This is a genomic window from Campylobacter majalis (assembly GCF_905120465.1).
Classification (GTDB): Bacteria; Campylobacterota; Campylobacteria; order Campylobacterales; family Campylobacteraceae; genus Campylobacter_A; species Campylobacter_A majalis.
The window spans coordinates 1-55,305 of record NZ_CAJHOF010000012.1 but is presented as its reverse complement, the minus strand read 5'-3'; the positions used below and the strand labels follow the sequence as shown (position 1 = coordinate 55,305).

General features: G+C 33.3%; 54 protein-coding genes and 2 pseudogenes. 27 read left to right on the top strand and 29 right to left on the bottom strand.

What is annotated here, in order from left to right; genetic code table 11:
- Window positions 1–259: 259 nt before the first annotated feature.
- The gene (locus LQU93_RS06880) at window positions 260–1,627 is read right to left on the bottom strand and encodes an L-serine ammonia-lyase (protein WP_229933149.1); all 1,368 of its coding nucleotides are present in this window, start codon (window positions 1,625–1,627) and stop codon (window positions 260–262) included.
- 21 nt (window positions 1,628–1,648) lie between these two features.
- Window positions 1,649–2,884 (bottom strand): aromatic amino acid transport family protein, encoded by a 1,236-nt coding sequence (locus LQU93_RS06875; protein WP_229933148.1) that lies wholly within the window; start codon window positions 2,882–2,884, stop codon window positions 1,649–1,651.
- 310 nt (window positions 2,885–3,194) lie between these two features.
- On the opposite strand from LQU93_RS06875, the gene LQU93_RS06870 reads away from it, so the two are divergent.
- The gene (locus LQU93_RS06870; RefSeq protein ID WP_229933147.1) at window positions 3,195–3,545 is read left to right on the top strand and encodes a nitrous oxide-stimulated promoter family protein; all 351 of its coding nucleotides are present in this window, start codon (window positions 3,195–3,197) and stop codon (window positions 3,543–3,545) included.
- Between the two features lie 40 nt (window positions 3,546–3,585).
- Here LQU93_RS06870 and LQU93_RS06865 read toward each other — a convergent pair whose 3' ends face one another.
- On the bottom strand, window positions 3,586–4,305 hold the full coding sequence (locus tag LQU93_RS06865) for a plasminogen-binding N-terminal domain-containing protein (RefSeq protein ID WP_229933146.1): 720 nt from the start codon (window positions 4,303–4,305) through the stop codon (window positions 3,586–3,588).
- 110 nt (window positions 4,306–4,415) lie between these two features.
- Between LQU93_RS06865 and LQU93_RS06860 the strand changes: the two genes are divergently transcribed.
- The 4 genes from LQU93_RS06860 to LQU93_RS06845 are packed head-to-tail and all read left to right on the top strand — an operon-like array spanning window position 4,416 to window position 8,038.
- Window positions 4,416–5,579: a peptidoglycan DD-metalloendopeptidase family protein gene (locus LQU93_RS06860; protein WP_268250056.1), complete on the top strand. Its 1,164-nt coding sequence runs from the start codon at window positions 4,416–4,418 to the stop codon at window positions 5,577–5,579.
- A 1-nt stretch (window position 5,580) separates the two neighbouring features.
- The gene (gene mgtE / locus LQU93_RS06855) at window positions 5,581–6,939 is read left to right on the top strand and encodes a magnesium transporter (RefSeq protein WP_229933145.1); all 1,359 of its coding nucleotides are present in this window, start codon (window positions 5,581–5,583) and stop codon (window positions 6,937–6,939) included.
- A complete protein-coding gene (locus tag LQU93_RS06850; protein ID WP_229933144.1) occupies window positions 6,924–7,526 on the top strand; it encodes an NUDIX domain-containing protein in 603 nt (200 codons plus the stop codon). The genes mgtE and LQU93_RS06850 overlap by 16 nt, the downstream gene beginning before the upstream one ends.
- A complete protein-coding gene (locus tag LQU93_RS06845; RefSeq protein WP_229933143.1) occupies window positions 7,523–8,038 on the top strand; it encodes a tetratricopeptide repeat protein in 516 nt (171 codons plus the stop codon). The genes LQU93_RS06850 and LQU93_RS06845 overlap by 4 nt, the downstream gene beginning before the upstream one ends.
- 1,395 nt (window positions 8,039–9,433) lie before the next feature.
- Here LQU93_RS06845 and LQU93_RS06840 read toward each other — a convergent pair.
- Both LQU93_RS06840 and murI read right to left on the bottom strand, forming a co-directional pair.
- A complete protein-coding gene (locus tag LQU93_RS06840) occupies window positions 9,434–10,213 on the bottom strand; it encodes a TSUP family transporter (protein WP_229933142.1) in 780 nt (259 codons plus the stop codon).
- Window positions 10,214–10,284: 71 nt separating this feature from the next.
- Window positions 10,285–11,058, bottom strand: a complete 774-nt coding sequence (gene murI, locus LQU93_RS06835; protein WP_229933141.1) for a glutamate racemase — start codon at window positions 11,056–11,058, stop codon at window positions 10,285–10,287.
- A 73-nt stretch (window positions 11,059–11,131) separates the two neighbouring features.
- On the opposite strand from murI, the gene LQU93_RS06830 reads away from it, so the two are divergent.
- The 11 genes and pseudogenes from LQU93_RS06830 (at window position 11,132) to LQU93_RS06785 (ending at window position 16,655) form a co-directional block, all read left to right on the top strand.
- The gene (locus tag LQU93_RS06830; protein WP_229933140.1) at window positions 11,132–12,196 is read left to right on the top strand and encodes a tyrosine-type recombinase/integrase; all 1,065 of its coding nucleotides are present in this window, start codon (window positions 11,132–11,134) and stop codon (window positions 12,194–12,196) included.
- 120 nt (window positions 12,197–12,316) lie between these two features.
- Window positions 12,317–12,595 (top strand): hypothetical protein, encoded by a 279-nt coding sequence (locus LQU93_RS06825; protein WP_229933139.1) that lies wholly within the window; start codon window positions 12,317–12,319, stop codon window positions 12,593–12,595.
- Between the two features lie 128 nt (window positions 12,596–12,723).
- Window positions 12,724–12,933 (top strand): hypothetical protein, encoded by a 210-nt coding sequence (locus LQU93_RS06820; RefSeq protein ID WP_229933138.1) that lies wholly within the window; start codon window positions 12,724–12,726, stop codon window positions 12,931–12,933.
- A 10-nt stretch (window positions 12,934–12,943) separates the two neighbouring features.
- Window positions 12,944–13,633 carry a hypothetical protein gene (locus LQU93_RS06815; RefSeq protein WP_229933137.1) on the top strand — a complete coding sequence of 230 codons (690 nt, stop codon included), beginning with the start codon at window positions 12,944–12,946 and terminating at the stop codon, window positions 13,631–13,633.
- 53 nt (window positions 13,634–13,686) lie between these two features.
- Window positions 13,687–14,175: a nucleoid-structuring protein H-NS gene (locus LQU93_RS06810; RefSeq protein WP_229933136.1), complete on the top strand. Its 489-nt coding sequence runs from the start codon at window positions 13,687–13,689 to the stop codon at window positions 14,173–14,175.
- 29 nt (window positions 14,176–14,204) lie between these two features.
- Entirely contained in the window at window positions 14,205–14,540 is a 336-nt protein-coding gene (locus LQU93_RS06805) for a nucleoid-structuring protein H-NS (protein ID WP_229933135.1), read from the top strand.
- Between the two features lie 69 nt (window positions 14,541–14,609).
- Window positions 14,610–14,744, top strand: a complete 135-nt coding sequence (locus LQU93_RS09965; RefSeq protein WP_268250055.1) for a hypothetical protein — start codon at window positions 14,610–14,612, stop codon at window positions 14,742–14,744.
- A complete protein-coding gene (locus tag LQU93_RS06800) occupies window positions 14,745–14,903 on the top strand; it encodes a hypothetical protein (RefSeq protein WP_229933134.1) in 159 nt (52 codons plus the stop codon).
- A gap of 300 nt (window positions 14,904–15,203) precedes the next feature.
- On the top strand, window positions 15,204–15,617 hold the full coding sequence (locus tag LQU93_RS06795; protein WP_229933133.1) for a hypothetical protein: 414 nt from the start codon (window positions 15,204–15,206) through the stop codon (window positions 15,615–15,617).
- Window positions 15,601–16,080: a hypothetical protein gene (locus LQU93_RS06790; protein WP_229933132.1), complete on the top strand. Its 480-nt coding sequence runs from the start codon at window positions 15,601–15,603 to the stop codon at window positions 16,078–16,080. Before LQU93_RS06795 ends, LQU93_RS06790 begins: the two co-directional genes overlap by 17 nt.
- Window positions 16,081–16,655 (top strand): annotated as a pseudogene (locus tag LQU93_RS06785) (C39 family peptidase). It abuts the gene before it with no gap.
- A 276-nt stretch (window positions 16,656–16,931) separates the two neighbouring features.
- Here LQU93_RS06785 and LQU93_RS06780 read toward each other — a convergent pair.
- The 3 genes from LQU93_RS06780 to LQU93_RS06770 form a co-directional block, all read right to left on the bottom strand.
- Entirely contained in the window at window positions 16,932–19,298 is a 2,367-nt protein-coding gene (locus tag LQU93_RS06780) for a TonB-dependent hemoglobin/transferrin/lactoferrin family receptor (RefSeq protein ID WP_229933130.1), read from the bottom strand.
- Window positions 19,299–19,371: 73 nt separating this feature from the next.
- Window positions 19,372–22,458 carry an autotransporter domain-containing protein gene (locus tag LQU93_RS06775; protein ID WP_229933129.1) on the bottom strand — a complete coding sequence of 1,029 codons (3,087 nt, stop codon included), beginning with the start codon at window positions 22,456–22,458 and terminating at the stop codon, window positions 19,372–19,374.
- 679 nt (window positions 22,459–23,137) lie between these two features.
- Window positions 23,138–25,108, bottom strand: coding sequence for a M15 family metallopeptidase (locus LQU93_RS06770; protein ID WP_229933128.1), 1,971 nt, complete (start codon window positions 25,106–25,108; stop codon window positions 23,138–23,140).
- 85 nt (window positions 25,109–25,193) lie between these two features.
- On the opposite strand from LQU93_RS06770, the gene LQU93_RS06765 reads away from it, so the two are divergent.
- Both LQU93_RS06765 and LQU93_RS06760 read left to right on the top strand, forming a co-directional pair.
- Window positions 25,194–26,522 carry an ATP-dependent DNA helicase gene (locus LQU93_RS06765; RefSeq protein WP_229933127.1) on the top strand — a complete coding sequence of 443 codons (1,329 nt, stop codon included), beginning with the start codon at window positions 25,194–25,196 and terminating at the stop codon, window positions 26,520–26,522.
- Window positions 26,516–27,055 carry a hypothetical protein gene (locus LQU93_RS06760; RefSeq protein ID WP_229933126.1) on the top strand — a complete coding sequence of 180 codons (540 nt, stop codon included), beginning with the start codon at window positions 26,516–26,518 and terminating at the stop codon, window positions 27,053–27,055. The genes LQU93_RS06765 and LQU93_RS06760 overlap by 7 nt, the downstream gene beginning before the upstream one ends.
- A 22-nt stretch (window positions 27,056–27,077) precedes the next feature.
- Here the strand turns inward: LQU93_RS06760 and lolA are convergent, their stop codons facing one another.
- Window positions 27,078–27,590, bottom strand: coding sequence for a LolA-like outer membrane lipoprotein chaperone (gene lolA, locus LQU93_RS06755; protein WP_229933125.1), 513 nt, complete (start codon window positions 27,588–27,590; stop codon window positions 27,078–27,080).
- Window positions 27,591–27,691: 101 nt separating this feature from the next.
- Between lolA and secA the strand changes: the two genes are divergently transcribed.
- Together secA and LQU93_RS06745 are read left to right on the top strand one after the other, a co-directional pair.
- Entirely contained in the window at window positions 27,692–30,292 is a 2,601-nt protein-coding gene (gene secA / locus LQU93_RS06750) for a preprotein translocase subunit SecA (protein WP_229933124.1), read from the top strand.
- A 15-nt stretch (window positions 30,293–30,307) separates the two neighbouring features.
- Entirely contained in the window at window positions 30,308–31,504 is a 1,197-nt protein-coding gene (locus LQU93_RS06745) for an ABC transporter permease (protein ID WP_229933123.1), read from the top strand.
- 767 nt (window positions 31,505–32,271) lie between these two features.
- Here the strand turns inward: LQU93_RS06745 and LQU93_RS06740 are convergent.
- From LQU93_RS06740 to LQU93_RS06720, 5 genes are all read right to left on the bottom strand, one after another.
- Entirely contained in the window at window positions 32,272–34,101 is a 1,830-nt protein-coding gene (locus LQU93_RS06740; protein WP_229933122.1) for an autotransporter outer membrane beta-barrel domain-containing protein, read from the bottom strand.
- 272 nt (window positions 34,102–34,373) lie between these two features.
- Window positions 34,374–35,240 (bottom strand): ABC transporter ATP-binding protein, encoded by an 867-nt coding sequence (locus LQU93_RS06735; RefSeq protein WP_229933121.1) that lies wholly within the window; start codon window positions 35,238–35,240, stop codon window positions 34,374–34,376.
- The gene (locus LQU93_RS06730; protein WP_229933120.1) at window positions 35,237–35,623 is read right to left on the bottom strand and encodes a TOBE domain-containing protein; all 387 of its coding nucleotides are present in this window, start codon (window positions 35,621–35,623) and stop codon (window positions 35,237–35,239) included. The genes LQU93_RS06735 and LQU93_RS06730 overlap by 4 nt, the downstream gene beginning before the upstream one ends.
- Window positions 35,620–36,363, bottom strand: coding sequence for a molybdate ABC transporter substrate-binding protein (modA, locus tag LQU93_RS06725; protein ID WP_229933119.1), 744 nt, complete (start codon window positions 36,361–36,363; stop codon window positions 35,620–35,622). The genes LQU93_RS06730 and modA overlap by 4 nt, the downstream gene beginning before the upstream one ends.
- Window position 36,364: 1 nt before the next feature.
- Window positions 36,365–37,135, bottom strand: coding sequence for a TOBE domain-containing protein (locus LQU93_RS06720; protein ID WP_229933118.1), 771 nt, complete (start codon window positions 37,133–37,135; stop codon window positions 36,365–36,367).
- A gap of 215 nt (window positions 37,136–37,350) precedes the next feature.
- Here LQU93_RS06720 and LQU93_RS06715 point away from each other — a divergent pair, with 215 nt between their 5' ends.
- From LQU93_RS06715 to LQU93_RS06705, 3 genes are read left to right on the top strand one after another with little or no spacing between them, the layout of a single operon-like run.
- A complete protein-coding gene (locus LQU93_RS06715; protein WP_229933117.1) occupies window positions 37,351–38,040 on the top strand; it encodes an MlaA family lipoprotein in 690 nt (229 codons plus the stop codon).
- A gap of 1 nt (window position 38,041) precedes the next feature.
- On the top strand, window positions 38,042–38,623 hold the full coding sequence (locus LQU93_RS06710; RefSeq protein ID WP_229933116.1) for a Tgt2/MlaC family protein: 582 nt from the start codon (window positions 38,042–38,044) through the stop codon (window positions 38,621–38,623).
- A 4-nt stretch (window positions 38,624–38,627) separates the two neighbouring features.
- The gene (locus LQU93_RS06705; protein WP_229933115.1) at window positions 38,628–41,066 is read left to right on the top strand and encodes an efflux RND transporter permease subunit; all 2,439 of its coding nucleotides are present in this window, start codon (window positions 38,628–38,630) and stop codon (window positions 41,064–41,066) included.
- Here the strand turns inward: LQU93_RS06705 and LQU93_RS06700 are convergent.
- Window positions 41,047–41,796, bottom strand: a complete 750-nt coding sequence (locus LQU93_RS06700) for an EI24 domain-containing protein (protein ID WP_229933114.1) — start codon at window positions 41,794–41,796, stop codon at window positions 41,047–41,049. The genes LQU93_RS06705 and LQU93_RS06700 overlap by 20 nt on opposite strands.
- Window positions 41,793–42,485: a dUTPase gene (dut, locus tag LQU93_RS06695; protein ID WP_229933113.1), complete on the bottom strand. Its 693-nt coding sequence runs from the start codon at window positions 42,483–42,485 to the stop codon at window positions 41,793–41,795. Before dut ends, LQU93_RS06700 begins: the two co-directional genes overlap by 4 nt.
- A 144-nt stretch (window positions 42,486–42,629) precedes the next feature.
- Between dut and LQU93_RS06690 the strand changes: the two genes are divergently transcribed.
- Complete coding sequence (locus LQU93_RS06690; protein WP_229933112.1) at window positions 42,630–42,818, top strand: hypothetical protein; 189 nt, start codon at window positions 42,630–42,632, stop codon at window positions 42,816–42,818.
- 23 nt (window positions 42,819–42,841) lie between these two features.
- On the opposite strand, the gene LQU93_RS06685 is transcribed toward LQU93_RS06690, so the two are convergent.
- Complete coding sequence (locus tag LQU93_RS06685) at window positions 42,842–43,357, bottom strand: ATP/GTP-binding protein (RefSeq protein WP_229933111.1); 516 nt, start codon at window positions 43,355–43,357, stop codon at window positions 42,842–42,844.
- 120 nt (window positions 43,358–43,477) lie between these two features.
- Here LQU93_RS06685 and LQU93_RS06680 point away from each other — a divergent pair, with 120 nt between their 5' ends.
- Window positions 43,478–43,822, top strand: coding sequence for an L-arabinose ABC transporter (locus tag LQU93_RS06680; protein WP_229933110.1), 345 nt, complete (start codon window positions 43,478–43,480; stop codon window positions 43,820–43,822).
- The gene (locus tag LQU93_RS06675) at window positions 43,815–44,228 is read left to right on the top strand and encodes a hypothetical protein (protein ID WP_229933109.1); all 414 of its coding nucleotides are present in this window, start codon (window positions 43,815–43,817) and stop codon (window positions 44,226–44,228) included. The genes LQU93_RS06680 and LQU93_RS06675 overlap by 8 nt, the downstream gene beginning before the upstream one ends.
- A gap of 72 nt (window positions 44,229–44,300) precedes the next feature.
- On the opposite strand, the gene LQU93_RS06670 is transcribed toward LQU93_RS06675, so the two are convergent.
- The 11 genes and pseudogenes from LQU93_RS06670 to LQU93_RS06620 form a co-directional block, all read right to left on the bottom strand.
- Window positions 44,301–44,876: a nitroreductase family protein gene (locus LQU93_RS06670; protein WP_229933108.1), complete on the bottom strand. Its 576-nt coding sequence runs from the start codon at window positions 44,874–44,876 to the stop codon at window positions 44,301–44,303.
- Between the two features lie 110 nt (window positions 44,877–44,986).
- Window positions 44,987–45,367: a nitroreductase family protein gene (locus tag LQU93_RS06665; protein ID WP_229933107.1), complete on the bottom strand. Its 381-nt coding sequence runs from the start codon at window positions 45,365–45,367 to the stop codon at window positions 44,987–44,989.
- Window positions 45,368–45,387: 20 nt separating this feature from the next.
- The gene (locus LQU93_RS06660; RefSeq protein WP_229933106.1) at window positions 45,388–45,555 is read right to left on the bottom strand and encodes a nitroreductase family protein; all 168 of its coding nucleotides are present in this window, start codon (window positions 45,553–45,555) and stop codon (window positions 45,388–45,390) included.
- A gap of 145 nt (window positions 45,556–45,700) precedes the next feature.
- Entirely contained in the window at window positions 45,701–45,853 is a 153-nt protein-coding gene (locus LQU93_RS06655) for a hypothetical protein (protein ID WP_229933105.1), read from the bottom strand.
- A gap of 68 nt (window positions 45,854–45,921) precedes the next feature.
- Window positions 45,922–46,467, bottom strand: a complete 546-nt coding sequence (locus tag LQU93_RS06650; RefSeq protein WP_229933104.1) for a glutathione peroxidase — start codon at window positions 46,465–46,467, stop codon at window positions 45,922–45,924.
- A 293-nt stretch (window positions 46,468–46,760) separates the two neighbouring features.
- Window positions 46,761–47,828 carry a HAMP domain-containing sensor histidine kinase gene (locus LQU93_RS06645; protein WP_229933103.1) on the bottom strand — a complete coding sequence of 356 codons (1,068 nt, stop codon included), beginning with the start codon at window positions 47,826–47,828 and terminating at the stop codon, window positions 46,761–46,763.
- Window positions 47,828–48,505: a response regulator transcription factor gene (locus LQU93_RS06640; protein ID WP_229933102.1), complete on the bottom strand. Its 678-nt coding sequence runs from the start codon at window positions 48,503–48,505 to the stop codon at window positions 47,828–47,830. The genes LQU93_RS06645 and LQU93_RS06640 overlap by 1 nt, the downstream gene beginning before the upstream one ends.
- A gap of 1 nt (window position 48,506) precedes the next feature.
- Entirely contained in the window at window positions 48,507–49,370 is an 864-nt protein-coding gene (ypfJ, locus tag LQU93_RS06635; RefSeq protein ID WP_229933101.1) for a KPN_02809 family neutral zinc metallopeptidase, read from the bottom strand.
- 276 nt (window positions 49,371–49,646) lie between these two features.
- Entirely contained in the window at window positions 49,647–50,513 is an 867-nt protein-coding gene (locus LQU93_RS06630; protein WP_229933100.1) for a DUF3137 domain-containing protein, read from the bottom strand.
- Window positions 50,513–51,067, bottom strand: a pseudogene (locus LQU93_RS06625) (LemA family protein). Before LQU93_RS06625 ends, LQU93_RS06630 begins: the two are co-directional and overlap by 1 nt.
- 3 nt (window positions 51,068–51,070) lie before the next feature.
- Window positions 51,071–51,538 (bottom strand): GNAT family N-acetyltransferase, encoded by a 468-nt coding sequence (locus LQU93_RS06620; protein WP_229933099.1) that lies wholly within the window; start codon window positions 51,536–51,538, stop codon window positions 51,071–51,073.
- A gap of 289 nt (window positions 51,539–51,827) precedes the next feature.
- On the opposite strand from LQU93_RS06620, the gene LQU93_RS06615 reads away from it, so the two are divergent.
- On the top strand, window positions 51,828–52,439 hold the full coding sequence (locus LQU93_RS06615) for a hypothetical protein (protein ID WP_229933098.1): 612 nt from the start codon (window positions 51,828–51,830) through the stop codon (window positions 52,437–52,439).
- A 140-nt stretch (window positions 52,440–52,579) separates the two neighbouring features.
- Here LQU93_RS06615 and LQU93_RS06610 read toward each other — a convergent pair whose 3' ends face one another.
- A complete protein-coding gene (locus LQU93_RS06610; RefSeq protein WP_229933097.1) occupies window positions 52,580–55,225 on the bottom strand; it encodes a TonB-dependent receptor domain-containing protein in 2,646 nt (881 codons plus the stop codon).
- Window positions 55,226–55,305: the final 80 nt, after the last annotated feature.

Sequence of the window (55,305 nt, the reverse complement as noted above, 5' to 3'; positions counted from 1 at the left end):
AATATTTCAAAATTCTTTAAATTTGGCTTCTTAAATTAATAACGATAAATATACTTGTTTTTCATCAGTAAAATCATAACTTAAAGCAAATAAAATGAGCTTTAAGTTAAAATGACTCTAGATAATTTACAGCAAAATTCACTCAAGTATAAAGCTTAAACAATCGCAAAACTTTATCATGACAATAAAAAATAGGCTAAGGTTTTTGTAAAAATTTACAAAAGGCTTTTTAAACAAAAATATCTAAAAAGCCAATGTTTTAACAACTAACCATCTGTGCTAAGCCACCAAGAGATGTTTCTTTGTATTTTGAGTTCATATCTTTGCCAGTTTTATACATAGTTATAATAACTTCATCAAGCGTAACATGTGCTGTATAATCACTCTCTAACGCTAATTTTACAGCACTTATGGCTTTTATAGCACCCAAAACATTTCTCTCAATGCAAGGAATTTGAACCAATCCACCAACAGGGTCGCAAGTAAGTCCTAAATGATGCTCCATAGCAATCTCAGCAGCACTTAAAACCTGAGCAGTGCTTGCCCCACTAACTAAAGCCATACCAGCTGCTGCCATAGATGAAGCCGCACCTATTTCAGCTTGACATCCAGCCTCTGCACCGCTAATACTTGCATTTTTTTTATATAAATACCCTATCGCACAACATGTTAAAATAAAATCAACTATCTTGTCCTCATCCATATAAAAACGATGATTAAGTATATACAAAAGTACAGCTGGCACAACACCACAAGCACCATTTGTAGGTGCAGTGACTACCTTGCCACCACTTGCATTTTCTTCAGATATAGCCCTAGCATACATAGCCACATAATCTATCATCGCTAGTGGATCTAAATCCTTTTTTGGATTAGTTTCTAAGCGTTTTTTAATAGCTGGCGCTAATCGTTTTAGCTTGATTATACCAGGGAGTGTTTTTTCATCTGAGCTTACGCCATTTTCGTAGCATTCAAGCATAGCCTTATATATATCCAAACAATACTTTTTAACATACTCTTTTGAGTGTAGCTCGCACTCACGTTTCATTGCAATTTGCGCTATTGTTTTATTATGCACTCTACATAACTCAGATAGCCTTTGAGCTGAGTCAAAATCAAACTCAAGCTCTTTTTCATCGCCATTTGCACCACTTGCACTCATAAGTTCCTCTTGTGTTGATACAAAGCCACCACCAGTGGAGTAATAAGTTTGTGATATGATTAAATTAGAATTTTCATCATATGCCTGAAAAACTAAGCCATTTTCGTGCAACTCAAGCATTTTTGGCTCAAAAATAACATCTTTTTCATAGTCAAAATGTATATATTTTTCGCCATTTAAATTTAGCTTTTTAAGCTTAAACACATCATTTATGATATCGCTTTTTATCTGCGGTGTTACATCTTTTGCTTGGACGTTATTTAGCCCTATTAAACACGCAATATCGGTTAAATGCCCCTTGCCTGTTAGGCAAAGTGAGCCATGCAAAGTCACTTTTACACTATGCACACGCTCTATCATATCAGAGATAAGGACGCAAAACCTACACCCAGCTGTAATCGGACCTATAGTATGAGAAGAGCTAGGTCCAACTCCGATTTTAAAAATAGAAAGTATCGAATCCATTTTGCACCCTTAGTTTAAATTTCAAAGCATTTTTATGATAATACTTAGTATTGTTAGTGATCCCATAACAAATACAAATATATCAGTAAATTTATTTTTAAACTTAGCCATTGAAGGCACTGTATAAATCGCAACAATTGGCATGATAAATAAAATAGCAGCAATAATTGGACCACCTAAATCCTCGATAAAGCCTAAAATACTTGGATTTACATAACCAACAGCAATGATTGTGACATACATAAAAATAGTAGTTATGGCGTTAATTGTTGTATTGCTAAGTCTTTGTACTCCATCTTTTTTGCTTGCTTTACGAATGATGCCATTAAGTCCTTCTCTAGCACCGTAATAGTGTCCAAAAAACGATGACAATATCGCCAAAAATGCAACAGCTGGACCAGCGTAAGTGATTACTGGATTATCAAATTTATTTGCAAAATATGACAAAATAGGTATATTTGCCTCTCTAGCAGCGGCAAAATCGGCATTATCTAAGCACATAATGCATGAAAAAACAAAAAGCATAACAAAGCTTAAAAGTGCAGCTGATGTGTGAAATTCAATCTGATTTGTCTTTGCATTTTTATTTTCACCATACTCTTTTTCTATACTTAATGCAAACGTCGAAACGGCTGGGCTGTGATTAAATGCAAATACCAAAACAGGAAGTGTTAGCCAAACCACAACAACAAAATCTTTGGCACTTGGCATACTTGCGATAGCATCAAACTTCCAATTTGGAACAAGATATAATGAGAATGCTAACAATATAAAACACAGCGGATAAACTAAACTTTCGCATACTTTTGTGACCTTTTCTTCGCTTAAAAGCATAACAGCCATCATAGCTGAAACCATAACAACTGCAAGGACTAAGCGATTTACCTGATCTAATCCAAGCTGATTTACTATAAATGAATCAACAACATTTGTGATGCCAACACCGTAAGCCAAACATATCGGATATATCGCAAAAAAATAAAGCACCGTAACAGCAAAACCCCAGCCAAAACCAAAATGCTCTTCAACAACCTTTGTAATATCTGAGCCTGGCTTTGAGCTAGAATTTACAAATCTAGCCAACGCTCTATGACTAAGCCATGTCATAGGAAATATCAAACAACACATAACAACAATCGGCCAAAAGCCACCAGTTCCTGCACGTATAGGCAAAAACAGTATTCCAGCACCAACCGCCGTCCCAAATAGCGACCACATCCAACGTCGATCAAAGCTATTCATTTTTGAATTATTCATAGCAAATCCTTAAAGTATTAATATTTAGTTAATTGTTAAATTTCGACACAATCAAAACTTAACGCAGACCACAAAATGGCAACTACATCTGACACAATTATAATAAAATATTATAACTTAAAAATTAAAATTAATAAAATTTTATTAAATAATTGTGGTAATTTTAAAATTTTAATGCTTTTAATTTTCTTAAAAATTTAAAATTTATTTCTAAATTGCTTGTTTTATCATAAATTTATATTTATAATTTATTGATATAAAACAAGAATTAATCTTAAAAATTTTGATAATATTTTAGCAAAGGATTAAAATGACAAATGAAAAATTTCATTACGAAGTTACAACTGTTACAAAATTTATTCAAATATACTGCGATGACAAGCATCAAGATAGAGAAAAAAATACAGAAAATATAAGCATTGACTACAATGATACAGACAATGTTGTTAGTGTAAATTTTCATCTATGTAAAGAGTGTAGTGATATGGCAAAGCACGCTTATTATCGCCTAAGTCAATGTCCGCACATAGAAAAACCACGCTGTCATAAATGTCCGCATCCATGTTATGAGCTAGCAATGTGGAAAAAAATGGCAAAAATGATGAAATATAGTGGCATGAAGCTAGGTTTAAATAAAATAAAAAGACTATTTTTTGGATAAAATATAAAATTCTCAAGCATAACACTTGAGAATTTTAATGTCACTCTTCTAGTAATCTTTCATAATGTGCGTCATAGTTGTTTATGTGAGCACTATCTAATTTAAAAAATATCGTATCTATATCCCTAACACGTGTGTAAAATGGTAGTTGATAATACTCAACTTCACCAGTTTGAAACTCTTTAATAACTTTAAAGCTTTGGCAATCCGCAAAAACACCACGATTATTCATCGCTATAAAAATAAGTCCAGCGGCACTCTTTGAACACATTTTTCTAAAATCATCGCGACTAGGATTTGGCTTATACTCATAACTTAAATACGCACCAACAATATCTGGATGGATAAACGTAATTCCACTAAAAGCATTTGTAATTTCATCGAAAATTTCCTTATTAGGCACGACTATTACAGCACGAGAATATAAGAAGTTTAGTATGACATAATCTCCACTTTTAGGTGCAATTCCAGGCAAAGGCAGAGCCTTTTGCTCTAGTGAATCAAATACTTCAAATCTAATTTTAGCAAAGCCTTTATTTTTTTCCAGCACACTCACACGTGCAATAATAGAGCTGTCATTTGAACTAAATTTATGTACAACAACGCCGCTTGAACCAACAACAATATCTGGTGCATCTACGATAGTAGCCGTGCCATCATCTTCTACATCAATAATGGGTGTTTTATACTCTTTAAAATTTAAATTAACTCCATAAAGTAAATTTAGAGCAAATACAAAACTAAGCAATATTTTTTTCAATTTTATATCCTTTTGTGAAAATTTTTGCAGATTATAGCCTAAATTGCTTTATTTTTTGCATAATTTAAAGATTTTTTTAGTAACATTACGGATTTAACGAAGGGATAATGATGATTAAAATTCTACTTGCTGTTGCACTTACTGTTGTTAATTTGTTTGCAATTAAAGCAAGTGTAGATGAACTAAGATGGTCACAAGGGATGACGTTTTTGTCATTTTTGGGTCAAAACTCCTTACCATCATCACTTTATTACAATCTAACAAACGAAGACAAAGAGTCTGTGGCAGAAATATCGGCTGGATTAAAATTTCACATTTTTAAAGAAAATGATGAAATTTTACAAATTCTAATTCCAGTAAATGATGAATTACAAATACATATATTTAAAGATGGCGACAATAATTACCAGCTTGATTTTGTGCCTATATCGTATCAAACAAAAGATCTAGTGCTAAATATCGAGATAACAAAATCTATTTCAGAAGATATAACAAGCTATGTATCAAATGCACTTGCCAATGCTTTTAAAACAGCATTTAAAAATCAAAATATTAACTACAAACGCATTCAAAAAGGCGATAGAGTAACTATTTTTTACACACAAAAATTTCGCATGGGAATGCCATTTGGAACACCAGAATTGCACTCTGCAATGCTTCAAACCCAAGGCAAAACATACACAACATATAAATTTGAAAACAAATACTACAATAAATCAGGTAAAGAAGAGCGTCGCGTAAGCTTCGTGCGACCACTGCCAAATGCACGCATAACTTCTGGTTTTACATTAAAAAGATGGCATCCAGTATATAAAAGATACAGGGCACATCTTGGCGTTGATTATGGAGCACCAAGAGGAACGCCAGTAAAGGCTTCAGGTGATGGTTCTGTAAAATTTGTAGGGACAAAAAATGGCTATGGAAAAACCATAATATTATCACATCAAAATGGATACGAAACACTATATGCACACTTAAACGGCTTTGCAAAAGGTCTAAAAACAGGTCAAAAAGTAAAACAAGGCACACTAATAGGATATGTTGGAAGCACTGGCGTTAGCACTGGTCCTCATTTGCATTTTGGATTTTACATAGGCGATAAACCAGTCAATCCAGAAAATATGATGAAATCTGTAAAAGTAGCAACTGAAAACAAAAACGCAAGTAAATTTAAAGCAATAGTTGATAAATACACAAAAGAGTATAAAAAATATACAAAAGAAAATTTAACAACAGAAAAATATGAAAATTTTCAGAATGTGATTGAGTTTTAGCATGAATGAAGAGCTACAAAACGCACAAGAAATTTTGGATCAGCACATAGATGATAGTAATGAGATGGATTTAAGTGCATATGATATCGCTCAACATCTAAAAACTCTAAAATACCATGACGAAGAGTTATTTACCAAATACCTAAATAAAATAGATCCTCAAACGCTTGGCGATGTTGCAATTGAACTTCCTGAAAGTATGCTAAAAGATGTCATAGAAAATGTGCCATCCGAAAAAATAGTAGAAGCATTAGAAGAGCTTGAAAGTGATGACGCTACAGATTTGCTTCAATACATTGAAGAAATAGATGAAGATAAGGCACGCGAACTTTTTGATGAGCTAGACGAAGAAGATAAAGCAGACATCTTACGACTACAAAGCTATAATGACAATGAGGCTGGTGCATATATGCAAACAGAGCTTTTTTCGGCGTTTGCCAACGAAAAGCTAGGTGATGCTATAGCAAGATTAAGGCAATTAAAAGCAGAAGGAGAGTTAGAAAATATCTCTCAGCTATTTATCGTAAATCAAGACCGAGTTTTAGAACATGCTATCGCACTTGAAGAGCTAATATTATTTGATTTTTCAAAAACACTTAGCGAACTTATAAACGGTAGTGATAAATATGAACCATATACGGCTTTAGATAGCGAAAACATAACAGATGTAGCCGATAGAGTAAAAGATTATGACTTAAACGTAATAGCAGTAGTTGATAGTAAGGGCGTGTTGCTAGGACGTATTACGGCAGATGACATACATGATTTTATCGAAGAGAGTGCAACTGAGCAAATTTATAATCTAGCTGGTGTAAATGACGAAGCCGAAGAAGACGAAACGCTTATAAAAGCAGGTAAAGCACGTGCGGTTTGGCTATTTATAAATTTATTTACAGCAATTATTAGTTCATCGATTATTGGTATTTTTGATGATACTATAGCTTCATATGTAGCACTTGCTGTATTAATGCCAATCGTTGCCTCAATGGGCGGAAACACTGGCACACAAGCTCTTACAGTTACAGTTAGACGCCTTACGCTTGGAGAAATTGAATTTAAAGATGCTAAACATGTTTTAAAACGCGAAGTTGGAATTTCATTAATAAATGGTGCAATTTTTGGGCTATTAATGGGCATAGTCGCATGGATATGGTTTGATAAGGCACTTTTGGGTGTCGTTATTGCACTAAGTATGCTTATAAATCTTAGCTTGGCTGGTTTGTTTGGCACAATCATACCTCTTAGTTTAAAGCGACTAAATATTGACCCTGCAGTTGGCTCAGCCGTATTGCTTACAACATTTACCGATTGTATCGGCTTTTTTAGCTTTTTAGGACTTGCAAAATGGATATTACTGTAACTGATTTAAAAATTTTACCAATGGGTAAATCTGATTATGTTAAACCATTTAGAATGGAATTTATGCAAAATGGCAAACGTCGCATATGGGATTGCGTAAAGGTTCACAATAGCGTATCCATCATGCTATATCACAAAGAAAAAGATGCATTTTTATTTGTTAAACAATTTCGTCCAGCAGTATGGTATTCTCAAGAAAATTTAGGCTATAAAAGCGATGAACAAGGCTTTACTTATGAGCTTTGTGCTGGATTGATGGATAAGGGTTTAAGCGAGGAGCAAACTATACGTGAAGAGGTGCTTGAAGAGGTTGGCTATGAGATAGATGCAATCGAAAAAATAACCATGTGCTATACCGCTTTTGGTTTTGGTGGTGGCACACAAACGATGTTTTATGCCTGTATTGATGAGAGTATGAGAGTAAATGACGGAGGAGGCGTGGCCGAAGAAGCAATAGAGCTTGTATTTATAGAGCGGGCAAAAATGCATGAGTTTGCATATGACGAAAGTAAAGTAAAAGGCTTTGGATTTATGTATGCTCATCTTTGGTGGCAAGAAAAATTTGGAAATTTAAAGGATAAAAAATGAAAAAATTACTAATTATGCTAGTAGCATGTTGTGCTTTAATGGCTGGCGGTAGCGAGGCTTATACTGGAGGTGTTAAGCCAAGTGGAGAGAGTATATTAGAAAATGAGTATGACAAATCAGCTGCAATTTTTAAAGAAAGCTGTGAAAAGGGTCATTTGTATAATTGTTATAACCTAGCAAAATTTTACCTTGATGGTAGAGGTGTCATACAAAGCGAAGCAAACGCCATAAAATACTACCAAATAGCCTGTGATGGCAAACTACCATATGCATGTAGCGAATTAGCAATTATTTGGCAACAAAATGGTGATGTAAAAAAAGCAAACGAGCAATTCAATCATGCATGTGATTTAGGAGACGACAAGGCATGTCTTGCATTAGCAGTGGCATATTTTGATGGAAATGGTGTCAAAAAAGATTTACAAAAAGCAAAAAAATTAAGTCAAAAATCATGCAAAATGGGTAACGAAATCGCATGTAAAGCATACGAAAATATAAAAAACAGTAAATAAAATTATCAAATTGGATTTGCAAAACAAACCATAAATTATGATGTCAAATTCTTAGGCAAATAAATCTAAAAATTTGTTAGAATTTGACATTAAATAGCTTTTATATCTTTACTAAAAAACTGCTAAAATTAGCATACTAAAATATTATTTCACGGTCATTATAACAAACTTAAGCATATTAAAAATCTGCAAAATACAAACAATTTAACAACAAAACTATTGCAATAATCGTCAAAATGAGCCTAAAATAGACCGCAAAAAAGTTTTATAATTAGTTTAAAAATATAACTTCGCACAAGCACTATGCTCGTTTAGCATTGTTTTAAAAACAATAAAGATTTACACGATAAAAAACATTTAGACAAGTCGGTGTTTTAGTGTTTATATGCATAAAAACTAGTAATGATAATGCTGCACTCATGGCTTTTAAATAAAGAGTAATGTTAATTTGTAGCAAGATTAACAAAAATTACGAGTAAAAATCATCACAAAGCGATAATAAAGCAAATCAAATGATTTTTTATAAAGTTTAATATCTTTTAAAAAATACATTTTATGCAGATGATTAGTATTTGCTTTGTCTTGTTAATAGTTGCAAACAAAGCAAATCTTTTTATGTTGTTGCAAAATGAGTTTCTACTTCGCTCACTATTTAACCATGCAATGATATGAATATTTTTGAGTATTTTGTAAATACATTAAAGCAAATTTAAAGGCATTTTCTTAAAAAGCACTAAAGCATAAGAATTTATTATTGTGTCAATAAAAACAAATGTATTTATTACCTAAATTTCAAAGAAAATTTTGTGATTTCTTACCCCCCCCTCCAAAAAAAACAATCTTTAAACTGCAATGTTATAGATAAAAACAAGTATTTAATTCGTTAAAGAATTTCTAAAACAAATAAGGCTTATTATTATATTAAGCACTGCAAAAATAAATTTTAACCTAAAAGAAGCAAATAGCAAAAATCATATAAACAAATTTTGTCAAACAAGGTTAGATAAATTTAAAATCATTTCTTGTAAATCTATAAACAAAGCGAAGTAGTTCTTGAAAAGCTACGAGCGAAGCGAAGTAGAAAAAAAGATAATTTTATATTACACTTTTGTTATAAAGCAACAAACAAAGTGAAGTTAAAAGAGTGTAAATTTGGTTTAATAACAAAGAAAATCTATATGAAATTTTACTTAAATTATAAGAGAGTATGGTTGGGGTTAAGTGGGGGTGAAATTATAGGCATATCACAAGTAGTTTTTCAAAACATAAATGAAGCAAAGTAGCTCTTATCAAAGCAAAGTAGAAAACCAAACAATGTTATCTTGCGTCCAAAAGATATAAATTTATACAAAAGAAAATTCTAACAAATTTGATTAAATCAAAACAAAGTCATAGTTAAAAAATGTCTTTAAAGTGCAAACCAAAATAATCATACACAAGTTTAACAATAGTCGCACCAACTACACACAAAAACATTATTCTTATAAATTTAACCTCTTTTTTTACAACCAAATTTGAACCAACCCAAGCACCAGCAATTTGTGCCAACCCCATAAGTATGCCAACCACCCACAATATCTGTCCGCCAACAATAAATACACATAAACTTACAAAGTTGCTTGTAAAATTTAATGCTTTTGTGTTTGCAACAGCTTTTTTCATGTTTAGTCCAAGCAAGGCAACAAGTGCAAAAGTCCAAAACGATCCAGCACCAGGGCCAAAAAAACCATCATAAAAGCCAAGTCCAAGCCCAAATAATACATAAAATAGCTTTGAGCTCATTCTAGCAGCCCTATCTTCTTCACCTATTTTTTTTGCAAAAAGAGTATAAACAAATATAGCAATCAAGCAAAAAGGTATGATAATTCGTAAAATTTCAGCATCCAAATAAAGTATCAAAACAGTTCCAATACAAGCCCCAATAAATGTAAAAAGTATCCCCACGCCTATCTTTTTAAAATCAATCATACCCTTTTTATAAAAGTTAATCATCGCAGCAAACGTCCCAAAACTACCCTGAAGCTTATTTGTTGCTAATGCAACGTGCGGTGGTATACCAACAGCAAGCAAGGCGGGAACCGTTATCAATCCCCCGCCTCCAGCAATCGCATCTACAAATCCCCCAAAAAACGCAGCTACAATCACAATAGCATAAGCATATATTTCAAATTCCATCTTTAACCTTTTTAAATTACGTAAAATTTTATGTATCAAAATATGAAAATAAATACATAAAATTTTATAAATTATTTTACATATTCCATCTTATCTAGCCTAGCTAAGAGTGTTGAAATTTTATTAAGCTCTATTTTATCTTGTATCAAATTTCCAGAACAAACATACTCTATTTTATTTTGTTTTTCATAGTGCATAATTTCATCATTACACAGTGATTTTAATCTATTTAATGTTCCATCTATACCATCTATAAAGCTAATATGAGATGGCAAAATTTCTCTTAAGCTATCTTTAAAATAATTAAAATGAGTACAACCAAGCACGAGTGAGCTAAAATCATCAAAACAAATCTCAGAAAACTCGCCTTTTAAATACTCTTTTGAACTACTAAAATCTAAATTCTCCGCCATACTAACAAGCTTGGGCAAGGCAAGTAGCCAAATATTATCATTTGCATTTAATTTTGATATTAGTTTTTTTAATTTTTCGCCGTTTATTGTGGCTGGTGTTGCGATTAGAATTGTCTTTTTATCAAATTTATTTAAAGCAATTTTTATAGCTGGCTCCATCCCTACAATAGGCACGTTAAACATATTTCTAAGCACATTAATACAAGCTGATGTTGCCGTATTGCAAGCGACGATGATTATCTCACAGCCACTGTTTATTAAGTATTTACAAGCATTTATGCTTAATGCGGTTATCTCATCTACGCTTTTGGTGCCATATGGGACATTTTTTGTATCGGCATAATAGACAAACTCGACTCCACTAAAGCGTTTTAGTGCTGCATTTAATACACTTAGTCCACCAAATCCTGAGTCAAAGACCCCTACTCTCATTTTTTCTCCTAACAAAAAGCAAAATTATATAAAATAGTGGCTATAATCTGCATTAAAATTTCAAGGATTATGCGTGAAATACCAACTAGATCACAAGCAAGATTTTCAATCATCAATGTTGTTTTGGCTCACTCGCTACGTAAAATACAAACTTAGCTCGTTATCAAATAAAGAGTTAAGAGATCCACAAGCCTTAGCCAAAGCAAACTATCAACTAAACCGTGGAGTAGGCACTTTAATAGAGCTTGATGGACTTGTTAAACTAGCTAGAAACGCTGGATTAACAGGGATAAACACTTACTTTAATCCGCTTAAAAAACTATATGAAACGCTTTGTATGTATGAGCTAACAAGTTTAAAGCAGATAGATGAAGAGCTGCTAAGCGAAACTCTAGCATCGATAACTGGGGGACTAAGCGATGCAAGTAAGAAAAACTACCGCATAAGTGTTATTAATTTTTTCTCATATCTTGATAAACAAAATGAAGAAGATGGCAAGGCACATGTGTATAATGTAGAGCTTAAAAATTGGGGTGGTGTCAGTGGTGCTAGAGGGCAAAAACTGCCTGAGTTTATGAGCGAAGATGAAGTAAAAAGATTTTTAACCGCGATCGATGAAGCCGAGTTTAAATCAAACCAAAATCGCAATAAACTAATAATCAAACTCATAATTTTCACAGGTATTCGCGTTAGTGAAGCACTGAATTTAAAACGAAAAGATATAAGTGAAGAGGGCGATTTATACATCATACGAATACGCGGCAAAGGCAACAAATACCGCATTGTCATGATAAAGCAGCACCTAATAAGTGAGTATCTTCACTCAATAGCGATAAACTATATCAACAAAGAAGGATATCTGTTTATAAACAAAAAAGGCACACGACTAACCCAAGCCTATGTTAGCAGGATAGTTGAGCAAATACTATTTAAGGCTGGTATCAGAAAAGAAAAAAATGGTGCTCATATGCTTAGACACACGTTTGCCACCATGCTGTATAAAAAGCAAAAAGATATAGTTTTAGTTCAAGAAGCATTAGGACATGCTAGTTTAAACACATCAAGAATTTACACACACTTTGACAATGATAAACTAAAGTTAGCCGCAAAGGTAGCAGAAGATTTAAGCGAAGGTTAATTTATACAGTAACTTAATTATAAGCATATTAACATTATCTCTTTTATAAAAAATTATGCTGTAAGTATATATTAATCATCTTATTTAAAGGAGCAAAAATGTAAGACTATGTTGCTTAGCATGTTGTTAGCATTGGGGCTTCACGCTAATAATTTACTATCTAAGGCTACTGGTGGAAGTATTAATAATAATGCTTTTGGTGTTAAAGAGCTTAGTGTGTCTGAGATGAAAAATATCAAGGGAAGATATCGGCTTACTGGTGTTATAGATATTTCAAATACATCCGTAGCCGTTATAGCAATACCCCATTATGATAGCGAGCTTGGCTTGGTGTATAATGATGCTGGTTTATTAGATATTGAAAAAAGTACACTTAGAGATAGGGTATATGCGGATTAAATGTTACAGAATGCTACTTAAATTCACAAACTCAAACACATTCTCAAGCTAACAGAGATAGACTGTTGCAATATTATCAAGCGATGGGCAGCACTTATGATTTAATGCATTATGCATTAGTGTATATAATGGAAAAACGGATCAGAACTACACCAGGTGGAACACATTACCGTGCTAATGTTGCTAGACTCGGTGCTTTTGATTATTCAACCAGAACTATTCACAGTGTAAATTATGCTTTGGCACTAGAACATAATCCTATTGTTAAAGAAATACAAAAAGCTGCCGATAACGCACTCGTTTCTAGGTTAAACGAATTAGCCAAAATGCAAAGATAAGGAGTTTAAAATGCAACTAAGTGATTTAAAAAACCTTGCATCATATCAAAACTTTAATGCGCAACAGGCTAGTAACACAAAATCAAATTCAAAAACCAAAACCGCACATGTTTTGACACCATCTAAAGCTACTCAAATTTCAGAGCAAAACAGTGAAGCAAAAACGAGCGAACAACAAGCCAAAGATATAGCTAAAGCGATAGGAGATTTTACACAATACGTTGGTGTGGCAAGGGTTGTAATAGATGGCAAATACACCATATGGGGCAAAGTTAATGGTTCTGACAAGACAGTATCTAAAAATGAGATTGACAAAGCAAATGAAATTTTTGCAAAATATGGAGTGGATTTTACTAGCCAAAAGGGTTATGAACTACTTGAATCAACGGAGCTTAGCATAAGTGATTTTATAGATCAGTATGAAAGTCATATGCTTTCAAGGCACAATCAATTCTTTATAGACACTAGGATTAAAGGTGGCTCAACGCCTGATTACGGTAGCCTGCAAACTACTAGCGAGAGTTTTAAACCCATCCAAGCCGTAAGTAAAAACACAGAGACTTATGATATAAACAAAGATCAAAAATTTGCCTACCTACAAGAGCTTTTAAAACGAGAGCAAGAAAGAGGTATCGATGTGCTTAGGCTTATGCAAAAGCTCGAAGAAAAGGGCGAAAAAGTAGTTGATAAGATGATTTAAATTTAAGCATAATCAGCATTTATAAAAAACAATAAACTTAGAAGGATAAAATTTTGAAAAAATTATTCGTTGTTGTATCTATTTTAGCGCTATCCCTCTTTGCCTCCGACCCTATAACCATCGATAGCCTTTATAAACAACAAGTCGGACTTAGAAGTGTTACAAACTTATCTTTGCTAAGTAGTGGCAACCCCAATGTATATACTAGCACTCCAAATTTAATGATAAATGGCGATCCTGTTGTATGGGACGATACAAAGCAACTAACTCTTACTCAAACCCTTATGTATGCCCTTACTTCAAAGCTAGATATTATAACTTCTTTTAGTGGAAGTTATAAAAGAAATGAGTATATCGACTTTTTTACCCTAGAGCCCAAAAGCCAAAATAAAACAAAATTTGATAACCTTTGGATTGGGCTTAATTATAGAGGCGATAAAATAGGTGAGATTATCCCTATGCTGACACTTCAAACAGCCATACTTCAAAATGAAAGTGCAAAAAGAGAACAAAAAAATTTTACTTTAAATCATACTCATTAAAGGCAAGTTTAAAAGGATATACTGATCCAGTGGTATATTCTATCTATACTGGATTTGGATATAATCAAGCTAGAAAATTTAGCTTTGCAAAGATAAACTATGGCAACACCTTTTTCTTTGGCGGCGATCTAAGTATAGTTTTGAGTCCAAAGATAACTCTTGATCTTGGCATTGAGCAAAGATTTCAAACTGCAAATAAAATCAATGATAAAAAAACAAACAATGTTCGCTCTATTCCAACTTATAGCGTAGGTTCTACCTATAGCATAGACGATGATACATCGATCACATTTTCTGCAAATCTTGGAGGATCAAGCGCTGCTCCCGATAGCGTGTTTGGCATAAGCATTTGGCAAAAATTTTAATACACTGATAAATGTTTATGAAAATTTGCCGATATAAAATAAAGATATAAACCTCCCAAAGAATAGATTATGAAAAGTTTGGTTAAAGTTGTCTTGATTGGTGTATTATCTATCGGTGCTAATGCTGGAGATTTATTATCTAAAGCTACTGGTGGGGCAATAAGTGAAAATATGACTGGGGTTAATGCTCTTGATAATGCTTAGATGAGTAGTGTTGTGGGTGAGTATACAGCCGTTGAAATTCGATTATTGGATATGGAAAGTGGCGTATATACTGATATAAGTCCAAACGAAAGACAAAAGCACACTATATGTGCTATGGGTATAAATAACTGTGGTGTAAATGATAATCGTTGGGGTTAATATATAAATGCTTTAGAATTTTATTTTGATGCTAATGATGAAAATATTTACAGACCAATATTTACTGTAAAAAAAGAAGTTAAAGTTGATAATCGAGGGACAAGATATAATCTTTTTACATACAATGTTGGTGCATACAACACTCAAAAAGGCACATTTCACAAAATAAATAGCAGTCTTATACTAAACAATAACACCCTGATCAAAGAGTTGCGAAATTCTTATCAGTTAAAACTAGAAAGAAATTTAGGCAAGTAAAATTACTTGCCTAAAAATTTTTAGCTAATTAAGGAGTTAATAATGATTAGCCAACTACTATTAGATACGCCTATTGGTATGCTAAATTGGCTTAATATAGGCATAGAAGAAAGTAAGCACTATAAAGAAGGCGGCTTAAAAGGATTAAGAGAATTTCAAGAAGAATTATACAAAGATCAAAATTTATCACCAGAGCATTACAACACTAGAATTTCAAAAGCACTTGATGAAATGGGATCAACTAACCGAGTTGCAGTAAATGGTCTTGAAGTTGATGCAAGTTGGGTTTCCTCAGAAGAAACAAGAACTGATTGGATACAAAAATTAAAAGCATCAATGCTTGAATACTTATCAAGCGATACAAATGAAGAACAACTAGCAAAATCGCGTATAAATGGGGCGATAGATGGTGCTATAAAAAGAATAAATGGCACACAAGATGGTGAAATTTTTTGATGAAAGAGGCAGCATAGATTATGCCAAAGATGGTAAAGTTACTTTTTATGGAAAAATGCATGGTGCTGATTCAACCATGAACAAAGAGGAGTTAGAAAATTTTCGGAGTTTTTTCGATGGACTTGCTATAAATTACAAAAATCACTATTTGCTGTTTTTGACAGAAGATGATATGAGCCTTGAGGAATTTAAGGCAGAGTTTAAAAAACTAGATAAAGAGGTTGAGCTAGAGTATAAAAATAGCAGAGAAGCCATAGAAGCGTCGATTAATCAGCCACAAGAAAATGCAAAACGCAAACCAATACAAGCCACAAGCAAAGGTGAAACATACGATATAAGCAAAGATGAAAATATGAAAGCTTTTGCACAAAAGCTTAAGGAGCTAGAGCAAAAACGAGGCATAGATGTTCTTAGGTTATTAGAAAAAATATCTAATAAAAAAGCGGTGGATATCAAGGTATAGATGAAATTTCTACTAGCACTGATTTATTGTTTTATATTTGCTACTCACTTACACACCCACTTCGCCGTCAAAAGTTACCAATAGCTTAGAAACGAGCAAGTAATAAGACAAAGCTATGAGGAGTCGTGTGGTGCGGCTTCTTTGGCAACACTTATAAATTTACTTGATTTTAAAAAGATATTATAAAACTCATGAGTAAGAAAGACAAAAAGCTAAATACAGATATGGTAAGCTTTCTTAAACTCCAACAAACAGCAGCCAAACTATCTTACGAATCAAAAGGCTATCAGATAAATAGAAGCATATTTGAAAAAATAACCATACCTATACTTGTAAAAATAGAAGATGACCCTAGACACCTACACTTTGTTATAGTAATTAACCATCAAGGCGATTTTATAACCATACTCGATCCAAGCTATGGCAAATATGTAAGCACAAAAAAGCAGTTTTATAATCTATGGGATAAAAACAAAAAAGGTGGATATGCTTTGATTTTAGCACCAAAAAATGATTTTAAACAAGAATATAAACCAAATTTACCTAGTAATAAGGCATTGTTTGATAGATTTTAAATTTTAGCTACTTTAAACCCAGTCCAATCAACAATAACGCCTAACGCAACAACAGCAAGAATGGCAACGTAAATCATTCTAGCAACCATTTCATCTTTTAAAATTCCCTAAATTTAGCTTTTTAAATTTTGAGTTTTTATATACTTATTTTCATTGCTATCATAGTCACCAAGCTTCTTAATTATGTTTTGCTTTACTTGATCTTAACAAAAACACAAGTAAATAATTTACATCCTTATATCAGTATTAAACCAAGTTGCTTATTTGCCTACATAGTTAATATCTCATCTCAAAGCTGATGCTAAAATTTCGTCCAGCCGCCGTGTATCTTTCAAGTCCAACGCCAGAGCCTAAAACATAGCCTTGATTGCCATTATATCTTAACTGACGCAAACTCTCCCAAGTTGTATATTTTTTATCAAAAAGATTAAAAATACCTGCATTGATACTAAAATTTTTATTTATCTTGTATCCTGCCGTAAGATCATAAATCAAATAAGAATTACTTAGATATGGATGTGGTTTTATCTCGCCTTTATCGACTTTTGCAGTTGTTTTATCGACTTTTACCTGAAGCGAGTTTAATGGAATAAAATCATTTGCGTCTTTTGATCTTTTAGCACTCACATATTTACTTGTTAGTAGCAAACTAAGCCTTTCTCCATCGTAACCCAATCCAAAAATCGCCGTAAATGGCTGCACCGCCATCAGTGATGTATTATCACTTTTGCGTCCTTTTTGATAGGTTGCTTTTAGCGTTGCAAAATACTCATCAGGCAAATTTAGCACTCCACCATTTACTCTAGTATTTAGCTCAACACCTTTAATGACCGCCCTATCGATATTTGTTTGCTTATAGATGACTTTATCAAGAAAATATTGATTTTTCCATCCAGCTGGTCTAGTGCTGCGATCACGAACTCGTCTGGTTTCTATCAAAACATCATATCCAATATCGATAAAATCAGTATATCTTGTATAAAATACACTAGTTGAAATGGCGTAATTTTGCGAATTTTTACTCAAAGTTATCTCGTGATTTTGTGCTTTTTCTGGCTTTAGATCTAAATTTCTAGTATAAACCGTACTAGATTTGGGCGTCCCCATTTCAAAATACATCTCTTCTATCTTTGGTGCTCTAAAACCAGTGCTAAATGCATAAGAAAACACTGCATCATCGATAAATTCATACTCAAATCCAGCCTCATAAGTAAATGCGTTAAATTTACTCTCAGGCAACTCCTGAATTTGCTGTCTTGCGTTTTCATATTTTAAATTTGACATTTTTGGAGTGTATTTATATCTATCAGCCCTAATACCAAAGCTTAATCCAAGCTTATCAGTTAGATAAAAATCATCCTTTAAATAACCATAAAACAGCCTACTTTTAACTGGCTGCTGATAGGTAAAGTTTTGCACTCCAATACGACCACCATTATCAATTTCTAAATTTTCATTTTTAAACTCGCCCTTATGAGCCCCAGCCCCAAAACTTAAAATATGCCCTCCCCAAAGCTCACTTAAAATACCTTGTGTATCAAACTGATCTCGTTTTTGAGAAAATTCATAGCTTCGATATTTATCAATCTTATTATTTAAATAAGCATCTTTTCCTACAAAAGCGTTGTATTGATTGCTGTGTGAGATTTGTTTAATATTTTGTCTTGCAAAACCAAGCTTAAAATAGCTTAAAAGAGCGTCATTGCTCGGCTCATATTCATAATATATACCATATCTTTCGTATGGAATTTTTTCATTAAAATTTCGTCTATTAAGTGATGCTACACTGTTGCTCTTTTGCTCTGTGAAGTGATTTTGACGCAGGTCCTCATAAAATGTGTTGATAAAATGATTATCATATCTATAGCCAATTTTTGCAAGTCGTGAGTTACTTTTACTATTAACTGTATCTGGCAAAATTCTACCAAAAGAGCAGAGATTTTGGTATTTTTCAGAGTTATTTACGCCGTTTATGCCAACTCCGCAGTGAGATATGTCCTTGATGCTTCCACTATAAAAATTCTTATACTCATCGCCATTTTTATAAGTGTGTTGAAAAAGTGCTTCAATGCCATTAAATTTCACACCGCCGCCTATTACTTGGCGAAATTCGTTGTTTATGGAAGCATAGCCTGTTTTGCTATAAAGTCCAAAATTTTCACCATCAGCTACAAAGTCAGAAGCGTTTTTTGTCTGCATTGATACAGAACCGCCGATAGCACCACTGCCTTTTGTAAGCGAGTTTGCCCCCTTTGTAATCTCAATGCTTGATAAATTTTCAAGCTCAGTTGAGTTTCGATTGCCATTCATAAAGCCTTTTATGTAATAAAACCGTGGCATAAAACTCTCTGCAGCCTCCATGCCATCGACTTTTACAGAGATCCTATCACTATCGACACCTCGTATAGCATAGCCATTATTACCGCTTCTGCCACCTTCTGTCACGCTTGTGCCAGTTTCATTTCGAACTAAGTCTTTTTCGCTAAAAATTTGTCCTTTTTTGATATCAGACTTGTTTAAAATCGACTTTTTTGATGAGATATTTTTAGCTGTTACACTTACTTCATCAAGCCTAACATCATCAGCCGCAAAAAGCTCTATAACAACAAAAATAGATAAAATTAATACATGATTGTTTCGCACGAAATTCCTTTATATAATAAAAATAAATATCAATTATAAAGGAATTTTGCTTAATATTTAATAGTAACTATTATCAAAATTTAAACCTAAACCCAAATCTCATCAAGCTACTTTTTGCCCTATTTTTAGACAGGCTTTTATCTGCCTTTAAACTCAGAGTCAAATTTTTATAGACTTCATAGCTCATACCCATGCCAACATATGTAAGATGTCTAAGCTCACTCATGCCTTTTATATATATTGGCGTATCGTCATTTGTGTAGTTTGCCATGAAATCAAAATTTTTAGGTTTTGGCGTGTATGAGTGGTTTATATTTGCCATGAAGCTGAAATTTCCGCTATTTATGCTTGTTCTAGCACCGATTAAAAATGCATTTGAAGTATATTTTTTGTCTGAGCTAGTGATACCAAAATCCTCTTTTTCACTAAAACTATTTCGCTTAATATAATTTATCTCATTTGCAAGATAGATATTTGCGTTAAGCTCATTCATGGCAAAATTTTTACCAACCTCTGTGTATAAAGCATAAGATGAAGCGTTGTATTTTACTTTTGAAGAAGTATTAATTATCTCTCTATCAACTTCATTTTTGTAAAATGCATAACCAAGTCTAGATGCTATATAAAACCTATCATCAAACTCATATCCACCATATAAAGACACACCAGTGCTTTTTATCTCATTGCTTCCTGAATATCTATCAAATTTTGTTTTAGTCACACTTTGGTTTAAACTTAAGCCCAAAGTAGTATTCTCGCTTGGCTTATAATCAAGTCCCATTTGTGAGCCCTTGGTATCCACATCGGCACTAGAGTAGCCATTTTGACTTAGTTTCGTATCAGCATATATCCCATCCATCCAAAAACCACTACTTTCAGATATCATAGAGTTATACACTCTATCAGAAGCCGTGCGATTAAAGATCTTATTGCTAAGCACTAGAGTATTTAAACTACTTGAGTGTATCTCACCCGAGAGACTTTTGATGGTTTTATTTAAAACGGGTGCTGACATAGCAAAAAAACTAAGTGCAGCCGCTTTAAGATGTGAGCTTGGATTTCTCGATATATTTTCTAATACTTTTTCGACATTTTCGCTCGTATTTATTGTAGATGCTGATAGTACCTGAAATGTCTGTAGTGCTTTTGTTACGTTCTCTCTTTTATACACGACGCTTATTTGTTTATCATCTGTTCTAAGCTCCTTGATACTAATTAAACTTGAAATTTTATCAGATATATTGTATTTGCCGTTGTAGTTTTGTATGCTATTAGCAGTAATGATTGTTTTGGTATTTTCAGTAGAATTTGGCACTTCATCTACCTTTTGTATATCAGCTACAATCCTTGAATCATTCATATTCATAGTGCCTGTTACTTCTAGATTTGATTTATCTATATCTATGACTATGCGAGAGTCTTTTCCTGCTGTATAATCACCATCTATCTTTAGCCCCTTGCCATAAATGTTTAGTGAGCCATTATTTGTAAAAGTATATGAGTTTTGATTACCTACTTTTACAACTTGCATCTTTTTATCATCATTTCTAGCTTCAAATGTTCCGCCTTGCTCAATTATAACTTTTGAGTTTGTAAGTGATCCGCTAAAACTAAGCACACCATTTTGTATCTTCGTATCTCCGGTGTATGTATTATCACCACTTAGATACAGTATGCCAGTGCCTTTTTTTAATATCCCCGCATCACCTGCTATATTGTTGCTCCATGTTAGTTTTGACTTGTCTTTATAATCCCTATACTCAAAATCAACCGTTAAGAGCTTATTTTCATGATCTTTGTTTGTCAAAAGCTTCGTATCAAACCTACCAGGTCCATTTAATGCTCTTGTTTGATTTAATATACCCCAGCCAAAATCGGCATTTGGTCCATCACTTTGCTCATTTGTGCCTGGTTTATTTGCTGTAGATAAGACAGATACAGTAACTAAGTGATTGCTCATCCATGGAAATTTATTCCATACATTTGCAACAGCCGCCGTTACAACTGGAGCTGCAAAAGATGTGCCGCCTGTAAAATATGTAACCGTCCTAGCTGAAAATTTCACACTATGATTACCCTTAGCCGTTATGCCCCAGTTTTTTGCTTTTTCGCCAATTTTGCTTGAATAAGAAGCAAGTTTATTCTCATTATCTTTTTCTGTAGCAGCAACCGCTATCCAGCCATTTCTAGCTTCATCTTTTATAGTAGGATATAAAGATTGTGGCGAAGCATATCCGCTAGTTTTGTCTTTGCCACCTTCATTTCCAGCAGCCCATACAAATATACTATCTTTTTCAGGTTTGTCGCCAACTAGACTTTGCATATCCGCACCTTCTTCGGTTTCTTTTACGTTTCCATATGAGTTATTAAAAACCCTTACTCCGCTTTTATACAATCTATCAAAATGATCATTTCCAATAGCAAGATTTCCGCCACCAGCTGAAACTGCTTCTAGCTTTATTTTTGAATCGCTGTTGTTTGTCGCAAATATCCCAAGCACGATAGTTCCATGAGTTTGCAGTGCATGAGCACTTCCTGCAGTTCCGCCTTCTACTGTCTTTATCCTTAATTCACCATCTTTTGTTTTGCCACGCAAAAAATTATCATATAAGTAAAAATCTGAATCAATTATGCCTACTTCTTTCTTTTGCTCTTCATCTTTTATATTATCTGATGTTGTCGATGTTATAATCTCTTTTTGATATTCATTATATGTTTTTGGTTCAACTGGACCTAATTGCATTGGTTGTGCTGGTTGCAATGGTATTAAAGGTTGTATTTGTTCTGTCAAAGATGGCTGGGCAGCTTTAGGACTTAATGGCATTATATCACTACTTTGTGGTTGCGTAGGTGTTGGAGTGCTTGGCTGTGGTGTCGGCAAGACATCAGGGGTGCTTGGCTTAGTTGTTTTTGGTTCATCTACTTTTGGTTCAGTTATTTTTAGCTCATCTGTTTTTGACTCAGTTATTTTTGGCTCAGGCTTATTTAAAGATGGCGTAGTAGATGGCAATGGTAAAAGCCGTGGCATCTCTGGCGTTACGTTAATCCTTAAATTAGGAGTAGGACCCCCCCCGGTGCCACCTCCACCACCTCCGCCACATCCTATTAGCGATACAGATAAAATTATACTAAGTGTTGCATTTGAGTAATTAATTTTCATTATATTAATCTCCGTAAAAAATATAAAAAATAGTGCGTATTTTAATAAACTTTTTATTAAAATAAGTTAAATATAAATATAACAATTAATAACAAAATATCAAATATAATTTATAAAAGCTATACTATTAGCCAAAATTTGGATTAAATTTAGTTTTTACTACTTTAAAAGAACTTTTGATACAGATTTAATAATCAAAATCATTTATATACTGTATATTAATCATACTAGCAAACATTTTTAATAAATTTTTAAAATACCACGCATTATTTATATTTTAAAAATACACAATTTTAAATAAAGTTTAAATTTTATTTTATCATCATTAAATATATCAAATATTCATTCATAAATTTTCAAAACAAGCGAAGCGTTTTTACGAAGTAAGATGTAAGCAAAACCAAATAAACAGCACAAGACTAAATCAAATTTCAACAAAGCATAAAATTAATCCAAACCTTTTAGTTGCGATATTGTCTGGCTAATTTGTGAGACCTAATCCAAGCAAAAAACAACTTCAAATTTTCATAAAATTTCTGTTTTGAAATTTTAATAATATACTTATTTTCATCGGCATAATCATGGTTTTAAACTCTTAGCCAAATTAGGACAAAAAATAACAAGTAACACCACAAAGCAAGACAACTACTTAAGATTGCTTTTATTATATTTTAAGGTGCTACTTGATAAATGCTAGTTCCGGACGGTATTCAAAATGCATCGTGTCAAAATGCTCCCATCTGCCACCCCAGATAAAGCCATGTTTTTCAAACACATGCACAATCTTTTCAGGGATTAAATTTTCTCTTTTTTCATGCCATTGCCAGTAGTGCGATTTTGCAACATTTATATCAATTGCTATCGCATAAGAATGAGTGCTTAAACGCGTGGTTTTAGCTATATTTCTCCACTTAAAAGTCCCGCTAAGCGGAGTTAAAAACTCCAAAATACTAGCATCACTTTTAGCCATCTCATTTAGTTCATCACTAACATTTTGTAGTGCTTTACTCGCTCCATTTTTAGAGTTAAACTTCACTTTTGTTGCGACAAAATCCCTAAGCCAAACAACATCAACCAAATTTGCCATTACATCGGCTTCATTTTTGCCATAAATTTCACCCAAAAGCGTGTAGTTCCTGCATCTACCAACATCACTTGGAGCATGAGATAGTGGCTTTAATGCGGCGTATTCTCCAAGCATATCTTCTATATCTGCACCATTTTCACACTCTAGTGACTTTATTTTGCCATCATCAAAAAGCTCTTGTTTGCCACTATCAAATAAGACATAATTACCCACCACTTCAACGCCATATGCATGTTTTAATCTTAAAATTTTATCATTTATCCTTTTAGTATCAAGTATAGTTATGGATTTGGCTTTTGAGATTAGTAGGCTTTGCTCATCGATATAATCTTTATCTTTGCCTATATCTATAGGTGTTATGGCTGTTTGACCTATCATCGCCCTGCCATTTGACTTTGTTTTTAATCCCCACGATTGATGTAGCACCATGACATCATTGTTACGCACACCAACATAAAGCATAATATGTCCTGGCATATGTATAAGTGTGCGATATGCGATGGCTTTTTGCTTGATTATGGATAGTTTTTCATCGTTATTTAATCCTTCAAGCATGATTTTACGCCCTTGTTGTGCTTGCGAAAATGAGTTTCTAGGTAGCCATATGCCAAAGCCGCTCATAAAATCCTTTATCATCAGCGAACAATCCCGAAGCTCACTCATCCCACCCCAGCCATATGGCTGAGACATAAGCGTTTTGGCTACTTTTTCTATATTGTTTTGATTAAACTTAAGCGGATAAGCAAAAGCGTGTTTTTTTGAAATTTTATACACTTTTAATCCGCTTCTTGTATAAATTTTGCCCTTAAAATAATCATAATCGCTGTAAAAATATGGTAGCAAAGCCCCCACTCTAGCGTAAAATAAAAAATCCCCACTCTCATCATAAACTGGCATATTGTCATTTGTGATGGTTAAAAATTTTGAGTTTTTATAATCTTGTGCCTCTTTTTGGCTTAAAATTTTTATATCATCTGCCTTCACCCAGCCCCAAACATCATCATCTCTTACAAAAGCCCAAGCACCATCTTTTGAAAAATGCGAAACAAACAGCACAAAACCAATGCTTAATGTTGAATTTTGCAAATAATCAAACGGATAGCCCTCGCCTGGTGTATTTGGATTGTAAAACATCGGCTCAGATGTTGGAAAATTTCTATGAGATGTGTTTGCTGTAGTGACTGCTATTTTTGAGACAGACAAAAACTTGCTCACATTTGCATTTATTTTATGTTTATCATACCACTCTTTATTTAATGGACGAAAATTTACGCCGTATCTTGGCTTATTAACGCTATACTTGTATGTTGAAAATGCCCAAAACGGATCTTTCATCTCCTTATCGTCACGCTTTAACTCATACGCTCTAAATCGTTTTTTTAACAACTCATCGCCACTAAATGCTATGTTTTCATCTATTTTTGGTAGCGATGATAAATTTTGATCGCCAAGCTCTAAAAGCACTATACGTTCATCTTGTAAATGGTTGTTTTTTGAGATATTTTTTGTGCCACATGCTGTTAAAAATATCAAAATAAAGCCGTAAATGATAAAATTTTTCATAATTTTCCTTATTAAAAATGGATAATTTTAGCTTAATAATAATTAAATTTGATATAATTTGAGTAAATAAAAACTTAGGTATGACGTGCTAGAACAGATATTAAAAATCTTAGAAAATCATAACGTTTTTTTAACAGGCGGAGCTGGAGTTGGAAAAACGCACTTAACACAAGCTGTAATAAAACACTACAAAACAAATGGCAAAAACGTCATAAAACTAGGCTCAACTGGCATAAGTGCCGTAAATATCGGCGGAGTAAGCATACATAGTTTTTTTAAATTTGGCATATGCTCAAATTTTGCCGAACTTGCAAGTTATGACAAACGTCAAAAATCAAACATCACAAAATTAGCTGAGATAATAAAAATAGCAAATTTAATCATAATCGATGAAATTTCAATGGTTAGCGGTGATTTGCTTGAGATGATAGCCTATAGACTAAGGACATTAAAATTTCAGGGCAAACTCTTACTTGTTGGCGATTTTTATCAGCTTCCACCAGTTTATAAAAAAGACGAAGCAACGCTATTTGACTACACTTACGCGTTTAATTCAGATGCTTGGAAGTCATTTGAGTTAAAAAATATCGAGCTTAAAATCTCAAAACGAACAAAGGATATGAAATTTTATGAAATTTTAAAATCACTGCGTCTAGGAGAGATAAATCAAAACGTAAATGATTATATAAATTCACTAAGGATTAAAGAGTATGAACTAGATGAAAATGTAACCATGCTATTTGGTCGTAACGTCGATGCAGACAATATAAATCAAATCATGCTTGATAGGCTTGACACGCCGCTAGAAATAAGCAATGCCGAGCTAAACATTATAGATGAAGCCACTCAAAAAAATGGTTTGCAAAATATACAAAACTGGCTAAACTCACTAAATAGCCAAGATGAGCTAAAAATTAAAGTCGGAGCAAAAATAATTTTTGTGGTAAATTACGCATACATGGGTTATTATAACGGCGAACAAGGAAAAATAAAAGAAATTATAAAAGAAGATGACAAATGCATATCTGTCGTGATTGAAAAGCAAAATGGCGAGATAATTCAAGTAGGAAAACATCTATTTACTTACACTAAATTTGTTAAAGATGGCGATGAGATTAATCAGCAAATTTTAGCCACTTTTTCGCAGTTTCCATTTAAACTAGCTTACGCTATAACTATACATAAATCGCAAGGAATGAGTATAAATAATCTAGTTTGCAACCTTAATCAAATTTTTGCAAATGGACAACTTTATGTGGCGTTATCAAGAGCGACAAATCCAGAAAATTTAAAGCTATTTTACAATAAAAGAAAAAATTTCAGCGATTACTTAAAAAGTGTTGTTAAAATAGACGATAAAGTAAAAAAATTCTACAATGAGAGTAAATTTGAAAATTTTAAGGAGATATGGTGAGAATTTTTACGTTTTTATTATTTTTTATAGTGAGTTTTTCTAATGCTGATGTGCTTAGAATAAGTGATTTTCAAGTCGATATATACTCTAAAATTTCACAAAACACGACCAAAAAAATATCCATGACATTAGAGCTTGTTGGCACAGATTTAAACGATAACGAAGCCTATGTCATGGATGCATTAAACGTCATTGTAGGTAGTTTTTATGTAGAAGATATCCTAACATCACTTGGCAAAGAACGCTTTAAAGAAGCATTTAGTAAATACACTGCCAAAAAACACTCAGTTGATATCGATACAGTGCTAATTTTGAGCTTAAAAATTGTAAATAATGTCGAGATTGACAGCATAATACAAGCCATACAAGCACGAAATTTATGCTCAAATATTTCAAGCAATTCATACAAAAACACACCTAAAAATACAAACAAAAATAATGAAATTTTAATAAATCCAAATCTAAACAACGTAAATCAACAGCCTATCGATCTAAACTCAATAGGCGATTTTGGACGTGATTTTGGCGAATAAAAGCATAAAATATCGCTTTAAATTATTGAGTAATGATATCATATCCTTTTGGGATTTTTGGTGTTAGTAGCTCTGTGCTTATTTCTTGATTTATCTTTGGTGATTTTAAAGTAATTTTTATTTTGTTATCAAGTTTATCTTTATAATCAATAATGTAAGGTTTATTTTCTTTTAATGTTATTAGATAATCAACTCCATCAAATGTTGCTTTGTATAAATTTTGACTAATTTTTTTAGCATCTTTTAAAATTTGTGTTAAATTTGGCGTATTATCTAGCTTTGAGATAATGGCTTGTTCTAACGCATCTTCTACAACAATCACATGAGAATCGCCAAAATATATCTTTTTAGGTGTTGGTGATTTATATATCCAAAGTGCAAAATTATCAGCTCTAACATAAAACTCGCCACTATATTCAACACTTGTATCATTGCTATTTACAACCTGTGTAAATTGACTACTAAGCGTATTAAAATCAAGCTCAGACCCAATTAAAAAAACACTAAAAATGATACATGTTATTAATTTTTTCATAATTACTCCTTAAAATTTTGCCTATTTTAACCTACTTTAATTAAATAAATAGTTAAAATGTGCTACAATCTGCCCTTTAAATTTAAAACTAAGGTTAGTAGATGATAGGCACTATTTTTAAAACGATATTTGGCACAAAAAACGACAGAGAAGTAAAAAAATATCTAAAAAGACTAAAAGCTATAAACGCACTTGAAAGCAAATATCAAGCGATGAGCGATGATGAGTTAAAACAATCATTTAACGAATTTAAAGAACAAGTTAAAAACGGCACAAGTGAAGACGAAGTGTTAAATGATGTCTTTGCGATAACCAGAGAAGCTAGTAAAAGAGTGCTAAGTATGCGTCATTTTGATGTGCAAATAATAGGTGGTATGGTGCTTCATGAGGGCAGAATCGCTGAAATGAAAACAGGCGAAGGAAAAACCCTTGTAGCTACACTTGCAGTTGTGCTAAATGCCATGAGTGGCAAGGGCGTGCATGTAGTAACTGTAAATGACTATCTAGCAAAGCGTGATGCTACACAAATGGGACAATTATATAATTTCTTGGGTCTTAGCGTAGATGTTGTGCTTGGTGGATTGCACGACGATCAAGCACGAAAAATAGCTTACAATGCCGACATTACATATGGAACAAACTCAGAATTTGGATTTGATTATTTAAGAGACAATATGAAATTTGAACTATCACAAAAAGTTCAAAGAGAACACAATTTTGTAATAGTAGACGAGGTTGATAGTATTTTAATAGACGAGGCAAGAACTCCGCTTATCATCTCAGGCCCTACAAACCGCACACTTGATGGCTATATAAAAGCAAACGAAGTAGCAAAAAAGCTAATTCGTGGAGAAGCAGCTGATGCAAATGTGCCAAATTCAAAACCAACTGGAGATTTTGTAGCAGATGAGAAAAATAGATCTATTTTAATAACAGAACAAGGCATAAGTAAGGCTGAAGAGCTTTTTGGTGTTAGCAATCTATACGATTTAGAAAATGCCATTTTAAGCCATCATCTAGATCAGGCACTAAAAGCACACAATCTATTTGAAAAAGATGTGCATTATGTTGTAAGAAATAACGAAGTTGTTATAGTTGATGAATTTACTGGGCGCTTAAGCGAAGGAAGAAGATTTAGCGAGGGGCTTCATCAGGCACTTGAGGCAAAAGAAGGTGTTAAAATCCAAGAAGAGAGTCAAACACTAGCCGATACAACGTATCAAAATTATTTTAGAATGTATCACAAACTAGCCGGTATGACAGGCACAGCTCAAACAGAAGCTACAGAATTTTCACAAATTTATAAACTAGATGTTATAAGCATACCAACAAACGTCCCAGTGATTAGAAAAGATCAAAACGACTTAATATACAAAACACAAAATGAAAAATTTAAAGCAGTAATTGAAGAGATAAAAAAGGCAAACAAAAAAGGTCAACCAGTGCTAGTTGGCACGGCAAGTATCGAGCGAAGTGAGCTTTTGCACTCAATGCTTGTTAAAGAAAAAATCGCACACTCTGTTTTAAATGCAAAAAATCACGAAAAAGAAGCAGAGATAATAGCAAATGCTGGTGTAAAAGGTGCTGTTACAATAGCGACAAATATGGCTGGACGTGGCGTGGATATACGCATAGATGATGAAGTAAGAGCATTGGGCGGACTATATATAATAGGCACAGAGCGTCACGAAAGCAGACGTATAGATAATCAACTACGCGGACGTGCAGGTAGGCAAGGAGATCCTGGAGAGAGTAGATTTTATCTAAGTTTAGAAGACAATCTGCTTAGAATTTTTGGCTCAGATCGTATCAAAATGATAATGGATAAATTAGGTATTGATGAAGGCGAAAGTATAGAGAGCAAAATGGTAACAAGAGCCGTAGAAAATGCCCAAAAAAAGGTAGAAAGCCTACATTTTGAAGCACGAAAACACTTACTAGAATACGATGATGTAGCAAATGAGCAACGAAAAACTATATATAAATATAGAAACGAACTACTAGATCCAGAGTATGATATAAGCGAAAAAATAGCTCAAAATAGAGCCGAATATGTGACATCGCTACTTGAGAGTGTAGATATAGTAAATGGCGGATACAAAAATGAGTTTGATCTATCAAGACTTGCTAATGCAATCTTAAGCGAAAGTGGCGAAGAAATAGATCAAAATGAGCTAAAGGACTTAGAGTATCCTGAACTAGAGACAAAAGTAAATGAAATTTTAAGCATAAGCTACGAAAACAAAATGAGTGTCATTGATGCAAACCAGAAAAAAGATATAGAAAAAATGCTATATTTACAGGTATTAGACAATGCGTGGAGAGAGCATTTGTATCAAATGGATATCTTAAAAACGGGTATTGGATTACGCGGATACAACCAAAAAGATCCACTAACTGAGTATAAAAAAGAGAGCTACAATCTATTTATGGAGCTTGTAAATCGCCTAAAAACAGAAAGCATTAAGATGTTGCAACTCATACGTCTAAGAGGCCCTGAAGAGCAAGACGAGCAAGTCGCAAATATGCGTGAAAATATGCAAAAACAACAAGATGAGATTAAGACAAATCACAATGATGAATTTAAAAGCATAACCGGAGACAAAAAGATACCTAGAAACGCACCCTGCCCTTGCGGAAGTGGTAAAAAATATAAAGAGTGCCATGGTAAATCAGGTCCTAAAAGGGGCGTGTTTGCATAACGCAAAGGACGGGGAATGAATTTAGCAAAATATTTGCTTTTTAAATATCTACGCTTTGATAAAACACAGCCATTTATTACACTTAGTGCTGTGCTTGCGTTTTTGGGTGTTAGTGTTGGACTTATGGTGCTTATAGTTGCAATGGCGATAATGAATGGTTTTGATAAAGAATTTGAAAGAAAACTATTTACTATGAATTATCCAATTACAATAATGTCACCATTTAAAGGAAACATAAATGATGAACTAGTAGAGAATTTAAAAAATAATTTTCAACATCTTAAATTTAGTCCATTTATTTCAACGCAAGTTATCGTAAAAGGCACAAATAATTTAGAAGGTGGTGTAATATTTGGCATAAAATCATCAGATGAGAAACAAATAAACTCAGTCATCAACGATGCTTTAAAAGATACCGAGCTAAAAGACTACGAAATTTTAATAGGACAAGGATTAAAAAACGAACTTGCTCTATCAGAAAACGAAAAAGTTACACTAATATTTACTAAGGCTGATCCGAGCGGATTTGCACTGATACCAAAAATGAAAAGATTTGACATAAAAACAAGCTTTAGCTCAGGACTTATCGCCTATGACAAGGCTTATAGCTACACAAGCATTCAAGCACTTGCTAAAATTTTAGATTATCAACCAAATCACTATGATGGCGTGCATGTGTATTCAAAAAATCCATTTGATGATATAAGCTCACTTCAAGAAGCACTTCCAATGGGACTACGAGCGATAGGATGGTGGCAACAAAACGGCAACTTTTTCTCGGCACTACAGCTTGAAAAACGTGCTTTATTTATAGTATTAATGCTAATTATTTTAGTTGCATCGCTAAATATCATAAGCTCACTTTTAATGACCGTAATGAATCGTCGCCAAGAAATAGCCTTGCTTTTAGCACTGGGTGCGACAAAAAGCGAGATTAAAAAAAGCTTTTTTATGCAGGGTATTGTAATTGGTGGGAGTGGCATAATTTTTGGCATTATCTTAGGGCTTTTTGGCGTATGGCTACTATCAAATTTCAACATTGTAAATCTTCCAGCAGACGTATATGGAAGCTCAAAACTACCGATGGAGCTTTCTATTGCTGATTTTGTCATGATAGTTATTGGAGCTATATTAATAGTTGCGTTTTCGTCATTTTATCCAGCCAAAAAGGCAACACAAATAGACGTATTAAATACACTTAGAAACGAGTAGTTGCCACCAACTCATCGATAAAGTAGCAAACTAGAGCATATTTATGTAGTAAAATTTCAGATTAAAACTCAAATATTTTTAAAAAAATATTTATTAAACTTGACCAAAAACATAATTAAAATTTTGATTGTTACAACAAAGATTAAAAGCAATTTTAGCTTAATAATAAAACATGACAAAACAACATAACGTAAAATAGCAACAAACACAATAGTGTAGCAAAATCAAAAAGCGGTTTTCAAGCCAAAAAACAACAAAATAAAAACTATTTAAGACAAAAACAAAGCATACTATTTAGCATAAACAAAACACTTATAATCCAAAATCTTTTAAATTTAAAAAGATAAGCAAAATAAACTAGACAATAAAAAGAGCTAGATAGATTTTTAAAAATATTTGTAAGTCTTTTAGCTCTTTCTGACTCATTTAAACAAATATATAAACTTCATTGCATATTTATTGTTAATGATTTAAAAGGCTAAATTTAAAGAATTTTAAAGCATTTTTACTAATACAAAAACACTTGATTTGTTACTGTTACTCTTTTATTTAAGAAAGACAGTTTTAAAAACATAAGGCAATTATACAAACAATAAATTATAAGCTTAGCCAACAATTTATTACCATAAACAGCCCTTGCAGGTTTTTAGTATGGATTTATAGCTTTAGTTATACTTAAAACTGATATTTTTATAAATTTACGTTAAGTTTTGCACTAAATTTTACAAAATCATCTATCTTAGGTGGTTTTGCCACCTAAGATTTGGTTAAAATTTATATCTTACGCCAATTGTACCAGTGTAGTATTTTTCTTCATCTCTTGCTTTAAAACCAAAGTTTATATTTGTAGATAGCGAAGTTGTTATGCTAAATTCTGCACCAGTTTGAAGTGTAAAATAGCCCTTTTTATCGTTGTCTTTGTCAAAGATTATTTTATTGTTTGAACCTATAAAGTTTATAACAGTATCATCTTGTGATTTGTAAATTTCTTGAGAAAAACCAGGATTTAGATAAAAATAGCTACCATCTGCTACATATTTTCTAATCTCAACGCCTAAATTTAAAGATAACTCTTTGTAGTTGTTGGATCTCACTACTACAGGGAGATCTCCACTCTCTTTTAGTTGAGAATTTCTTAGCCACAAATACGATAATCCCAAATTTGGTTTAGCAAAAGCACTCTGTCCCAACTCAAACAAATAACCATAATCCAAATCAAACGATACAAATTTAGACGTAAATCTGCCGTTAGTCCTTAATGCACTATTTGTTAATATTACATTACGATTAAGTTTATTTTTAGATACGCCAAATGATGTCTTTACATCTATTTCATGACTGTTTAAAAATTGCCTTGCATAAACACCAAATTCATAGTTATTTGCCCTATTTTCTAGCCTGTTGCTTGTTTGTTTAGATTTTGATATCGTTGCAAATGTGCCCACTATAGTATCATCAAACGCCTTATCGTAACCGATACTAAAGCCATGCATTTTGGCATTTTGACCACTACTTAAATTAGCTTTTGCACCAAGGACATTTGCCCATAGGTTGTTATCATAATTAAATCTATTTGTATACTCTTTAAACACGGAGTTTAAAGTATCGCCACTATCAGCAAAAGCTTCGTCTTTTAAGTTGTTTATAGCGTAAGCTATAGCTAGATTGTTATTATATGGATTTGAAAGCTTTGCAAGACGTGTTTTTGTAGAAAGCTGTGAGTTTAGTTTGGAAATTTTGGTTGATGTGTTTTTGTGCGAAGTATTGCTTATCTCTTGTAAAGAATCCGCAACCTCTACAATGTCTTGATCTGGTATATCTGATTTGCCACCGATATTATGCATAGCTTCATAGACTTGTTGCTCTTGCTTATTTTTTGCATTTGCAAATACGCCAAGATCTTTTAATCTCTTGTTAAGCTCATCTAATTGCCTTTGAAAATCTTTTATAGTCTCTTGTATTTTTTCAGTCTCTTTTTCTGCTTTTGTATACTTTTCATATGTATCTTTATACTTTTGAAAAATCTCGCTTGTTTTATCAATATTTGCATCAGTTAGAAATTTTTGTATTTTATCATTGGCTGCATGCTGTATTTGTTTTAATGAGTGATTTATTGCCTCTACGCTATCTTTGTCTATTTGTTTGTCATCCTTTGAATATACTTTTAATAAAGTCAATAAATCGTTATTTTGAAATATCGATGAGTTTATTTCAGTCATTAATTCATTTAACTCTTTAACCTTTTCTTTTTCGCCTTCCTTAATTTCTTGAAATTTACTTACCTTATCAAGTTGTTCTTTAAGATTTTGAAGTATCTCTTTAGGATTAGAGTTTAAATTATCAAGCAATCCAATACCAGCCAATTCGTAAAAGTATGATTTATACTTCTCGTTTTCTGTTTTTAATTTGTTATAATTTTGTATTTTACTTTCATAGTCATTCTTGGCTTCTTGAAGTGTATTTTTAATAGAAATGAATTGCTTCTGGGCTTCTATTCTATTTCTATCTGTTGCAACACCTGCAACATCTTGTGCATAAACGTTCATGCTGTATAGTGTGCCAATTATCACGCAAGCTATCTTTGAAAATCTTATCATAAATTCATCCTTAAAAATTTTTTATAATAAACCCGTAAGTATAACAAAATTTTTAATTTTTTGCAAATAAATTAAAAATTTTCAACTTATGTAATATAGATATTTGATTTTAAATTTTACATTTAGAAAGTATAGTAAAAAGTTGCAAGAGTTGCTAAAATATATAAAATTTCACAAAACAACCAAAATTTAGCAACTAAACAAAATTCCAAAATATTTGCGTGAAAGCAAAAGAGTGCAAATTTTAGTATAATACAAAATGCAAACTTATATTAAAACTTACTTAATTTTTTAAGACTCATAGCAAACGCCTTTGCACTAAGCATTACATCATCACCCACTCTAAGTCCGTCTGCTTCCGTTTGACTTAGCACTACCTTACATAATTGATTAGCAACTAGCACTATCGCCACACTCACGCTATCACTTTCGTTAAGCTCTAAAATTTTAGCATTAAATGCTAATTTTTGCGAACCAAGTTGTTTTAAAAACAGCTCTTTTGGGCTTAAAGCACTTTGTATTTTGCCATCATCAACAACATAAACACGCTCACACAAGCGATATATCTCAGCGACATCATGGCTTACTAATATGATGCTTATGTTGTGCTGGGCATGAATTTTTGCTAGATACTCTTGTAAATTTTCACGTGTTTTAATATCAAGAGCAGATAGCGGCTCATCAAGTAGCAAAATTTCAGGATCACGCATTAACGCCCTAGCCAATGCTACGCGTTGCTTTTGTCCGCCTGAAAGCTTTTGTATCTTTGCATTTTTAAGCAAAGCCAAATCCATCTTATATAGCAACTCATCGGCTTTTTTTGTGTCGTTTTTGGCATAAAGCAAATTTTTATAAACACTCATATTATCAAATAACGCATAATCTTGAAAAAGATATCCGATATTTCGCTTTTGCGGTGGTAGTGATTTTGAGCCTGAGTAAAACTTCACTCCATTTACAACTATCTCACCACTATCTGGCGTCTCAAATCCAGCTAAAAGTCTTAGTATCGTGGTTTTGCCACTTCCACTTTTGCCATACAAACATACAAACTCGCCCCTATTTATCTGTAAATTTGCATTTAACACAAACTCGCCATTAGCACCATTTAAACGCTTTTTGATGTCTATCTTAATCATAAAATTTCGCTTATATAAAGTGATGTAGATTTAATATATACAAAAATTTCATCATCTTGCTTTAGATTAAGTGTTAAAGCTGATCTTGTTGTTATCATGCTTTGTAAAATTTCACCATCAAAATCTAGACTTAAAACAGATAAAATTTCTCCAAATCTTATGTTTGTGATTTTGCATTTTAATTCATTATTGATTGAACTATTTTTTATACTACTTTTAGCAACAAACACATCTGAGCTTTTGGCATTTAACATCACGTCTTGATCTATTTTAAGTGCTATGTTTTCTAAGCTTAGCATCACAAGATGCGTGTTATTGGCGTTAAAGACGACTAAGCTAACGCCGTCTTTAACATCTATACTTTTTACTTTTGCTCTAATCATTTTGGTGTGTTATAACCATATTTTTTAAATATCTCTTTGGCGTCATCGCTTAATATAAACTCATAAAAGACCTTTGCTTCCTGGTTGCTTTCGCCTTTTTTTGTTAGCACGATGCCTTGATCAATTGGTGTGTATAAACTTTGATCAACCAACACAAAATTTTCACCCTCTTTGTATTTGCTCATCTTTTCATCATACATCGCACTAGCTGCGATAAAGCCGACATCAGCAGCACTTAATGCTTGTGAGAGTGTTTCTGAAATTTTTTGCGTGATTATGATTTTATCCTTAAGCTTATCATACTCATTTGCATTTTTTAACGCTTCAATACTAGCTTTGCCATATGGTGCGATATCTGGATTGGCAATCGATAGTGATTTTGTAGCTTCTAAGTCTTTTAAGTTGGCATTTAGCTTAATATCTCTTATGCTAAATATCGCCAACGCTCCTTGTGCATAAACAACTGGTGCCTTTAGTGCAAAACCACTCTCATATAATTTATGTGCAAAATCCATATTTGCCGCCATAAACACATCAGCTGGTGCTCCATTTTGTATCTGAGTTACAAGTCCGCCACTAGCACCCAAGCTTAATTTTATCTTAGTTTGTGGTGCGATTTGAGAATATTTTTGAATTAATTCATTAAAAGCATAAGTCGTATTTGCCGCTGCAAACACAACAACCTCCCCACCAATTGCCATAACTACACATAATGCCAACATTGTTAAAATTTTTTTCATTTTATACTCCTATGATAATATCTGTTTTATCTATGAGTATCTCGTATCTCTCCCCTACACTTACTCTTAAATCAAACGCCTCGTCTTTGCTTGTCACTGCGGTTATGCTCTGATCTCCGCTTAAGTTTAGTGTTATTTCGGCATCGTCTTTACCTATTTTTACCTCACTTACTTCGCCTACCAGCCCATCTTTGCTAGGCTCTTTTAAGCTAACACTAGGTGCTTTAAAGATAAAAACAACACTCATCCCAACCGCCAAACCAAGGCTTATTTGACTCTGTTTTGTTATAGTTGCTACTATTTTTTCACCTCCATTTAATCTAGCTATGATTTGCGATTTTAACACACCCTCATTTATCTCACAAATTTCACAATTTAACTGATTTCTAGCACTTAGATTTAAACTTAATCTATTTAAATTTTTGATATCCAAGCTGTTTATATCAAAATTTTTAGCCACATTTGCTAGATACTCACGCTGTAAATTTTGTAGATTTTCAAATGTTTGTATCATCTTTTTGCCATATTCGGTTAGCTCTGAACCGCTATTTTTTTTATTGCCACTTGTGCGTGATATCAGCGGTTTTTCGCTTTTGTTATTGATTATGTCAAGCGTATCCCATGCATTTTTATATGATATCCCAACCTCATTTGCTGCTTTGGTGATTGATTTTGTTTTATCAACAGCTTTTAATAAATCAATATGACGCCCTACAACCTGCACACCCTCGCCCAAAAGCAACTCCAAACTTACATCTGCTCTCAAAAACATTCCTTAAATAAATAAAATTAATTTCACAAGTATAATTAATTATATATATAAACTCGCTTAATTATTACATTTCATTAAATTTAATTTTATCAAGCCGTTTTAGCCTATTTAAAGTATATGAAATATTTAATTAAAGCATTGGATATACTATATGATTATATTTTAAATTTATTTTACAAAAGGTATAATTATAAATTTACAACAAAGGAGTAAAAATGAGATTTTTATTAGCGTTTTTGTTTGCTATGACACTTGGTTTTGCAGATCAAATAGATGATTTTGATAGCGAATTTAGCGATAAAAACGAGATATATGATCCGATAAGTGGATATAACAAAATCATGACAAACGTCAATGATGTAGTGTATGAATACGCATTTGAACCAGTTATAAAAGGCTATAAACACGTAGTGCCAACACCATACAGGACAGCTTTTTATAATGTTTTTGACAATCTCATGTATCCAATTAGATTAGTTAATAATCTGCTTCAGTTTAAATTTAAAAATGCAGGAGAGGAGACGCTTAGGTTTGTAGCAAACACGATAGTCGGTTTTGCTGGTGTTAGCGACGTGGCAAGTAAGCACTATGGACTTGAAAAACACGATGAAGATTTTGGGCAAACACTCGGACATTGGGGCTTTGGAAGTGGTTTTCATATAGTTTGGCCAATCCTTGGACCATCAAATTTCAGAGATACAATTGGTGGCGTTGCTGACTACTTTACTAATCCGCTTAGCTATGTTAAGCCAAGCGAGTTAAGCATGGGGTTAAATGCTTTTAGTATGCTAAATGATTACTCACTTGAAATTCCATACTCTGAGTTTAAAAAAGACGCAATTGAGCTGTATCCATTTTTACGCGATGCGTATGAGCAAAGACGAGATTATCTAATAAAGGAATAAAATGAAAATTTTTAAATTTTTAACTATTTTATCGCTATTTTGCATTAGCCTATTTGGCTTAGATAAAGATGAAATTAAGCAAAATGTAAGTATAAAAATAAACGAGGCACTAGAAATTTTAGCTAAAAAAGAGATCGATGAAGATACAAAACTAAACAATCTTTTTAAGATATTTGATCCGATGTTTGACTACAAGCAGATGGCAAAAATAAGCTTAGGCAAACGCTTTAACTCACTAAGCAAAGAAGAACAAGATGAGTTTAGCAAAGCATTTGAGATAAAGTTAAAAAACTCATATATCGATAAAATCAAAAGTTACTCTGGCGAAAAAATACATATAAAAGATGCAAACGAACCACAACCAAGACGCTATTTTTTAAATGGAGAGCTTATTAGTGATGGCAAATCATATGAGTTTGTATTTAAATTTTACGATGCAAAAGAGCGTGGTTGGCTGATATATGATATAGATATAATAGGCGTAAGTATCATGCAAACATACAGAAGTCAATTTGCCGATATGCTTGAGAGTGCTGATTTTACAACACTCATGGCAAAATTAAACGAATCAAGTCAAAAGTAGATAATTGAAACGATTATTTAAATTTATTGTCAATTTTCCAAAGATAGTCTTAAGTTTTGTGCTTATATCATCTTTGTTTTTTGCATATTATGCCACAAAACTTGAGATAGATGCGTCATCTGAGACGCTTTTACTACAAAATGATCCTGATTTGGCTGTTTGGCGAGATGTTGCAAGTCGCTATGTTTCGCCAAATTTCTTAGTCGTTACATACACGCCAAATTCTGATTTATTGTCGCCTGATTCGCTTAAAATGATACAAAAAATAAGCGACGAACTATCCAAAAACGATATGATTGAAAATGTCATATCTATACTAAATATTCCGCTACTTCAAAGCGTAAAGGGTGGGTTAAGTGGGATATTAAACCACACTCCAACGCTAAAAGATGACGATCTTGATTTAGAAGTGGTCAAAAATGAGCTAAAAACAAGTCCAATTTATTCAAACAATCTTGTTAGTAGCGACTTAAAAACTACGGCAATCGTGCTAAATTTAAAATCAGACAAAAAGTATGAAGCACTACTAAATGAGCGAAATTTACTATCGCAAAAAGAGGTAAATAAAACACTTAGTGCCGATGAAATTACAAAATTTGCTTCGGTAAAAACTGAGTTTAAAAACTACCGCGATGAATTAAGAAAAAAAGAGCATGAAAATTTACAAAAGATAAAAAACACAATTAAAAAATACAATTCAGAGCAAAATGCACTATTTTTAGGCGGTGCAACTATGATCGCTGACGATATGGTTAGCTTTGTTAAAAATGACCTTAGCACATATGGGTTTAGTGTTGCAGTATTGCTTGCAATTAGTTTATGGCTATTTTTTAGGCAAATTCGCTGGGTTGCTCTTGCAATTAGTATATGTGTGCTTAGCTTAGTATTTTCAATGGGGATATTTGGCTTATTTAACTGGGAAATAACAGTCATATCATCAAATTTTGTCTCGCTTGTTTTAATAATCTCAATCTCCGTTGCGATACATTTAATTGTATCTTATAGAGAATTTTACATAAAATATCAACGATACAGTCAAAAACAACTAGTTTATCTAACACTTAAAGATAAAGCAAATCCATCATTTTGGGCGATATTTACGACGATTATTGGTTTTACTTCACTTATGAGTGCGGATATTAAGCCTGTTATAATGCTTGGTATAATGATGAGTTCTGGTATTGCTGTTTCGCTAATTTTAGCATTTTTGATATTTGGCTCGGTTGTTACGCTATTACCAAAACTTGCACCAAAAAATAGCTTTGAAAATAGCTTTAGCTTTACGAAATTTTGTGCTAAATTTGCCATAAAAGACAGATGGCTTATATATGGTGCTTGTGCTTTTTTAATAGCTTTTGGGATATATGGGATTTCTCAGCTTAAAGTCGAAAATAGCTTTATTGGATACTTTAAAAAAGATACCGATATACGCAGTGGCATGGAGGTTATAGATAACGAGCTTGGAGGAACTATTCCGCTTGATGTAATAGTAAAATTTAATGAAGTTCAAGACAAAGTCTTGACGCAAGAGATGGACGAGTTTGAAAGCGAGTTTCAAAACGAAGCAGACTCAAAGAAGTATTTTTTTAATAGCTACCGAACAAGGATTGCATTAAAAGTTCATGATTATTTAAAAGAACAAAATTTTATTGGAAACGTAAGCTCACTAGCAACGCTAATAAAAGTGATAAAAGAGCTAAATAATGGCGAAGTTGATGATTTTTTACTTTCGGCAATGTATGAAAAACTTCCAAATGAATACAAAAATATTATTTTAAGCCCATATGTAAGCATAGACGATAATGAATTGCGATTTAGTATTCGTGTAGTTGATAGCGACGAGAGATTAAGAAGAGATGAGTTTATTAAAAAGCTGCAAAATGACCTAAACGAACTTTTAAAAAATGAAAATGCAAGTGCTAGTGTATCTGGTATGCTGGTGCTATACAATAACGTTTTGCAAAATTTAGTTGCTTCACAGATTAATAGTTTTAGTATTAGTATAGCTGTGCTTTTTGTGCTATTTTGCATAGTATTTAAAAGCATAAAAATAGCACTAATTGCAATCACTACAAACATCATACCACTTTGTGTTTTGTTTGGGATAATGGGTATTTTTGGCATAGCACTCGATGTGATGAGCGTCACAATAGCTGCTATAAGCATAGGCATAGGCGTTGATGATATCATACACTATTTGCATCGCTATAAACACGAACGCCACACGCACGATATTAACACAAGCATAAAAAATAGCCATGCTAGTATCGGATACGCCATGTATTACACATCTTTTGCCGTGATTTTGGGCTTTAGCGTAATGGTTAGTAGTAATTTTATACCAACAATTTATTTTGGTTTGCTAACACTTTTAGTTATGGCATTAATGCTTAGCTCAGCCCTAATTGTCCTTCCAAGAGTTATTAAAACTCTTGGAGTTTAGGGCTAACTTTATGGTATTTATAAAATAGTAAATGCGTAAGAAATATTATAAAAAATAACTGAAAAAACAATCCAACAAAAGGCACTAAACAAAGAATATAAAATACTAAGCACGAAACAGAAAATGCCATCGTGCCACCTTCTAGCAATGCAAGACGAAATTTTATATCATTAAGCACATTCGAAGCAACGTCTATTAGTAAAAATTTATAATACAGATAAAAAAATGGCACCGAAATAGCAATAAAATTTAAAAATGGCAAAACCAAAAATGGCAAACTTACAACCAAAATGCCTAAAAATTTAAAAATTTCAACGATCATTTTACGCATTACAAAAGCAGTGCTTGGCAAATCGCTTAAATCCAGTCCGTAGTGCCTTGCGTTTATCTCTTTTACTACCAATGGTGTAAAAAATCCAACCACAAATAGTGCCACAAAAACGCTTACAATAAGCACCAAATAAGCACCAAATAGATAAAAAATAGATGCCATAAACCACTTTAAAATCGCACTAGAAACAACTATTTTAAATATCTCATTATCGCTTAAATTAAAATATCCAAAATCACCTGTTTGAATCACACCAATTAGTGCTTCGCTGACCGATGAAGCACTAAATGCCACTGCAAAACCAAGCAATAAAATACTTAATATAAGTGGCATTATAGTTAATTTAATAAATTTTTTAGTCCAAAAATCTCTTAAACTAATACTAAAAATTTCAATCACGCTTTTTTATACTCCGCTTCAAGCAAGGCATATATCTCATCCATGCCGCTGACACCATTTGCCAATATTTCACTTATTACGACGTTATCTTCACGTCCTTGCCATATTTTTTTATATACTCCCTCTTTGTATCCGTTATTTTGCCTAAAACGATTTAGTACATTTTTTACAACATAGCACTCATATAGACTTTGTATATTTACGCCGCACTTTAACGCAATGGTAAAGTAAATTTTAAGTATCTCATAAACATCAGCATCAAAGCCACTACAACGATTTATAAGCATTTCAATGTCATTTATAATCTCATACATACTCTCATTTGCGACCACAAACGGCTCTTTGCAAAACGCTTCAAATCCATTTGATATAGCGATATCATCACTTAGTTTTTCTATGCCTCCAAGTCCATTTACATGATAATGACTAAGCATTAAACTCATAACAAAGTGCCATATATCAACAATTTCGATGCGTAAATTTTGTTCATCAGTCGGTGATGATATAGCCTTCCAGTGCTTCCATGCAAAACTATCAATAAGCTCAGCACACTCCATATAAATACATCTTTTCCAGTTTATTAATTTATTTTTGTTTGTATAGCCATTTTCCCAACCAGCCCCGTTTGTTTCGTCATTTAGACTTTGTTGCATGTTTAGCATATCAAGTATTAAATTTTTATATTGCATATATTATCCTTTTGTAAAAACCTGTAATTTTATCAAAAATTTTATAAATAATTGATGTAAGTCATCTAAAATTTTTTAGATTTTAGTATAATTTTATAAAATTTTAGCGTAGTTTAAAATTTCAAATATATCAAAGGACACAAAATGAAAAAAGACAATGTCGTAATCTGTAACGTATGCGGACTAAAAAGTATAGACGATCAAAACGCTGTATTTATCCATGCACACAAAAACAACCAAGAAGTTGATATATGCACAAGCTGTATCCCAAGTGTGATTCACGGCTCAGGCATGGTTGTAAAATCCAACGAAGAGATCGCCGAAGAAGCGTAAAACAAGGGCTTTAAAAGCCCTCTTTAGACATAAAATGAAAATTTATGAGTCTGATTTAATAAATTTTCAAATAATTTATTACTCTTGTTTAGTAGCTCTTGATTTGCTTTATGTTGCTTTAATAATTCATCAAACAGTTTTAGAGTTTTATCCGCTATTGCATTTGCGTGATTTAAGTCTTTTGGACTAGGAAGCTCTTTTTTCATACTATTTGCTAAATTTACTATCTCTTGATTTGAGTAGCTAAATCCTTCATTAATGTTTTTCATAAATTCATCAATTTGCGGTTGTATAGTCTTTAACGCCTCGTTTATCTCAGCTATGTCATTTGCATCCAAACCATTGCCTTCATAACTAAAATTATAACCATATTCGTGTGTTAATGTCATAACACTAACGCTTGAGTTTTGCGTTTTAGCACTATTATAGCTCACGCTTTTATTATCATACATTGATAAGTTTATCTTATCGCCAGTGCTTGTTTTAAAAGAAAAATCCAATGAATTAAGATTTGCATTAAAAAGATTTTTTACTTGCATTTTATTTCTCCTTGATTTTACTATAATCGGCAAAATTTCAAAAATATTAAGCACTTTAAGGCTAAAATATCTACAAAATTTAAGGAAATTTATATGTGTTGTTTTGGTATCAGGGTTTTAATGCTGTTTTTTATAACATTTGCAAGTATTTTTTTGCATAAATTTTTCCCATTATATCCAGCTTTGCTTTACTATTTTATACTTGCAAATTTACTAAGTATTACAATGCTTTTATTATATTTTTCAAACAAACTTCCAGAGTATTTTAAGCCACAAACTCTACACTATTTTAGTTTAATTGGTGGTTTTTTAATGATGATTATTGGCTATTTTTATATTGCTAAAAAATTTGATAAATTTTTAATTATAGAGATTTTGATAGCCATTTTTTGGGGTATATTATTTTATATTATAGGTCAAAATTTTACTGAAATTTTAGAGTTTGTAAGAGTAGCGTATGCATGAAAAAATTAGCAAATTTCTACACTCACAACATCTAGCTTCAATTTGCGTTTTACACAAAAATCTGCCATACTCTTTTAGTGCATTTTATGCTTATGATGATGATACTAAGAGTATAATTTTTGCTAGTGACACAAACACAACTCACACAAAAGCATTTTTATCCACGCCAAAAGTTAGTGCCACGATAGCACTAAATACGCTAAAAGTCGCAAAAATACAAGGCGTTCAAATTTTAGGCATAGTAAATAGTGCAAATGAGATACAAAAAGAGTGCTATTACAGGGCTTTTGCCTTCTCAAAAACTCTAAACCCAACACTTTGGGCATGTAAAATAAAGTGGATAAAATACACAGATAACACGCTTGGTTTTGGTAAAAAAATTATCTGGGAAAATGAAAAACTTTAGTTTTATCAATCAAGTTTATTATTTTTTTTAAATCGCAGTAGTTTAAACCCCATACAAATATGGGGCGTGAGATTAAATATAGCTTATTTGATAATGCTCTTTTTTAGGTGTGCGTGGATAAAACTCGGCGTCACTCTTGCCAAGCACGATAGAGCAAAGTGGTGAGTAGCCATCAGGGATACCAGCTTTTTTAGCAAGCTCTGGTTCATCAAAAAGCGTAACCACGACTGTGTTTATAAGGCATGAGCTAAGCCCTAAAGACGCAGCACGAAGCTGCATATTTTGCATGACAGAACCCATCGCCCAATAAACATTTCTATGGATATTTTCAAGCTTTAAAAACTCAAATCCCTTTGGCAACTCATCTACTAATTTTCCAGAGATAAGTATATAAACAGGTGCGTCATAAAGCGTATTTTTTACGCCAAGCATATCAAGCGTAGCTCCAAATTTTCGCGATGCCGCCGCGTCAAGCTCGGCTAAAAGCTCCTTGTTTGTAATAACACTAATGTGAGCGTCTTTCGTGGTAAAAAGTGCAGGTGCTAGATATCCGGCTTCTAAAACCGCTTCTATCTCTTCAGAGCTTGGCAACTCATCGCTAAATTTACGCACACTTTGGCGTTTTTGCATAGCTTCTAGTAGCTTCATCTTTTCTCCTTTAAATTTTTAGTATTGTAGTGTAATTTAAATTTTTCTTTACTTAAAATTTTAACTTCTCATCGCAACCATCACGCCTTGCCATAAAGACAAATTTACGCTTAAACAAAGCTTACTAGATAGTTATCTTTTCGTGCTTCACGAACCTCATAAGGCGTCTTACTCTTACCGATCACGACAGATGTTAGCGGTGTGTAGCCCTGCGGTATGCTTATCTTTTGCGATAGTTCTTTATCATGTATAAGCCCTGCGACAGTGCCATTTACAGGGCAACTCGCAAGCCCAAGATCAGTCGCTCTAAGCTGGATATTTTGCACCATCGTGCCTATCGTCCAAGCCAAGCTTCGGTTACAAAAATCAAGATCTATCGCGTCCTTAAACGCTTCTGGCACTTCGCTTACAAGTGGTGCTGAGATCACGATGTAAACTGGTGCATTGTATAAAACACTGCTGATATTTAGTGGTTTTCCATAACGACTCACACCAAGCTCATCAAGCTGTTTTAAGACCGCCTTATCGGTAATAACGCTAATGTGGGTATTTTACTCATAAACACGACTGGAGCGTGATAAATAGCTTCCAAAATCGCATCAATCTCCTCCTTGCTTGGCATATAGTCTGTAAAATCACGCAAACTTATGCGTTTTTGCATAGCTTCTACTAAATTCATTCTCTCTCCCTTTAATACTCGCCGTCATTTAGATCTTTACATAATCCATCTCGTCATATCCCGCATGAAGCGTGATCTGATGCAAGGTATCAGCTGGGATTATGTATATATCGCCCTTTTTATAGGTTTTGCACTCGCCATTTATCTAAAGTGTGCAAGAGCCTGACAAAACGCTTGTAAATTGTGCTTTATGACTATGGCGAGGAAATTTTACCTCTTTTTGTGCTTTAACAAAATAAATCGTTTTGCTTGGCGTATGCTTTCTATGCACAAAAAGCCCATCTATGCCGTAATCCACGCCTTTTACTTTTTAACAAAATCCGGAAAATCAAAACTCTCGCCCATCATCGATCAAATTTAAATTTATCAAATCAAGCTCTTTATACACTCTTTAATCTTTGCAAAATCAGCCGTCGGCTCAAATCTAGCCACAACTTCGCCGTTTCTATCCACGATAAATTTTGTAAAATTCCACTTCACGCCATCGCCTTGCAAGATTTCTGGGAAATTTTCAGCCAAAGAAGCCTCAAGCTTTTGCGAGAGTGGATGAGCCTTATCAAAGCCCTTAAATCCTTGCTTTTGTGTTAAATACTTAAAAAGCTCTATGGCATTTTCGCCTCTCACATCGCCCTTTTTAAACAGCTCAAATGTCACGCCAAAATTTAACTGACAATTTTTAGCGATATTTTCATCATCATCTGGCTCTTGATTTGCAAAATTATCACTTGGAAATCCTAACACGCAAAGCCCTTTATCCTTAAATTCCTTATTTAACTCTTCAAGCTGCGTGTATTGGTCCGTAAAACCGCATTTACTAGCGGTATTTGCGATTAAGATAACCTTGTCTTTATACTCGCTCATACTTTTACACTCGCCCTTGTTTGTCAAAACATTTATGTCATAAATACTCATTTTCTCTCCTAAAATAATACACTAGTAGTGTAAGTTATCAAAAAGCACGCAAATAACTAGCGTACAACTAAAATGTATCGCCCTTGCTTTTTTATGCTCCATGCTTTTTCGCCTTGACATCCATATAGCCAAAAAACAAGATAGTTAGAAAATAGCATAACCAAAAGTGTATCTTTAGTATGTTAAAAGTGCAGCTGCTACTGAAGCCCACAAAACCGCCATCAACGAATACGCAATTTTTGAAATTACATCTGACATCTCATATCCTTTTTTGTTTTATAGGCAAATTATATCTAGCTTTTGTGTCCTGAATGTGTCTTTTTTGGTATTTTTAAGATAAATTGAGTGCCAAAATTTTGCTTACTTTTTACATCTATTTTTACGCTTAAAAGCTGTGAAATTTTAGCCACTATGCTAAGCCCTAGTCCGCTTCCAAGATCTGAGTGTGACTCCTCGCACTGATAAAATCTATCAAAAATTTTATCGATTTTCTTAGCCTCTATGCCGATACCCTGATCTTTTATGATAACCTCTATCTCGCTTTTTTCTACCTTGCAAGATATCTCTATGGGCTTATCTTCAGGTGAGTATTTTATGGCGTTTTCTATCAAATTTTGCCAAATTTGTGCTAAAAGTGGTGCGTTGCTTAGCGTGTTTGCTTTGTTTAAGCTTAGCACGAACTCACGGTTTGGATACTTTTGCGTTAGAAATATCACGCTAGATCTTAGCTGTTCATCGACTTGCACCATCTCATCAAGCTTTACGATGCTTGAGTTATCAAGTCTTGCTAGTTTTAGCAAGTTCTCGCAAAGGCGGTTTAATCGGTTTGCCTCTTTGTTTATAAGAGCGGCGTAGTGTGCGTTTTGTGCGGGGTTTTCAAGCATTAGCTCACTAAGCCCAGCGATGCTAAAAATCGGCGTTTTGATCTCGTGCGAGACATTTGAGATGAACTCTTTTTGTAAGTTTTGATTAAGCTCTAGGTGCTGTGCCATCTTGTTTAAATTTACGATGACCTCGTCTAGCTCGTGCATATAGACATAGTTGCTTAGATTTTTATGCACTTTTCGCTCAGCCCTTGCACTAAAATCACCATTTGCCACGGCATCTATCGTGTCTTTTATGCGTTTTATGGGTCTAATTAGAAATTTCATACCAAAATAAAGCAGAGTAAAATTTAGCCCAATTGCCAAAATAGAGCTTAAAACGCTAAGTAAAAGTGCACTATAAAAGCTTAGATCCTTGCCAAAAATATGATAAAAAATCCCCCAAATAATAAGGCAAGAAATCACACTAAAAAAGCCAAAAGCAAGCGAACTAAACGCCGCTACATAAGTTTTTAAGCTTACATAATACTTTCTCATCACGCCTCTTTTTTTACCGCTTTATAGCCAAGCCCACGCACCGTTGCTATCTCAAAGTCGCTGTTTTTTTCAAATTTTGCACGAAGTTTTTTGATGTGAGTATCGACAACTCGCTCATCGCTATCGCTTTCAAAGCCCCAAATTTCTTGCATTATCTCAAAGCGAGTGAAAATTTTACCCTCGTTTGAAAGTAGCAAAAACAAAAGATAAAACTCCTTTGGTGCAAGCTCGATTTTTACGCCGTTTTCGCTCACACTAAGTGCGTTAAAATCAAGCTTTGTGCCACCCATCACAAGCTCTTTTTCATTTGCGATTTTTGCCCTTCTTAGCAAGGCATTTACCCTTAAAACCAGCTCTTTTAAATTTATAGGCTTACTCATATAATCATCAGCACCGCTACCAAAGCCCGTTTGCATATCCTCTATCTCGCTTTTTGCGGTAATCATTAAAATCGGCTTGTTTTTTTCATATTTTCGTATCTGGCGGCTAAGCTCAAAGCCATCCATTTGTGGCATCATCACATCGGTTATAACTAGATCAAAATGAGAGCTTTCAAGTGCGGCAAGTGCGTTTTTGCCGTTGTTTGCTACACTTACATTAAAGCCTTCAAGACGCAGTTTGTCGCGTATAATCGTGCTTAAAATTTCATCATCTTCAACAAGTAAAATACTAAACATCTTAAAACGCACACGCCTCGATCTTACCGCTTAAAAAACCCTTTTTAAACCACTGCATGCGTTGTTTTGAACTACCATGAGTAAAAGAGTCAGGCACTACATGACCTTGGAATTTTCGTTGTAAAGTATCATCACCGATGGCACTCGCGGCATTTAAAGCCTCTTGTATATCACCATCTTCAAGACGCGAATTTATATGCTTAGCCCAAATTCCAGCATAGCAGTCAGCCTGAAGCTCGACACGCACCTGCAGGGCATTTTGCTCTATAATATTGCCAGAACGAGCCTTTAACTGCTGGATTTTATCTAAAGTGCCGCTTAAATTTTGCACATGGTGACCAATCTCATGAGCTATCACATAAGCTTGTGCAAAGTCACCACTAGCCTTATACACCTTAGCAAGCTCATCAAAAAAGCTAAGATCTAGATACACCTTATGATCTGCTGGGCAGTAAAATGGACCACTTTGAGAGCTTGCAAATCCACAAGCACTTCTAACTTGTTCCCTAAAAACAACCAAATTTGGCTCTACGTAAGTCGCCCCATGATCTTTAAAAATTTTACTCCACACATCTTCTGTTTGGGCTAAGACCGCCGAAACAAAGGCAAATCTCTCATTTTCTTGTTCATTTTGAGCGATCTGGACTTGCGAGGAAGTCTGTGACATGTCAAGATCTAAAAGTGCAAGTGGATTATACCCCATAAAATACGCCACTACACCCAAACCGAGTACAACACGACCGATATTTGAGCCTAGCAAAAAACGGATGATAGGCAAAAGTGAGCCGATACGACCTGAGCCAAATCCCCCACCACTACGCCTATCTTCAATATTTGAGCTTCGTCTGCTATCTCGCCATCTCATATTTATTCCTTAAAATTTTATGATATTTTAGCGTATTTATTGTAAAATTATCTAAATTTAAGAAAGCTTACATTTACACTTTTAGCTTTAAATATTAAAAATATACCGCTTAGCCTGACAAGATAGCAAATAAATTTATGTAAGTATTTTAGTATGTTAAAAGTGTAGCTTAAAGACCACAAAACCGCTATTAACGAATGCACAATTTTTCAAATCACATATCATATCATTATGACAAAATTATAACTACCTAATTGCATCTTTTAAACGATATTATTATTTAATAAACATATCATCATTTAGTCTTAAAATTTCAACTATATTTAAGATTTGCTCTATCTCATTTTTGTATATTTTGATATTTTCTTCGCTTATTTTAATGTCAAGTCTAATCTCAAAACTATCCTTATTAAGTTCTAAAAACAAATACATCCTATTATCCATAAAACAAGCATTTACAATGCATTTAAACTCATTTTTAAGTTTAATGAAATCTTGCATAAAACGAGGAGTAAGTATATATCTAGCATCAATTTGATCAGTGCAATATACATTAAATTTAGCTTCAAACTCACTGTCATCCATATATGCCCTACTTTTATCAGAGATAAAAATTTTAGCCTTTTTATCGATAATATATGTTTTAAAACGGATTTTTTTATTAAATTCACATATCGCAAAAATCCCCTTAAAAACGACAATTTCTTTGCTTTTGTTATTAGTTTGTATCTGTTTTGTTGCATAAATATCGCTTAGTCTAATATTAACACCGCTTTGTGTGCCACTTATTAAATCATTTCCGCTATAACGCTTTAACTTGTCTGGATATATCTGGCATCTATCAAACTCATCTTGATTTATATATCCTGATTTATCATAAGTAAGCGTGGCACTTAGCTCATTTATGATATTTAAGATTATTTCGTCTTTGAAATTTACTACTATGCTTTTACTAAGTTTAGTTTTTGCAATGCTATACAAAATAATGCAGATAAAGACATAGCCAACAAAAACCATCATTATTTTATCAATATAACGCACTTGACAAATATAAACACACGCAACCAAACCCAAAAACATTAAAATTTTAAGCAATTTTAAACGAAAGAGTATGCGTTGTCTTTCATTCTCTAGTTTAAGCATTATTTAAACAGTTCTTTTAAATTTGGATTTTCTCTCTCAATTTCACTTGCATGAAAAAACTGCTCTTTTGTAAAATTAAACATCTTTGCAATTATGCTAGTAGGAAACATTTGAATATAGTTGTTTAAATCCATTACAGAGCCGTTATACGCACGTCTTGCAGCATTTAGTTGCTATTCAATCTCATTTAGACTTTTTTGCAAATGGATAAAATTTTCATTTGCTTTTAGCTCCGGATACGCCTCAACAGCAACCCTAATGCCACTAAGTAGTTTAGAAATTTCGTTATTTAATTTAAAATCATCATCGCCGTTAATTGCATTTGATCTTAGTTTAGTAATCTTGCTAAGGGTTTCACGCTCATGCGTCATATACTCTTTTACACTAGCAACTAAATTTGGTATCAAATCGTAGCGTTTTTTTAGCTGAGTATCAACTCCAGCTCTTATGTTTTTTACTTGATTTTTCTTTGCAATGAAAGTATTGTAAGTATTAATGCCCCATATAGCTATAATCAACAATACTATCGCAACGCCTAACACAAAATTGCTCATTTTTTATCCTTTTACAAGAGTAGAAATTTCATCTTTTGTCATTCTAAATTTTATCCATCCACTTTGACGCTTTGCTTTAATGCTTTCATAAAATTTAACACTTGGCTCATTCCAGTCAAGACACTCCCACTCAAGTCGCCCAAATCCTTGTTCTTGACAAATCTTTGCTAGTTCTTTTATGAGATTTAATCCTATGCCTTTTTGCCTATATTCTGGTTTGACATACAAATCTTCTAAATACACTCCTGCACGACCTAAAAATGTAGAAAATGAGTGAAAATACAGTGCATAAGCGACTACTTTATCATCTTCTACAACAACTAAAGCATTGGCAAGTTTAAGATCAAACAAGTGCTTTATAAACAGCTCCTCATCGATATTAACTTCATCTAGTAGCACCTCATATTCTGCTAACTCTTTTATTAGCTTAATTATTTCAAATGCGTCCTTTTTCTCGGCTTTTCGTATCATTTTTATCCTTTGTATGATTTTTAGCTCACGCTTTGTGTTTTGAAATCTTTACGATTTTATCGATTTAACACCTACATATTTATCAAACTCTTTTGTTTTAATAAATAACTATCTTTTTTAAGGCACATCAGTAACTCATAAATATTATCTAATACTCTCTTTTAGATAAATTAATAGCACAAAGTTTGATATATTTTACCTAAAAGATATACACAATAACTTTATTTAAACAAAAATTAAACAAATTAGTAGTAAAATCTGGACTTTTATTTTAACAAAAGGAGAGAAAATGAAAATTTCTAAAATTTTAATCGCATCATCTTTGCTAGGCAGTATAGCGTTTGCAGATGGTGCTTTTGTCGGCGTTAGTGGTGCATACAACTTCAAAAGCCAAATCAAGCCAGATAAATCAGAGCAAAAAGGAAAATTTGGCAAATTTGATGATAAAAATGCGGAGTTTGGGATAAAAGCTGGTTATGATTTTGATAGCTTTAGAGCATATGGAGCTTATGTGTATGGCACAAAGGCAAAGAAAGATAAAACATCTAAATCTAACGCACAACCAACAGAGAATTTAAAAATCGAGTGGAAAAGCCACAACATCGTAGGTGGAGTAGATTGGACGCCTGAGATCGTAAGCGGATTTAAAGCTGTTGTTGGTGGATATATGGGCGTATCTTATGCTAAGTCTAATACGGCGCTAAAAGATTCTACTGGCAAAATCGTTGCTACAGGTTCAAAAAATGCAAGTGGTCTTATTACAGGGATAAAACTAGGCGGACTTTATGAGCTTGATATGCACAATGAGATTGAGTTTGGCTTTAAAGGTGAAAACGTAAAATTCAAAGACGCAAATGCTAGAAATTTTGGTTTATATCTAGGCTATAACTACAAATTTTAACTTCTATGGGACAGTTTTGTCCCATCTTTTATACATTTTACACGTTTAAACTTTATACTTAGCAATCCATGCCAAAATAGCACTAAAGTAAAGCCACGACAGTTTTACTGCTAGGCTTTACAATAATTATTAAAAAGTGCTTAATATTTATACACCAAGCTTACTACAGCAGTTCGCCCACGTGAATAGTTGTTTAACGTAGGAGTGTTGCCAATACCCATTATAAAGTGAGTTTGCGATGCTGAGTCGTTGTTTGAATCAAGCGGATCGACATATCTTTTGTCAAAGAAATTTTGTATCTCGCCTTTTATCATGAAATTTTTACTTGGTTCAAAAATAACGTAAAAATCAAATATCACCGGCTGTGCCTTGATGTCTTCAGTGCCGCTTATTCTCATCTTGCTTTTATTGTTCCACTTAGACGCATAAACATCAGGGATTATCACGTCTCCATAGGCTTTTTCTATCTTTGCACGTTTGGATTTGCCGTAGTATTTTGCCGTTGTTCCTATGGTAAATTTTTGTCCAAACAACCTAGTTCCTATATCAAGTGAGCCGTAGTCTTTTGGTAGCATGGAGACTTTGCTTAATCCAAACCCTTGCAAATACACATCTTTTGAAGCACTTGCATTTACTTTATGACTTGCATCAGAGTATGAGCTAGGCTGATTTGTCTTTTGTCTAGCGTAAGCTAAATTTGCATAGAAAAACCCTATATCATAGCTTAGCTCAAGCTCCAAGCCCCTGATATTTACATCCTTTGGATAGTTTAAGTGTGTGATGTGTGGGTAGCATGTATAAATCGACTCGTTATTGCACTCGCGTTTTGCGTTGATTATATAATCTTGTATTTTTGTATCATAAAATAGCATCTTAAATCCCAAAATATCACTTTTGCCAAATAGTCCTTCTTTATAAGAGTTAAAGCCATATTCAACCGTTCTAGCACGTTCTGGTTTAAGGTCGGTCCTAACTGCTAAATCTCCAATCTCTGAAAAATACACCTCTTTTATATTTGGTATGCGATGTGTTTTAGAGTATGTCACAAACGGAACAAAAAGATCGTGAAAATTTACCGAAAAACTAAGCGAATAGTTATTTAGTTGCCCCTCGTTGCCTCTTATTATAGCTAGATCCGCTTGTTTGCAATCTTCTAGCATATACATATCATCTCCGTCACCAGCATTATCTTCATCAGGCTCAAATTTACAATACTTTTTTGCCACTTCTAGCCCAAACTCATCTAAGTATCTTTTAGCCAGACTATCGCCATATATCTTTCCGCCATTGTATTTACCTATAGGTTTTTGTATGTCGCCATTACGTTTTCCAAACCTACTATAAACCTTGCCATCAAACTGATAGCGTTGCCTGTTTATGTTAAAATTTAGCGTATAAAAGTCATTGCTAAATGTATTGTCTAAATAAAGTGTCTTTATCTTTTGGTTGCCATCTGGCTGAAAAGCATTTGATTTGGTGCTATGAAAGGTGCATTTGGTAAATTCCGTAGAGTCGTTTCCTCTTTCTGGACACTCATCTATGCTGTTTGGCTCTCCATTTTCAAAGTGATAGGCAAGTTCGCGTGGATGACGATTTTTCTTATATGAATTGCGCAACAAATTCATACCAAAAGTCGTCGTAAGCTCGGTATCAAAGGCAAGTTCATTGGTAAATGTCTGGCTTATATCAAACGTTTTTGACTCATTTTTACTCTCAAGGTCAGCTATTATCTCTTTGCTATTAAATTTTGAACCTTTGTAGTATTTTTGTTTGCCGATATTATTGGCAAATAACAAATTTATATCGATGTTTTTATCGTTGTTTAGATTGTAGTTTATCTGATAGTTATTGTTTATAATATCCCTACCAGCAATTGATGTTTTAAGATCTCGATACTGAAGCGTTAAAGCGTTGTAATCATCTAGATACTCTATCTTTGCTAGATTACTTGTTGGTTTATTTTTAAGTTTTTCTGGCTCAAACGGTATACGATTTAGCGTCTGACGATACTCGTTTTCACACTTTCTACTCTCCGATGGAAACATACCACCAGTGCAGGCTTGTTGGATTAGCTTTTCTTGATCATCTTTATCCACATCTTTTATATTTACCTTGCCACCGACATTATAATTTTGAGAAATTTTCCTAATGCTATATCCATATAAAAAGCCTATTTGCGAACCGTTCTCAAAATTATGCTTTGCAGCAAAGGCACCCATATAATTTGGTCCAGTTGCGTTCTTGCCACCTAAAATTCTACCCATAAAGCCAAAATCTTTGCCATCTTGTATGATATCATTAATGCCAATTGTTTTAAAATCAACTGCACCCATTAAGGAATTTGCACCACCGCTACCCTTAAAGCTACCACGCTGGATTGCGACTGTGCTAATAAAGCTTGGATCGACATTTGCTCCAAATTGCGATGTGCCACCTGCTTTATTGCTGTTATCAGAAGATGTTGAAAAAAATGTCTGAGTAACACCATCAACCATCGTATTTACCCTGCCAAATTCACTCATACCACGGATGTTTGCCGAAACACTGCCTGATGATTTATCGATATTTGTAAATGCTCCTGGAACTGAGCGAATGATATTATCAATGCTTTTTGTGGATGTTGCGACATCATCTCTAGCACTTAATGCACCTGCTTGTTTATAGACCTTTTTGCTCTCCTTTTGTAGTTTATGCTCTACGTTTATACCATCAAGAGCAACATCTTGTGCCGCTTGTAGTGTTGTTATTAGCGATACGCCAACACCAAACTTAATAAAATTATTCATAACTCATCTAGCCTCCTAATATAATTATTACTATTAATATTTTTATAATAATATCAATATTTAATTAATATAATCTTAAT

What these genes read in the sequence shown, in the direction of transcription:
- LQU93_RS06880 (WP_229933149.1), bottom strand. Translation starts at nt 1,627, where the DNA reads ATGGATTCGATACTTTCTATTTTTAAAATCGGAGTTGGACCTAGCTCT.
- LQU93_RS06875 (WP_229933148.1), bottom strand. Translation starts at nt 2,884, where the DNA reads ATGAATAATTCAAAAATGAATAGCTTTGATCGACGTTGGATGTGGTCG.
- LQU93_RS06870 (WP_229933147.1), top strand. Translation starts at nt 3,195, where the DNA reads ATGACAAATGAAAAATTTCATTACGAAGTTACAACTGTTACAAAATTT.
- LQU93_RS06860 (WP_268250056.1), top strand. Translation starts at nt 4,416, where the DNA reads ATGATTAAAATTCTACTTGCTGTTGCACTTACTGTTGTTAATTTGTTT.
- mgtE (WP_229933145.1), top strand. Translation starts at nt 5,581, where the DNA reads ATGAATGAAGAGCTACAAAACGCACAAGAAATTTTGGATCAGCACATA.
- LQU93_RS06850 (WP_229933144.1), top strand. Translation starts at nt 6,924, where the DNA reads ATGGATATTACTGTAACTGATTTAAAAATTTTACCAATGGGTAAATCT.
- LQU93_RS06845 (WP_229933143.1), top strand. Translation starts at nt 7,523, where the DNA reads ATGAAAAAATTACTAATTATGCTAGTAGCATGTTGTGCTTTAATGGCT.
- LQU93_RS06840 (WP_229933142.1), bottom strand. Translation starts at nt 10,213, where the DNA reads ATGGAATTTGAAATATATGCTTATGCTATTGTGATTGTAGCTGCGTTT.
- murI (WP_229933141.1), bottom strand. Translation starts at nt 11,058, where the DNA reads ATGAGAGTAGGGGTCTTTGACTCAGGATTTGGTGGACTAAGTGTATTA.
- LQU93_RS06825 (WP_229933139.1), top strand. Translation starts at nt 12,317, where the DNA reads ATGTTGTTAGCATTGGGGCTTCACGCTAATAATTTACTATCTAAGGCT.
- LQU93_RS06820 (WP_229933138.1), top strand. Translation starts at nt 12,724, where the DNA reads ATGGAAAAACGGATCAGAACTACACCAGGTGGAACACATTACCGTGCT.
- LQU93_RS06815 (WP_229933137.1), top strand. Translation starts at nt 12,944, where the DNA reads ATGCAACTAAGTGATTTAAAAAACCTTGCATCATATCAAAACTTTAAT.
- LQU93_RS09965 (WP_268250055.1), top strand. Translation starts at nt 14,610, where the DNA reads ATGAAAAGTTTGGTTAAAGTTGTCTTGATTGGTGTATTATCTATCGGT.
- LQU93_RS06800 (WP_229933134.1), top strand. Translation starts at nt 14,745, where the DNA reads ATGAGTAGTGTTGTGGGTGAGTATACAGCCGTTGAAATTCGATTATTG.
- LQU93_RS06795 (WP_229933133.1), top strand. Translation starts at nt 15,204, where the DNA reads ATGATTAGCCAACTACTATTAGATACGCCTATTGGTATGCTAAATTGG.
- LQU93_RS06790 (WP_229933132.1), top strand. Translation starts at nt 15,601, where the DNA reads ATGGTGAAATTTTTTGATGAAAGAGGCAGCATAGATTATGCCAAAGAT.
- LQU93_RS06775 (WP_229933129.1), bottom strand. Translation starts at nt 22,458, where the DNA reads ATGAAAATTAATTACTCAAATGCAACACTTAGTATAATTTTATCTGTA.
- LQU93_RS06770 (WP_229933128.1), bottom strand. Translation starts at nt 25,108, where the DNA reads ATGAAAAATTTTATCATTTACGGCTTTATTTTGATATTTTTAACAGCA.
- LQU93_RS06760 (WP_229933126.1), top strand. Translation starts at nt 26,516, where the DNA reads ATGGTGAGAATTTTTACGTTTTTATTATTTTTTATAGTGAGTTTTTCT.
- lolA (WP_229933125.1), bottom strand. Translation starts at nt 27,590, where the DNA reads ATGAAAAAATTAATAACATGTATCATTTTTAGTGTTTTTTTAATTGGG.
- secA (WP_229933124.1), top strand. Translation starts at nt 27,692, where the DNA reads ATGATAGGCACTATTTTTAAAACGATATTTGGCACAAAAAACGACAGA.
- LQU93_RS06745 (WP_229933123.1), top strand. Translation starts at nt 30,308, where the DNA reads ATGAATTTAGCAAAATATTTGCTTTTTAAATATCTACGCTTTGATAAA.
- LQU93_RS06740 (WP_229933122.1), bottom strand. Translation starts at nt 34,101, where the DNA reads ATGATAAGATTTTCAAAGATAGCTTGCGTGATAATTGGCACACTATAC.
- LQU93_RS06735 (WP_229933121.1), bottom strand. Translation starts at nt 35,240, where the DNA reads ATGATTAAGATAGACATCAAAAAGCGTTTAAATGGTGCTAATGGCGAG.
- LQU93_RS06730 (WP_229933120.1), bottom strand. Translation starts at nt 35,623, where the DNA reads ATGATTAGAGCAAAAGTAAAAAGTATAGATGTTAAAGACGGCGTTAGC.
- modA (WP_229933119.1), bottom strand. Translation starts at nt 36,363, where the DNA reads ATGAAAAAAATTTTAACAATGTTGGCATTATGTGTAGTTATGGCAATT.
- LQU93_RS06720 (WP_229933118.1), bottom strand. Translation starts at nt 37,135, where the DNA reads ATGTTTTTGAGAGCAGATGTAAGTTTGGAGTTGCTTTTGGGCGAGGGT.
- LQU93_RS06715 (WP_229933117.1), top strand. Translation starts at nt 37,351, where the DNA reads ATGAGATTTTTATTAGCGTTTTTGTTTGCTATGACACTTGGTTTTGCA.
- LQU93_RS06710 (WP_229933116.1), top strand. Translation starts at nt 38,042, where the DNA reads ATGAAAATTTTTAAATTTTTAACTATTTTATCGCTATTTTGCATTAGC.
- dut (WP_229933113.1), bottom strand. Translation starts at nt 42,485, where the DNA reads ATGCAATATAAAAATTTAATACTTGATATGCTAAACATGCAACAAAGT.
- LQU93_RS06690 (WP_229933112.1), top strand. Translation starts at nt 42,630, where the DNA reads ATGAAAAAAGACAATGTCGTAATCTGTAACGTATGCGGACTAAAAAGT.
- LQU93_RS06685 (WP_229933111.1), bottom strand. Translation starts at nt 43,357, where the DNA reads ATGCAAGTAAAAAATCTTTTTAATGCAAATCTTAATTCATTGGATTTT.
- LQU93_RS06680 (WP_229933110.1), top strand. Translation starts at nt 43,478, where the DNA reads ATGCTGTTTTTTATAACATTTGCAAGTATTTTTTTGCATAAATTTTTC.
- LQU93_RS06675 (WP_229933109.1), top strand. Translation starts at nt 43,815, where the DNA reads ATGCATGAAAAAATTAGCAAATTTCTACACTCACAACATCTAGCTTCA.
- LQU93_RS06670 (WP_229933108.1), bottom strand. Translation starts at nt 44,876, where the DNA reads ATGAAGCTACTAGAAGCTATGCAAAAACGCCAAAGTGTGCGTAAATTT.
- LQU93_RS06660 (WP_229933106.1), bottom strand. Translation starts at nt 45,555, where the DNA reads ATGAATTTAGTAGAAGCTATGCAAAAACGCATAAGTTTGCGTGATTTT.
- LQU93_RS06650 (WP_229933104.1), bottom strand. Translation starts at nt 46,467, where the DNA reads ATGAGTATTTATGACATAAATGTTTTGACAAACAAGGGCGAGTGTAAA.
- LQU93_RS06645 (WP_229933103.1), bottom strand. Translation starts at nt 47,828, where the DNA reads ATGAGAAAGTATTATGTAAGCTTAAAAACTTATGTAGCGGCGTTTAGT.
- LQU93_RS06640 (WP_229933102.1), bottom strand. Translation starts at nt 48,505, where the DNA reads ATGTTTAGTATTTTACTTGTTGAAGATGATGAAATTTTAAGCACGATT.
- ypfJ (WP_229933101.1), bottom strand. Translation starts at nt 49,370, where the DNA reads ATGAGATGGCGAGATAGCAGACGAAGCTCAAATATTGAAGATAGGCGT.
- LQU93_RS06630 (WP_229933100.1), bottom strand. Translation starts at nt 50,513, where the DNA reads ATGCTTAAACTAGAGAATGAAAGACAACGCATACTCTTTCGTTTAAAA.
- LQU93_RS06620 (WP_229933099.1), bottom strand. Translation starts at nt 51,538, where the DNA reads ATGATACGAAAAGCCGAGAAAAAGGACGCATTTGAAATAATTAAGCTA.
- LQU93_RS06615 (WP_229933098.1), top strand. Translation starts at nt 51,828, where the DNA reads ATGAAAATTTCTAAAATTTTAATCGCATCATCTTTGCTAGGCAGTATA.
- LQU93_RS06610 (WP_229933097.1), bottom strand. Translation starts at nt 55,225, where the DNA reads ATGAATAATTTTATTAAGTTTGGTGTTGGCGTATCGCTAATAACAACA.